Genomic DNA, 57,671 nt, shown 5'->3' on the forward strand with positions numbered 1-57,671 from the left:
CGTTCGTAAGCGCGCGGGTAGTCGCGCAGCTTGCGGTTGTGCAGGTACAGCTTGCCGGCTTCGTAGCAGCCTTGCGGGCCCAGGTCGGCGTCGCAGGATTTGTCGAAGTAACCCAGCGCCAGCGCCGGATCGCCGCCGCGCGCAGCGGAGACGCCCTGGCTCCAGCAACTGTCCACGTTCGAGTCGCGTTCGCAGGCCGGCGACTGCGCGACCGGGCCGGGATACTCGATGTCGTAATTGGGAAACTCGACCGCGTCGCTGGCGTGGGTGCGCCCGAGCTTGCGCATCCGGTCGAGCAGCAGCTCGGGAACCCGCTCGATGCTGTCCGCGGCGCAGGTCAGGGCGGCGACCGTGTCGCCCTTGCGCTGGACCTGCAGCTCGCCGATCTTGCGCAGCTCGGTCGGATCCGGCGCCTGGCCGTCGCGAAAGCCGAAGCGGGCCCGATAGGCATGGTCGCCGTTGGCGAACACCACCGTCTCGTCGATCGTGCCCTGGGCGCCGTCCGCACGGTAATAGCCAAGCTGCGCGAGCGGCGCGCGCAACACCAGTTCGTCCGGTCCCTGCTCCAGGCCGTAGCGGTAGACCGCTTCGTCGCCGGCCAGGCAAATCGCCAGGCTTTTGTCCTGCCCGGCGATCCGGCAGGCGGCGACCCGGCTCTCGACGTCCATGCAACGCGCCGACGCCTCGGCGCCGGACAGCCAGCCGCCCAGCAACACCAAGCCGGCCGATAAATACCGTTTCAAAGCCTTCCCCTCCTTGCGACAGGCCATACCGCCCGCGAGGCGGTCCGCAACCGCCCGCCCCGCGCCTGGTTCGAGCGGCGGCGCGTCCGTCCGCCGCCTCAATCGAGCAGGGGCTAAGATGGACGCGATCGATCATGCAAAGGCCCCATGCCCAAGGTCAAGACAAGCGCGATCTGGCTCGCGGCTGCGATGTGTATCGCGACGGCGGCGGGGACCGGATGCAGGCGCGAGTTGCGCCTGCGGCCCGAGACCCTGCCGGCCGCAGCGGCGCAGGCCGCCTACGCCGCATCCATCTGCGTTGCCAATCCCGGCAATCCGATCGCCGCGTTCGAGATCGAGTCCGGCGAACTGCCCGAGGGGCTGCGGCTGGAGCATGCCCGCGGCGAGGACTGCGCGCGGATCGAAGGCAAGCCGGCGCGGCCGGGACGCTACCGTTTCGCCATCGCTGCGACGGAGTTCGGCACCATGAGGTCCGGTCGCAGCGGCCGCGTCGCCTATGTCCTGGATGTCGCCCCGGTGCCGGGCCGCCCCCAGTCCGAGGCCGCCCGCGCGCCTTGACCCGCGCCGCGGATGCCCGCGCGTCGCCGCCGCTTACCGCTCCGGCAGCGGCGGTCGCGACCCGGGAGTAGGCCGGGTGCCGGTGCGTCGGCCTGGACCTCGCCCGTGCAGTCCTGCTCGCGCTCGAACTCGGCCTCGCGCTTGCGAAGCCGGCGTGCGTGTTCGCCGCGCAGATCGAGACGGCGCACACGCGGACACGATCCGATGCGGACCGGGCAGGCGCCGCAACGAAAAGGCCAGCTTGCGCTGGCCTTTCGCTTGAGCTTTCGGTCGAGGCCATCCCTGGCCCGCGCCCGGGTCAGTTCTTCTTCGCCGCCGGCAGGTTGACCTTGTCGATGCCATGCACGACCCCGTTGCTCGAGGTCAGGTCGGCCACGGTGATGCGCGCGCCGTCGATGCTGACGGTCTCGCCGTCGCGCTTGATCGGCGCCGGCTGTCCGTTGACGGTCCTGGCCGCATCCCACTTGCCGACGTCCGCCGCGCTGCGGCGGCCGTTGACGACGTGGTAGTTGATGATGGCGCTCAGCTGTTCCTTGTTTTCCGGCTTGAACAGCTCGTCCAGTTTGCCGGCCGGCAGACTGTCGAAGGCCGCGTCGGTCGGGGCGAAGACGGTGAACGGGCCTGGGCCGGCCAGGGTTTCCTTGAGCCCGGCTTTTTCCACCGCGCGACCGAAAATGCCGAACGAGCCGTTGGCGGCGGCGGTATCGAGCACGCTGAGGGTCGAGGCAGCGGTTTGATTGGCGCTCGGGGTGGAGTTCTGATTGGTATTCATGGAGGTCACCTGCTGGTGGATCCGCTTTCGGCGAATCGAGGATGGCCGAAGCCGATGCCCCTGAAAGATCAGGAGCGATAACTCAATGCGGAGAGTGAGTGGACGTGCGGCGCGGCTTGAGCAGCCGTTGCGGCATTGCACCGCAACCCGCCCAACATGCGCTTGGCCTCGTTACTTTGCTGTGACGAGGCGGCGCTCTCGTCACGCCGGGCAATGCGCGGTCTGATATGGTGGCTACCTGCAAGCACCGAAGCGTCTTCCCAGCCGCTCCTCAGCCCGCAGGCCGGAGGACGGCATGTACGCCCACGCGCACCTCGAACTGCTTCGCTCCAACGCGGCTCGCGATCTCGACCGACAGGACGCGCGCGCGATCCAGGACGCGGAGAGCGAAGGCTGGCCGGTTCCCTGCCGCTATCCGGCCGCGTTGAGGCCGGCCACGCCGTGGCGGCACTATTTTTTCGATCGCGCCTCGCCCCGCCCCTTTCCTGGCCAGGATCCGAGCGGACGGCGGCGCTGCCCGCGCATCGCCGTGCGAGATCGGCAATGAACGCGATCACTCTGTCCGCGTTGATCCTGTTCGTTGCGGCCATCGCGATCGAATCCCTGCTCCAGGCCAGATTCTGGAAACTGCTCGGCCACCTGCACCCCGAGCAGCACGACCACGCCCACCGCGGCCGCGAATCCGAGCGGGAAGCGCCGCCGACCCAGCGAGGCGGTGCGCGAAAGCTGATGATCTATCTCAGAGACAGGAACTTCCGCCTGAGCCTGGATCGCGGCGGCGCCCTGTATTGCAAGGACAATCGCGGCCCGATGATCTACTCGTACTGGGCGACCGCGATATCGGGTTGCCTTCTGCTGCTGGCCATCGGCATCTGGGGCTGGTGACTCGCCCCACCCATCGCAGCGCGCGCAGTCGCGCTGCCACACAAGGCCGACCCCATGAATTCCCACGCTCCGTCCGCCGGCACGATGCCGCGGATCACCGCCATTGCACGCCCCGAACCGGCCGCGAAGAAACTGCTCGACGTCGCGGCCGAACAGGGATCCTTCGCGATCTTCTGCGACGCGGCCGAGCGCGCCGGATTGCGCGATCTGCTCGATGGGCCGGGCCCGTTCACGGCTTTCCTGCCCACCGACGCCGCATTCGCCGAGCTTCCGCCGGGCTATCTCGAATCGCTGTTCCTGGCCGAGAACAAGCAGCGCCTGGTCGACCTGCTGTGCCACCACATCATCCCGAAACGCAAGACCGTCGCCGAGTTCGAGCGTTGGGATTCGCTCAAGACCCTGCATGGGAACAGCCTGGCGATCCAGGCGATCGACAAGCAAGTGATGGTCGGCGCCGCCAAGGTCACCCTGCCCAACCTGTATGCGAGCAACGCCGCGATCCACGGCATCGATCGCGTCAACCTTTTCCCCGCCCCTGGCCGATAGTCGGCTAGGGCGCGGAAGGATCTTGCGACCAATAGACTCTGTTCACCCCATCGTCGACGTAGATGCCTTCGCTACGCCGCCTCAGCGCCCTGCCTTCGCGATTGCGGATCGAGATCGACAACTGCTCGGTTTTCTCGGCCCCATCGCCAAGCGAGGTTACGTCGCTGGAACGGATGCACAGCAGATCGCCGCATTGGCCACGGTCGTCGCAGGCGGTAATGAACCAGGCCATGTTTTGGGTCGCCACGGCGCGCCTCCATCGGCCGGACGCGCGTCCGGCCCTGCGACCATCATCCTCCTAATCGGCCTCGGCTCCCCGCCTTCCGTCGGCCGGCCGACCCGGCCCCCGAATCCTCCATTCAGCCCTGCGCTCCAATCATGTCCGGCAACCGTCGGCATCGCCTTGGCATCGCGCGCGCTCGACCTGCGCCGACTCCCCCTCCCAGGCCGCCCCGGCGCATCGGCGCGGTGCCGCGCTCGATTCGGAGCGCCGCCGGTTGCTGCTGGATCACGCGATGCGCCATGCCGCCGTTGCGGTACAGGGGGCGGTCTGCATCGGGTCGCCGGTTACCGAAGCGCGGGCGCCGCGCGACGGCGCGCAGCCGGCGGTCACGGAGCCTGGGGGCCATCGCCGCCCTCAAGCGGGCCGTCTTCGAGCGCATAGCCGGCGCCGCGCACCATGCGCAGCGGCGAGGGATCGCCGAGCTTGCGCCGCAACGCGGCCATCACCGATTCTTCGGCGTTCGAAGCCGGCTCGCGGTCCTCGCCCCAGCAGCCGGCGATCAGCTCGCTGCGCGACACCACCCGCCCGACGCGTTCGGCCAGCAGTTGCAACACCGCGAACTCCTTCGGCCGCAGCGGCAACAGCACCCCGCGCCGGTGCACTTCGCGCCGGCCCAGGTCGATCTCCAGATCGCCGACGCGCAGCTTCGTAGGCCGGATCGAGCCGCCGCGGCGGGCGATCGCGGCCATCCGCGCCATCAGCTCGTCCAGCGAGAACGGCTTGACCAGATAGTCGTCGGCGCCGCTGGCCAGACCTTCGATGCGGCCATCGATCTGGTCGCAGGCAGTGAGGAACAGCGCCGGCGCGGCCAGGCCCTCCTCGCGCCAGCGCCGCAGCAGGACGATGGCGTCGCCGTCGGGCAGCAGGCGGTCCAGGACCAATGCGTCGTAGACATAGCTGCGGACGAAGGCCTCGGCGCTGGCGCCGTCCTGGGCCTCGTCGGCGGCATGGCCGAGCGCGCGGATCCGCTTGGCCACCGCCCGCCGCAGGTCCGGCTGGTCTTCGACGACGAGGATGCGCATGCGGCGAAGGCTACCGCATCCCCGCGCCGGGCAAAGGCCGGATCGCCGGCTCTCCCGGTGCGGGCCGCGGCCGGTGGCGCCGGCCGCGGCGCAGGGTGCCGGCCCGGCCGGCCGCGCATCGGTACCGGCTCGTCGATGCAGGCAGCGGATGCGCGCCGGCCTCGGGCATCATCGCCCGACCCTTCACCACGACCACGCGCAGCATGGACCGATTCGCCCGTCGCAACGCCCGCGCCGTCGCGCCACGCGCTTGCACGCCCACCGTGTCGCACACCGGGCCGGCGCGCCGTCCGGCCCCGGCGCTGGGCGCGCTCCTGCTCGCCGTCGCGCTCGTTACAGCGGCCATGGCCGGTTGCCGCGACGCCGGCCAGGACCGGCATCGGGCCGCGATCGAACTGAACGAACGCGTGCGTCGGGCGCTCGCGACCGGCGGTATCCAGGTCGACGGCGCCGTCGCCTGCACTGCGCCGCTGCCGCCGCGGATCGGCGCCGCGACCCAATGCGTCACCGGCCTGCCGGGCGAGCATGCCCGCCTTTACGACGTCCGCGTGCGGTCGATCGGCGCCGATGGCCCGGCGCTGCAAGTCCAGCCGGCCCGACTGACGGTCAGGCGCGATCGGGTGGAAGCGCGCGCGATCGAGCTATTGGCCGAACACCCCGACGGCTACCCGATCCGTTCGGCGCACTGTCCCGCGGACCTGTCCGGCGTGCCGGGCCAGATCCTGCGTTGCCAGGTCGTATTGCCCGACGGCCGGCGCAATGGCTTCACCGCCACCCTGGAAGGCGTGTCCGGCGGCTTCGCGACCGCACTGTTCACCCGCTACACCATCGCCCAGGACGTGCTGCCGGAACAGCTCGCCGACAAACTGGAACAACTGTTGCGAGCGCAAAAGGCCTTGTCTGCGCAACAACAGCAAGGCGCTCGAATCGCCTGCCGGTCCGGATTGAAGGCCGTCGCCGAAGCGACCGCGCGTTGCATCCTGAGCGGCCCGCGCCTGATCCCGACCGAGATCGCGGTGGGCTACCGGGGCATCGACCCGGCGAGCCGGCAAATCCTGATGGAATACGAAACCGTGGATCCGGACCGCCCCGCGCAGGGATCGACCGCCGCACGCCGAGACCGCGCCCCGCCCTAGCCCTGCGGCACCCGGTCATGTCCGGCAAGCGGTGGGCGATGCCCTTGTGGCAGTCGATGCAGGTCTTCTCGCACGTGCCCACAGCTCGTGGATCTGCGCCGCGCGCGAGCCCTGCCGGGTCAGGTCCATCGAGTCGCAGTCGTGGCAGCTGCGGGATTCCAGCGAGTCGTTGGTCTTGAGCCGGGTCCAGGCGTGGCTTGCCCCAGATCAAGCCGGCGGCGGCCGCACCGGGGCGCCGGCCGGCCCGCGCGGACGCCCGAGGCAATCCGGCCGTGCCGCGTCGCCACACCCCGCCTCGTCGCCGTCTCGTTGCGCCGCGCCCCTGGCTGCGTTATCTAAGCCGCTGCCGCCTCGCGTCCGAGGCACCGGGGAATCGTCGTCATGCCAAGGATTGCCGTCGTCTTGTCGCTGTGGCTCGCTTGCTGGGCCGGTTCATCGGCCGCCGCGCCGCCTCCGGCCCAGGCCCAGGCCCAACGCGCGGCGGACGCGGCCGCCGAACGCCGCCCCGGCGACGACATCCAAAGCGATTTCCGCGCCCGCCGGGTCCAGGTCGCCGATCTCGACGGCGACGGCCGGTCCGAAATCCTGTTCCTGCTGACGGCCACTTGCAGCCAGGCCAATTTCGATTGCGAGAACTCGCTGACGGTGCTGGACGCGCTGCGCCCGAACGACGGGCGCGCGCAACCCTCGCGCCTGAGCGACGCGGCGGAGAAAGCCCACCTGGCCCGGGTCCGCGCGCTCGGCTACGTCGAGAACGCCAGCGCGCAGATTCCCGGCGAGGTCGAGTCGATCCGGGTCGAGGGTCAGCGCATTTCGGTCGCTTTCGTCGCCCGCAAGGATGCCCCGCAGTGCGCGGACAAGTGTCCGCCGCCCGGCCGGCATACCTGGCACTATGCCTGGAAGCCGGGGGCCCTGACCCGACTGGCCCCAGCGCCCGGCCGGCGCTGAGTCGCGACCTGTGTTTTTGCCTACGCGGCGCGCCGCCGTTACCTGACGCAACGCCGCGGCCTAACGATCCCCAGCCGAAGGACCCGCAACGCATGGGACGCTATCTGATCTTGTGGAACTGGATCGCCATCGCAGCGGTCATTCTCACCGCCTTCGGCGGCCGTCCCTCGCCGATCGGCACCCTGTTCGGACTGGCGCCGTTCGCGGTCGCGCTGGCCTCGGCGGCATGGATCGAATCCTCGCTGTTCGCCCTGATCGTGCGCCTGGGCTCGGGCCTGTTCGCCCTGTTGATGGGCGCAATGCTGCTCAGCTTCGGCTTCTTCACTGCATCGATGCTGTGGCTCGGAGCGCTGTTCGTCGTCCTGCCCCTGCTCAATGCGGTCTACCTCGAACCGCACCGCGAAGCGCCGCCACCGCGCCGCGCACCGCGGCCGGTACCGCCGCCGCAGCAACCGCCGCCGCCCGAGGGCTGAAGCGACAGAGGCCGACAGACTCGCGAAGCATCGAAGCGTCAGCTTATCGCCGTCGTCCGGCCCGCGCCCGTCGCCGCCATCAGTTCGCCGGCCCTTACCAAGCCATAGCCCTGGTTCCGCAGCGCCGGCACCAGCCGGCGCACGATCTCGACGATGCCGTGGCGCGCGCGGCCGCTTTCGTCGTCGCCGTCGTGCAGCAGCACGATCGCGCCGGGGTGGATACGCGCCAATACGGACTCGACCACGCAAGAGACATAGCCCGGCGCGTCCGGTTCCAACCAGTCGCGCGGGTCGACCGACCAGCCGACCACGACGTAGCCGGCTGCGGCCAGCGCGTCGAATTGCGCGGCATCGAGTTCGCCGTAGGCCGGGCGGAACAACGGCGCCGCCGCGACCGGCCGGTCGCGCGCGGCCGCCGCCAGCGCCTCGGCCGTCGGCGCCACTTCCTCGCGCATCCACCGCCCGGCCTCGATCCCGCGCGCATCGGCATGGCGCTCGGAGTGGTTGCCCAGTTCGTGCCCTTCATCGAGCAATCGCTGTACCAACGCTGGCTGCGCGCGCATCGCCGCGCCGACGCAGAAGAAGCTGGCGCGCACGTCCAGTTCGGCCAATGCGTCCAGCAAGTCCGGAGTCGCCGCGCCGGGGCCGTCGTCGAACGTCAGCGCCAGCACGCGCCGGTCCGGCGCGCCGCGGCCGAGATAGGCTTGCGGGCGGTGCTGCAGGAATCCGTGCCAGTCCATGCGCGGCTCAGCGGGTCAGCCAGGTCTTGCGACCGCCGCGCAGTTCGTCGAGCAGGCCGATCAGGTTGGCCGGCAGCAACAGCACGTCGATGACCGTGTTGCACACCGACACCAGGGCCAGATCCAGCGGACGCAAGCCGAGCCGGGTGCGGGCCTGGATCATCGAAACGAAGTTCAGCGCCGCCATCAGCAACCAGTTCAGGCCGGCCACCGCGAGCAGGCTGGGACTGCGGTAGACCAACGCGCCGGCGACCAGCAACAGCAAGGTCGGCACCAGCGCCGACTGCGCCCAGAGCAGCCACCACGGCAGCATGGTCATGGTCCGCGCCCAGGAAATCCGCCAGGCGACCCGGAACGACTCCAGCCGCCCGCGCGCCCAGCGCCGGCGTTGGCGGAACAGGCCCTGCAGCGTGGTCGGGCAGATCGTATAGGCGATCGCGTCCGGCGCGTAGGCGATCGAATAGCCGTGGGCGAAGGCGCGCCAGGTCCAAGAAATGTCCTCGACCAGCCAGTCGCCCCAGCCGCCGAGTTCGCGGATCACCGCGGTGCGGTGCAACGAGAACGCGCCGGCGACCACGTTGACCACGCCGATCTTGCTCTGCACGTAGCGGATCGCCGCGAGCGCGCCGACGTGTTCGTAGAACTGCAGCCGGTGCAGCCAGGAACGATGGCGCTCGTCGGGCACGATCAGGCCGCAGGCGGCGGCGTGGCGCGGCGAGGCGTACAGGGCCTCGACCGCGCGCCGCAAAGAGCACGGCAGGATCACCGTGTCGCTGTCGATCACCGTCACCACGTCCGACTCCGGCGCCAGTTGCGGCAGCGCCGCGTCCAGGGCCAGGCCCTTGGCGCCGCCGTTGCGCGCCAGCGGCACCAGGCGGTAATGCTTCTCGCGCGGTTGCCGCAGCCACTGCGCCAGCGCCTGCGGAGTGGCGTTGGTCGAACCGTCGTCGACCAGCAACACTTCGATCCGGCCCGGGTACTCGGCGTTCTCGATCGCCTCCAGCGTGCGCAGGAACGAGGCCGGCGGCTCGTTGTAGAACGGCACCAGGATCGAGACGAAGGGATAGTCGGCCAGGGTCGGCGACGGCGGCCGGCGCAAGGCGCGCCACACCGCCCAGCCGGCGAGGAAGATCAGGCAGCACAACAGGATCAGGGTCGAGAAACCGACCAGACCGGTCAGAACGAACTGGCTCAGCATGGGAAGAACGCATCCGGCAACGCGGCCCGCGCACGCTTCGCGTACGGCGGATCGCAGGGTCTGTTGGGCAGACCGGACGCGTCGATACGGCGCCTGCTGGGCAGGGCCGCACGTTCGGTGCTTGCGTTGGCTACAGCATGGGGGAGGCACGGCAAAACGCGGAACGCTTGCAAGCGAAACTTTTTACTCGGTTCGCTTTCGAAAACGCGATGCATGACCGCGTTTTTCGCAAGCAAGAATGAAAGCAGGCGCACTGCGTTTTCTGTGACGACCTTTAGCAGTTCCGGCAACGGCACGCGCATTCGCTCGACACCGCGCCGGCGCGCGTTGAAGAATCGGTCCGCACCGCTCGCACCGACCGACGCCATGACCTCATCCACGACCTCCTCCGCGGCCGCGTTCCGGCCGCGCTTCGACATCGGCGCGCAGCGCCTGGACTGCGGGCGCGAACCGCAGGTCGACACCCACCAGGCCGCCGAGCAGCGCGCCACCTGGCCCCTGCTCGACTACTCGCAGTGCGAACCGACCGAGGACCAGCAGGCGATCAACCGATGGCTGCAACAGGCCGAGCTGGACGGATGCGAGGTGCTGCACATCGGCACCGGCAACTCCTCGGTCGCGCGCCTGCTGGCCGGCCGCGCGCGGGTGACGTCGGTGACCGTGGCGGCGGGCGAATGGGAACACGGCCGCAGCCTCGGCATCGCCGACTATCAGGTGCATCTGCTCAACAAGCACGGCCTGGAGTTCGCCGAACGGTTCCGCGCACGCCGCTACGACTGCGTGCTCGACAACAACCTGGCCAGCTTCGCCTGTTGCCAGCGCCATCTGGAACGCTATTTCGAAACCCTGGCCGGGCTGCTGAGCGAGCGCGGCTTCGTCCTCACCCATTGGCTGGGCATGCAATGGACCCTGGACCTGGGCGTCGACGACGTCGAGCCGGTCTGGCGCCTGGACGCCGGCAAGCTGCGCGCGATCGCCAGCGCCTACGGCCTGGCGGTGGAACGCGACGGCGAGCTGTTCTTCCTGCGCCGCGCCGGCGCGGCCGCGTCCTGAGCCGGCGCGCGCGGGCGCCTTGGCGATGCTGCCGCGGCCCTGGCCTGCGCTGCGCCGCCAGGCGGCCGACGGCGCGCGCCTGTGGCGGCTGAGCCGGCGCGATCCGCGCCTGGGCTGGCTGTTGCTCGACAATCTGATCACCACCTTCGGCGCCAGCTTCACCCTGATCGCCCTGCCGTTCCTGGTCATGCGCCTGACCGGCCGCGCCTTCGACCTGGGCCTGACCGCGGCGATCGAAGCCTTGCCCAGCGCGCTGCTGCTCGGGTTCGGCCGCGGCCTGCTCGACCGGTTCGATCCGCTGCGCGTGCTGTGGTGGTGCCGCGCCTGTTACGTGGCGCTCAATGCCGCCTTGGCGATCCTGGCCGGCAGCGGCCGGATCGCGATCGAAAGCGTGTACGCGATCGCTCTGCTCGGCGGCCTGGTCTGGGCGCTGGCCTACCCGGCCGGCCGCGCCAGCTTCGGCCTGTACATCCGCAAGCCGCTGCTCAGCGCCGGCAACGCGGTGTTCGCAGTCGCCTCCAGCCTGGCGATGACCTTGCTGCCGATGCTCGCCGGCAGCCTGATCCTGAGCAGCGACGACGCCCGCGGGCTGGCCTGGGCGTTCTGGATCGACGCCGCCTGCGTGGCGGCCTCGTTGTGGCTGTTGGCGGCGGTGCGCCGGCGCGGGCCGGTGCGTCGTAGCGGCAACGTCGACGCAAACGCAGCCGTCGAAGCCTGCGCCCAGGCGAGCGCGACGACCGCGGTGCCGCGCAGCTACTACGCCTACCTGCTGGCCAGCACCGTGCTCGCCTTCGGCCCGGTGCAGGTGCTGCTGCCGCTGCTATTGGTCGAACGCGGCGACGCGCGCTACTTCCTGGTCTATCTGGCCCAGTTCGCCGGCATCGCCGTCGCCGCGCCGTTGGCGGCGCGCGCCAGCGAGCGCCTGCCGACGGTGCTGGGCAAGATCCTGCTGTGCTGGGCGGTGGCCGCCCTCGCCTACGCCCTGCTCGCCGCCAGCGCCGCGCTGGCGCCGACCCTGGCCGCGTTCTGCCTGCTCGCCGCGGCGTCGAACTACTACGGCATCCAGTCGCTGTCGTGGCTGCAAAGCAACGCCGACGCGCGCCGGATGGGCCGCGAGATGACCTGGTTCTCGGCCGCGACCATGGGCGCGATGCCGCTGGCGACCCTGCTCGCCGGCCTGCTCGCCGACCGCCTGCGCCTGGCGCCGGCGGCCGCGGCCCTGGCCGCGGCGATCGCGCTGTGCCTGCTGCTTGGGGTCTGGCACCTGCAGCGCAGCCTGCGCCGGGGCGGATACGACCCTAGAACCTTCTGACGTCATGGAAAAGGTACCGAATACTCAATAAATTATGGTCGAATACCTTCGCCGCGCCCGTGTGCGAAGGGCCCAGCGGTTCAGCTCTTCACCTTCGATATTTCGAGGTCCAGCTGCAGATTTCGGGGCATATTGGCAACGCAGTTTGTCGAAGGACGCCCCGCATCTCACCCCGTGAATTGCAGGTGGCCGCCAACCCTCAAAATCACTCGAGGCTCGGCGAACAGTACCGGCTTTCTCAGGAGACTCCAATGCACATCAGCAACCACACTCCATCCACGATCATGATCGCCAGGCTTTGGAGGACTCGTATCGATCCGGTGCGCAGCGAAGACTACGACGCATACGTCGTTCGGTACTCGCGCCCGATGTTTTCCTCGCTTCCAGGATGCATGGGAGCCTTCTTTCTCGGCGACGGTGAAGACCGCGCGGCACTGACCTTGTGGGCCGATGAGGCATCGATCAAGGCGGCCGAAAAATCGGCCATTTACGCCGAAACCGTGGCGCGCTACGAGTCGATCTTTCGCCCGCCGCAGACGATTGAGCTTTTCGCCGTCACGGGAGCAACGATAGACACGCTCGCATTAAGCGCCACAGTATCGCCTCGCCTCAATCCCCACGACGACGCCTGACCGAAATCGCAGAGTTTCATTTCTGCAGATGCATGGTGGCGATGGGTCACTTGCGACCCCACACGACCCGATAGGTATTCGGCGCATCGCTGGATGCGCCTGAACTGAAGTTTTAGTGCAAGGCGGCGCGTCGGGTTTATATCAAGCAATGTGCGCGTATGGCCGATGCCTTCGCCTCCAAGTCGATTGCGCTATTAGCCGTCCCTCTCGGCACGCACTTCGGCGGCGTCCGACGTACGAAAACGCCCCGGGGGCACAGGCCCCCGGGGCTCGCGTGCGATGACGGCCGTAGCGCCGGCCGCCGCCGCGGCGATCACTGCGTCTTGAAGCCGTACATGAAGGTCGCCGGCGCGCCGGTGGTGGCGCCGAAGGTGCCGGGGTTGGGATTGGTGTTGCCGGCGCCGCCGACGCCGTCCCAGTTGGTCTGGCCGAACGAGTACAGCCCCGCGCCGACGATCGACAGCGCGTTCAAGGCCGCGGTCTGGGTCGGCGCGGCACCGTAGAAGGTGACGAAGCTGCGCGAAGCGCCGACCGGCAAGGCGCCGAAGCGGAAGTCCATGTGCGAGCCGAGGTCGCCGGGGCCGAAATCGGTCATCGGCCCCGAGGTGCCGCTATTGGCCGCCAGCGGATCCAGCGAATTGAAGCCGTTGTTGTTCCAGGCCAACAGGAACGGCGAAGCGCCGGCCATGGTGATGTATTCGGAGAAGGTGTTCGGCGGGACGTCGTAGTCGATGCCGCGGGTGTAGCGCAGGTCGTTGACCTGGGTGCGGCCGATGTTCTCGATCCTGACGTCGACCCGGTACAGATAGCTGGTCGCGGCGATCGGCGTGTACTGGTGGGTGACGCGGAAGGTGTTGCCGACGTTGACCACCGAGGTCGCCGTGCTCGGGGTGGAGGTGAAGCTCACCACCGACATGTTGCTGGTGCCGGCGCAACGCGAGGTGCGGCCGGTGACCGGCGCCGAGGGATCGGCATTGGCCACGCCCCAGCCTTCGCACGGCGCGCCCGGCGCCGAGGCTTCGCCGTTGGTCGGCATGTAGCGCAAGCCGACCAGGCGGGTGCCGTAGCGGCCGCTGGACAGGTCGATGTTCGGACACTCGATGTTGAGGTAACCGGTGTTGGACACGCCGAGTTGGACGATGCCGTTGTTGATCAGGCCCGGGCAGCCCTCGGGCGGATCCAGCGCGCAGGCATAGCCCCAATCGCTGGCCTGCAGCAGCGGGGTGTCGGCGCGACGGAATTCGGGGATCCGGATCGGATGCGGCAAGGGCTGTTTGTACGGCAGCTCGACCGGCACCGCAGCCGGCTCCCAGGGATCGGCGCAGCCGGTGTTCAGGCCCGGATCGACCTGGACGAAGTACACGTCCTGCGCGTCGCCGACGCCCTGCCAGTCGCCGTAGGTGTCGCCGGCGAGGATGAAGCGGTCGCGCTTGCTGTCGATCGCGTACAGGCTTTCGCGGAACTTGTCGCCGAAGCGGCGCGGGCCCAGGCCGCCGTAACGCAGCAGGTCGCGATGATTGGCCGCGAGCAGGAAGCCCTGGGTGCCGGCGATGGTGCCGACCACCGCCAGCGCGCCGTCGCGTCCGTCGAGGCTGCGCGCCTCGACTACGTCGAAGGCGGTGAAGCTGGCCTGGGCGCGGTCCTGCCACACCGACTGCACTTTCGGCGCGCAGCTCAGGCGCGAGTAGCGCGCCATGTAGACCTGGGCGTTGCCGCCGCTGAGCGTGCTGGCGGCGCCGACCAGCACCGTCTCGCCCTGGTAGTTCGGGCTCAGCAGCGCGGCCAGGCCGTGGAAGTCGCGGTGGTCCTGTCCGGTGGCGAGCACGCTGCTGCACACCGGCGCGCCGCCGCCGTCGGTACGGAACATCAGCCCGCCGCGCGCCGCGCTCGACCAGGCCGAACCGGCCACCACCAGGTCGGTGTAGCCGCCGGTGCCGGCCAGGTTTTCGGTCACCGCGCGGAAGCGCAGGTTCGGCCAATCGCTGCCGCCGTCGTAGTCCTGGTCCCAGATCACGTTGCCGGCCGGGTCCAGGCGCGCGATGCGGCCGAAGCTGCGGCCGTTGCGGTCGATCTCTTCGCCGACCACCACGATCTGGCCGTTGCCGGCGGTGCTCGATACCGTGGTGCCGCCTTCGATCAGGTCGTAGCCGGTGGCGCGATGCGAGGGGTCGAGGTTGTCGAGCAAGGTGGTCCAGCGCGGATAGCCCTTGCAATCGATCTGCAGCACGTAAACGAAGCTGCCGTCGCCGACGGTCACCGCGCCGGTCACGGCGAAACCGCGGCCGCCGGTCAGCTCGATCACGCCGAACGCGTTCGACAGTTTGCTGCCGGCGATCGGATAGGCCTGCTGCCAGGTGTTCAGGCCCGGGTTGTCGGTGACGCCGCTGTCGTTGGCGCGGGTCACCAGGACTTGTTCCTGTCCGTCGCTGGAGCGGCGCGTGCCGACGGTGACCGAACCGCCGCCGGGACAGAAGTTGACCGTCTTGACGTCCTCGCCGCGGTCGCGCCAAGGTTGGTTGCCGTAATAGGTTTCGAAGTTCTGCGCCTGCGCCCAGGGCGCGGCCAGCATCAGGCCCGCCGCCAGCACGGCGGCCAGCCGTCCTGCGCTGCGGTTACGTCGCATGCGTTCCATATGCGCCTCGCTGCGGATCGTCCAGGTGGATGGGGACAGCACCTGCGACCCTAGCCCCGCACGCGACGCCTGCCGAGGAACAATCCGGGGCGATATCGGGACAAGCCGGGAACGATTCGCAGCCGCGGACGACGCCGCGCTGCGGCGCACATGAGCGCAGCGTTAAAGCCTGGAAGACGTCACGATCGCGACGAGAACGCCGGCCGAATGCGGGAACGAGCGCGCAGCGAGCGCCGGCTTGCGAAAGCGGAGGCTCGCCGCTTTGCGCTGGCCGCAACGCGCGATGTTAAAGCCCGCATTGCGTCACAACCGCGTTCAACGGCGGCTGAGCCGGAACCGGAAGCGAGGATTCGACCAGGCGCCGCATCGGCAGGCTCGCTCTTGATTCCGCTGCGCCGGTCACTCCCTCGGCGCTTCGCCGATCAACTCCACCTCGGCCAGTCCGATCCCAGCGCTTTCGCCGGCCAGGCGCAAGCGGTAACGGCTGTAGGTCGCCGGCTGCGCCAGCGCGAAGGCCCGGGTCTGCCGGCGCCAGGCGAAGCTTTGGCCGCTGCGCTCGTCGAGCGTGGTCCACCGCTCGCCGTCGTTGGAGCCCTGCAGGGCCCAGGCCTGGGCGTCGCCGCGCTTGGCCGACGAAGTCAGCGTGTACAGGTGCACGGTCGCCGGGCGCTTGAAGCTCCAGGCGATCGACGGCATCGGCAGGCTCAGGCGCAGGCCGGTGCCGGAGTCGTCGTCGAACAAGACCGCCGCCTGCTTGGCGGCGATGCCGGTCACCGTCGCGTTGTCGCGCCGGCCCAGGTCGCGCCACGGCATCGGCATGTCGCCATCGGCGCTCAGCGATTCGGGCAGCGCCTGCGGCGCGCTGGCCCAGTTCGACGGCGACGGCCCCATGCGGAAATCCAGCACCGCGCCCTGCGCCAGCAGTTCGTGCGGCAGGGTCAGCCGGTCCCAGGGCTCGCCGTTGACCTTCAGCGATTGCACGTAGCGGTTGCGCGCGCCGACCTTGGGCGCGTTGATGCGCAGCTCGCGGCCGTTCTCCAGGCGGATGCTCATGCGTTCGAAGCGCGGCGCGCCGATCACATACTCCGGCGAGCCCATCCGCAAAGGGTAGAAGCCGGCCGCGCTGAACAGCCACCACGCCGACATCTCGCCGTTGTCCTCGTCGCCCGGATAGCCCTGGCCGATCTCGCCGCCGACGTAGAGCCGGTCGAGGATGTCGCGCACTTTCTCCTGGATCCGCCACGGCTGGCCGGCGGCGGCGTACATGTAGGGGATGTGATGCGAGGGCTGGTTGCTGTGGCCGTACTGGCCCATGCGCACGTCGCGCGCTTCGAGCATTTCGTGGATCACCTGGCCGTAGCCGCCGACCTCGAACAGGCCGGGCGTGGCGAAGAACAGGTCGAGCTTGTTGCCCAGCGCGACCCGGCCGCCGTACAGGGCGGCCAGGCCGGCGCCGTCCTGCGGCGCGTGGAAGGCCATGTTCCAGGCGTTGGTCTCGGTGTAGTCGCCGCCCCAGCGCAACGGGTCGAACTCGCTGGCCGCGTAGCGCCAGCGGCCGTCGCGGTGGCGGCCGACGAAGAAGCCCAATTGCGGATGGAACAGGTTGACGTAGCCCAGCGCGCGGTTGCGGTAGTAGGCCGCATCGTCCGCGTAGTGGGCGCGGTACGGATCGTCGGCCGGCGCCTGCTGCGCCAGCGCCGCGGCCAGGCGGCCGATCGCGTAGTCGTTGATGTAGCCGTCCATCGACCAGGACAGGCCTTCGCCGACGGTGGTGTCGGTATAGCCGGTGAAGATCGCCCGCTCGATGCCCTTGCGCCCCGCGCCCGGAATCGGACTGACGCTGGAAGCGTTGCGGATCGCCGACTGGTAGAACGAGCGCACGTCGAAATTGCGCACGCCCTTGAGCCAGGCGTCGGCGAAGGCGACGTCGGAGCTGGTGCCGACCATCAGGTCGGCGTAGCCCGGCGAAGACCAGCGCGCGATCCAGCCGCCGTCGCGGTACTGCTGGACGAAGCCGTCGATCATCTCGCCGGCCTGGGTCGGCGCCAGCAGCACGTAGGCCGGCCAACTGGTGCGGTAGGTGTCCCAGAAGCCGTTGTTGACGAACACCTTGCCGTCGACCACGGCCGCACCGGTGACGGTGTCGCCGTCGGCGCCGGCGGGCGGCGCGAACGGGCTGGCGTAGCGGTACAGCGGCCGCTCGGCGGTGCCGGTGTTCTCGTAGCCGCTGTTCGGGTACAGGAACAGGCGGTACAGGTTGGAATACAAGGTGGCGCGTTCGTGCTCGGGCGCGCCTTCGATGCGCACCGCGCCGAGCTTGGCGTCCCAGGCCGCGCGGGCGCGCTCGCGCACCGCGTCGAAGCCTTCGTCGGCGCCGATTTCCAGTTCCAGGTTGCGCTTGGCCTGCTCCACGCCAAGCAGCGAGGTGGCGATGCGCATCGTCAGCTGGCGCGACGGATCCGCGCCGAGGTCGAAGCCGTACCAGGCCGAGACCCGGTCGCGGCCCTTTTCGCGCGGCAGGCGCTCGCCGCCGCGCAGCGGCCGGTCGAAGCGGGCGTAGAAGTACAGCCGGGTGGCGCCGGTCGACAGCGAACTGCGGCTGTCGCTCCAGCCGCTCAGGCTGCCGTCGCCGGGGTCAAGGCGGATATCGCCGTGTTCGTCGCGGTGATCGAACAGCAACTGCGCGTTCGGATCCGGGAAGGTGAAGCGCAGCATCGCCGCGTGGTCGGTCGGGGTCAGCTCGGCGACCAGGCCGTTGTCGAAGCGCACCCGGTAGTAATCGGCGCGCGCGGTCTCCTGGTCGTGGCCGAAGCTCAGCGCGCGCTTGCCGCGGTCGAACTCGGGCCGGGCGCTGCCGATCGCCGGCAGGATGTGCAAGGTCTGGCGGTCGCCCATCCACGGGCTGGGCTCGTGCGACAGCGCCAAGGCCTCCAGGCGCGGCCGGTTGTCGTCGCCGTTGCGCTCCTGGTACTGGTAGATCCAGTGCGAACCGGCGTTGGTGGTCGGGGTCCAGAAATTGAAGCCGTGCGGCAGCGCGACCGCGGGGAAGGTGTTGCCGCGCGAGAAGCGCGCGTTGGAATTGCTGCCGCGGCGGGTATCGACGTAGTCGCTGGGCCGCGGCGCCGGCCCCTTGGCCTGCGGCATGCGTTCGATGCGCAGATCGTCCAGCCAGCCGCGGAACGGCGCGGCGTGGTCGGCGTCGTGCACGACCAGGATGCGGCGCACGCGGCGCCCGGCCGCGACTTCGCCGATCCGGCTGGACACCGCATTCCACTGGTCGGGATACAGCAGCCGCGCCAAACCCTGCCCGCGCGCGGTCAATGGCTGGCCGTACGCGTCGGTCGGCGCGTGTTGCGACAGCCGGCTGCCGTCGTCGAATTCCAGGTCGATCGCGACATAGGTCGAGGTGTTGCGCAGGTCGTCGGCCGGCACCGCGGCCTTGCGCCCCGTCACCCGCGCGTCCGACAGCGGGAACAGGCGATACGACAGCACGCTGTCCTTGCTCAGCGCCAGGTCGACCTCGAACGCCTGCAGGCGCTGCTCGCGCCCGCCTTCGCCCTGGTAGCGCAGCGAGCGCAGGCCGGTGAAGCCGACCCCGGGCTTGGCGGTCAGCGCGGCGGCCGCATCCGGGCCGCCGTCGACGTGCAGCGAACCCGGCAGGTCCGGCGCGTCGGCCGGCACAGGTTCGCCGGCTTCGAACGAGGTGGCGAAGCTGCGCGGCGCGGCGGCGAAGGCCGACGACGCCCAGCACGCCGACGCGATCGCGACGGCGATCAGGCCATGGCATGCGAATCGATCGGCTGCGACACCCTGCGGCCGGCCGCGACCGCGGCGGCCGTTATGGCCCAATGACATGTCCCGCTCCCATGCTTGCGCGGCGTCACGCTTCGCCCGCTGGCGAATCTGCGACATGGCGTTTCGCTCGATTTGAATCGATCTAAAACGAACCTGTCAAACCGCGCCGCAGCATCGGCAAGCGCTGCACACGATACGCAAAAACCAATCCGGACAAGCACTTCGCAGCAAAAATCAAGCCTGCGATTCACGATGCTTTGGCACAGCTTTTGCGTCAATGAAGGCACCTGCAAATGTGATGCATCTCACATTTTTATTCGCGTCTCGGACCCGGTCGCGTCTTCCCCCACGGATCTTGGTGGTTCATGCCGATTACGCATCGCCTCGCTTACGCCCTTGCCTTCGCCCTGGTTTCTGCGGCCTCAATCTGCCCCATTTCGTCAGTTTCTGCCGCCGAGAGTCAATCCAAGTCCTCCGACCCGATGCCCGAGATCGAGCGCCTGCGCGCCGATCGGCAGTGGCTGGCGGCGCTGGCGCGCATCCAAGCCGCCCTCGCCGCCCGCCCCGGCGACGAGGCTCTGTATCGGCTGCAGGTGTTGACCCTGGCCGACCTCGGCAATGCCTACCGCGCCTGGAGCCTGTACCGCGAACGCCCCGGCTTGTTCAGCGCCGACGAGCGCCAGCGCCTGGAATCCAATCGCCTGGCGCGGATGGTGGTGTGGGGCGGGCTGTACCCGGAGAACGAGGAACAGCGGCTGGAGGAAATCCGCGCCGCACGCACGGCGATGGCCGAGTACCGCCAAAGCCAGAGCGATAGCCAGCGCCAGGCCGACCTGCGCACGCGATTCGACGAACTGGTGATGCTGAACATCCTCGAACACCATCCCGAAGCGGTGCGCAACTACCGCCAGTTGCAGGCCGAAGGCGTCGAGGTGCCGCTGTACGCGCTGGCCCGGGTCGGCGCCTCGCTGCTGGCCGCGCGCCACCCCGAGGAAGCGGCGACGGTGCTGGAACGGGTCGTGCGCGAGATGCCGGAAGACCACGACTCGCAGTTGCAACTGGCCTATGCCTATTCCGAAGCCGAGCGCTTCGACGACGCGAAAGAACAACTGCAGAAGATCAAGGCCGCCGAACCGGCCTTCGTGCGCGTGCCCGGGGCCAAGGTCAGCCACGCCAACTGGCGCCATTACGACGCCGACACCAACGCGATCATGGTCGGCCTGTACGGCGAGGACACCGTCGGCGCACAGCGCGATCTGGAAGCGCTGGCGGCGATCGGCCCGAACAACGCCGGCCTGCAGACCAACCTCGGCGTCGCCTACCAGCGCCGCGGCTGGACCGAGCGCGCGCTGGAACGCTTCCGCATGGCCAGCACCCTGGAACCGACCAGCGTCGGCGCGCGGATCGGCCAGGTCGGCGCCTACCTCGAACACGACCGGGTCGACCTGGCGCGGCCGATCCACGACGAGCTGCTGGCCCGCCGCGAACGCGACGTGCAGGTGCGGCAGATGCGCGAGTCCTGGGACAGCCGGCTGGGCTGGCAGTGGCAGGTGTCGACCTCGAGCCATCGCAGCCGCGCCGACGGCGGCGGCGACAGCGCCTCGCCGCTGGGCAGCCGCGACGGCGCCCACCGGGTCGAGATCAGCAGCCCGCTGATCCACGACCGCTGGCGCCTGACCGCGCACGCCCAGGACGCCTGGGCCGACTACCCCGGCGAACGCGTGCACGACCGCCGCCAGGGCGTCGGCGCGAGCTACGCCTACGACCGGCTGAGCCTCGGCTTCGGCGTCGACCGCGCCAGCGACCGCTGGCTCGACCGCGACGACCGCAGCGGCTACTACTTCGACGCCGGCTGGCGTTTCGACGACGCCTGGCGCGGCAGCGCGTCCTGGTACCGGCAATCGCCGGACGCTTCGCTGCAGGCGCGCCGCGCCGGCATCGACGCCGACGCGCTGAGCCTGGGCCTGCGCTGGACCCCGAGCGAGCGCACCGCGCTCGACGCCCGCGTGCAGCAGCTGCGCTACAGCGACGACAACCGGCGCAGCGCGCTCGCGTTGTCGCTCGAGCAGCGCGCCTACACCCGTCCGCACCTGCAGCTCGACGGCCTGGCCGAACTGTCGGCCAGCCGCGCCAGCCGCCGCGACGCCGACGTGCCCTACTTCAACCCCAGCCGCGACGCCTCGCTCAATCTCGGCCTGCGCGTCAACCACGTCGCCTGGCGCCGCTACAGCCATCACCTGCTGCAGCGCTTCACCGCCTACGCCGGCCCGTACTGGCAACAAGGCTACGGCAGCGCCTGGGTGCCGCAGCTGCGCTACGAACACGAATGGGGCCTGGGCACCGGCCGCAAGCTGACTTACGGCCTGAGCTGGTCGCGCCCGGTCTACGACGGCCGCCGCGAGGACCGGCTCGGCTTCGATCTGAACTTCCGTTGGGGAGAGCAATGAACATGGATGGGATCCTCTCCGCCGCAACCCTGCCCCGCGCGCTGCGCGCGTTGCGCGGCCTGCTCGCCGCCGCCGCGCTGGCCCTGGCCGCGCTGGCGCCGGCCCAGGCCGACGAACTGCTGGTGCTGAGCTACCACGACGTGCGCGACGACGTCGCCCGCAAGGGCGATCCCGACGCCTACGCGGTCAGCACCCAGAACTTCGCCGCCCACCTGGACTGGCTGTCCGGCCACGGTTACCGCCCGGTGTCGCTGAGCCAGGTGATCGCCGCCTCGCGCGGCGAGCAGCCGCTGCCGCCCAAGGCGGTGCTGCTGACCTTCGACGACGGCCTGCGCAGCATCTACACCCACGCCTTCCCGCTGCTGCGCGCCTACGGCTACCCGGCGCTGATGGCGGTGGTGACCTCCTGGGTCGATCTGCCGCGCGACCAGCAGGTCGACTACGGCCCGCGCATGTTCGGCCACGACGACTTCGTCACCTGGGACCAGCTGCGCGAGATGCAGGCCTCGGGCCTGATCGAGATCGCCTCGCACAGCCACGCCCTGCACCGCGGCGTGACCTCCAACCCGCAGGGCAACAGCATGCCGGCGGCGATCACCCGGGTGTGGGATCCCAAGGCCGAGCGCTACGAAACCGAAGCCGAGTACCTGGCGCGGATCCGCAAGGACCTGGGCGACAGCGTCGCCGCGATCAAGCGCGAACTCGGCGTCGCCCCGCAGTCGGTGGTGTGGCCGTACGCGGCCTACAACAGCCAGACCAACGCCATCGCCGACCAGCTCGGCATGCAGGTCACCTTCGACCTGGAAGGCCGCCACCAGACCCTGCGCCGCGACCTGCACGGCCTGGCCCGGCTGCTGGTGTTCGACAACCCCACCGTCAACGACCTGGCCTACGAACTGCGCCACGACGAAGCGCTGGACGGCCTGCGCGCGCTGCAGGTCGACCTGGACTACGTCTACGACGCCGACCCGGCGCAGCAGGCGCGCAACCTGGACAAGCTGATCGAGCGGGTCAAGCAGGTCGGCCCCAGCCACGTGTTCCTGCAGGCCTTCGCCGACCCCGACGGCAACGGCTCGGCCGACGCGCTGTACTTCCCCAACCGGCACCTGCCGATGCGCGCCGACCTGTACAACCGGGTCGCCTGGCAGCTCAAGACCCGCGCCGGGGTCAAGGTGTTCGCCTGGTTGCCGGTGCTGGGCTACGAGCTGCCCGACGCCGCGCTGCGCCAGCGTCTGGCGATCGCCGCCAGCAACCCCAAGGAAACCTTCCGCCTCAATCCGTTCCAGCCGCAGGCGCGCCAGATCGTCGCCGACATCTACGAAGACCTGGCGGTCAGCGGCTACACCGAAGGCCTGCTGTTCCACGACGACGCCCTGCTGCGCGACGACGAACTGCGCGGCCAGGCGCCGGAGCAGGCCGCGCAGCGCACCCGGGCGCTGATCGAGTTCACCCAGGAGCTGACCCGCGCCGCCGGCAAATGGCGGCCCAAGCTGATCACCGTGCGCAACCTGTTCGCCGAGCCGGTGCTGCGCCCCGACAGCGAGCGCTGGTTCGCCCAGAACCTGGCCGCGTTCAACCAGGCCTACGACTACACCGCGGTGATGGCGATGCCGTGGATGGAGAACAGCCGCGAGCCGCAGGCCTGGATGGACCGGCTGGTGGCGCAGGTGGCGCGCTCGCCCAGCGGCCTGGCGCGGACCATTTTCGAGCTGCAGACCGTGGACTGGCGCGACAACAAACCGATCCCGGCGCAGCGGCTGAAGACCATGGCGCGGCGCCTGCAGGCCGCCGGCGTGCGCCACCTGGCCTGGTACCCGGACAACTTCATCGACGATGTGCCCTCGACCGCCGACGCGCGCGAAATCATGTCCGCGCGCGGCTTCCCCTACATCGAACGCTGAGTCCGCCCCGGCGCTGGAGCGCCGGGCCCTTCCACCGCGCACGCGCCCCTTACCGGAGACTGCCATGTACGACGTTCTCAGCGCCTTGCTCGCGGTGTCGTTCAAGTTCGCCTTCTATTACCCGATCGTGATGTCCTTTTTCTGGATCGCGGGCGGGCTGTACTACTACCTGCGCCGCGAGCGCCACGCCCGCGGCCGCACCGACCCGCCGGCACTGGAGGCGGCGCCGTTCGTGTCGATCCTGATCCCCTGCCACAACGAGGGCGACAACGTGCGCGAAACCATCGCCTCGGCGATGGCCCAGCGCTATCCCTCGTTCGAGGTGATCGCGATCAACGACGGCAGCCGCGACGACACCGGCGAGAAGCTCAACCTGCTCGCCGCGCAGTACCCGCTGCTGCGCGTGGTCCACCTCGACCGCAACCTGGGCAAGGCCAACGCCATGCGCATGGGCGCGCTGGCGGCGCGCTCGGAGTACCTGGTCTGCATCGACGGCGACGCCTTGCTGGACGAATACGCCACCCACTGGATGGTCTGGCACCTGTGCTCGGGCGCGCGGGTCGGCGCGGTCACCGGCAACCCGCGCATCCGCAACCGCTCGACCCTGCTCGGCCGCCTGCAGGTCGGCGAGTTCGCCTCGATCATCGGCATGATCAAGCGCGCCCAGCGCGTCTACGGCCGCATCTTCACCGTCTCCGGGGTGATCTGCGCCTTCCGCCGCACCGCCCTGCACCAGATCGGCTACTGGTCCGACAGCATGGTGACCGAGGACATCGACATCAGCTGGCGCCTGCAGATGAACCACTGGGACATCCGCTACGAGCCCAATGCGATGTGCTTCATCCTGATGCCGGAAACCGTGCGCGGGCTGTGGAAGCAGCGCCTGCGCTGGGCCCAGGGCGGCGTCGAGGTGCTGCTGCGCCATACCCGCGACCTGTTCTCGTGGCGGCGCCGACGGATGTGGCCGGTGCTGGGCGAATACCTGCTCAGCCTGGCCTGGGCCTACATGATGGCCTTCATCATCCTGCTGTGGGCGCTGGGCAAAGCGTTCGAACTGCCCGAGCAACTGCGCGTGCCGACCCTGCTGCCGTCCTGGCACGGGGTGATCCTGGCGATGATCTGCCTGCTGCAGTTCGCCGCCAGCATCGTCATCGACCGCCGCTACGAAACCGGCGTCGGCCGCAACTACTACTGGATGATCTGGTACCCGATGGTGTTCTGGCTGCTGAGCTTCACCACCACCGTCGCCGCGGTGCCCAAGGCCCTGGCCAAGCGCCGCGGCACCCGCGCAGTGTGGGTCAGCCCGGATCGGGGGCTGCGATGAACACGCCCAAGCCACAGGCACCGCAGCCGCCGCAGCCGCGCCACCCGCGGCGGCACAAGCACGACTCGCGCCTGATCCAGCGGCCGTACTCGCAACCGCTGCTGCCGCGCACCTTCTGGGGCCTGACCACCGGTGCGTTCTGGGCGGTCTACATCTACCTGTGGATGCCGCTGGTCACCTTGTTCATGTGGCTGTTCGGCATCCAGCGCGCCGAAGCCGAACTGTATCTGCGCCAGCACGAAATCGACCCCTTCCTGCTGCTGGTGCTGCCGGCCACCGCGGTCGGCGCCGCGGCGCTGCTGATCCTGTGGGCCGAATACAACCGCCGCCGCTTCACCGGCGTGGAGCGGCGCAGCGCGCCGCCGCCGGTCGCGCTGGAACAGGTCGCCGCCGCGCTCGGCGCCAGCACCGAGGTCGCGCAGGCGCTGAATGAGGGCCGGATCAGCACCCTGCACATGGACCCCCACCAGGCCGTGCCGCTGGGCGTCAACGCAGTCAAACCGCCGGCGTCGAAACCGCTGGCGCTGGCCGCGCCGATGCCGGCCTTCACCCGCCACACCCTGCCGGAAACCGCCTGGATCCCGATGCTGGGCCTGGCGGTGGTGTTCGTCATCTGCGTGCTGCTGGTGGTCTCGCACGGCTACCGGCAGATCGAAAGCGAAACCTCGTCGCTGCAGATCGAAGGCGAACCCGGCCTGGACCGCCCACCGTTGGCGCCGCCAGCGCCGGGCCCGGCCAGCGGCAACGACGACGACACCACGCCAGCGCCCGCTCCGGACGCGAACGCCGCCGACGCCGCAGCGGCCGACCCCGCACCGCGCGCACGCAACCCCGAGCCGCGCGGCGCCAGCGCCAAACCGCGCCCGCTGCCCGGCTACAGCCCCAAACCGCCCTACCCCCTCGACGCCCTGCGCCGCGGCGAAGGCGGCCTGGTCACCCTGCGCGTGCAAGTCGGCGCCGACGGCCGACCGCAACGCGTCGAGATCGCCAAGCGCAGCGGCAGCCGCCCCCTGGACCGCGCCGCCGTCGCCGCGGTGCGCAACTGGCGCTTCGCCCCCGCCAAACGCAACGGCCGCCCCATCGCCGCCGTCGTCATCGTCCCGGTCGAATTCAAGCCGCAGCGCTGAGCCCCGCTCCCGGCGCAGCCCCACGCCGGGACGCCCTTCCCCTGTAGGAGCGGCGTAAGCCGCGACCAAGCCCCCGCAGAACCCAACCACGCGCTTCCCCCCTTTGAAAAAGGGGGGCCAGGGGGGGATTTGCTGTTGCCTTTGCTATCGCCGCGCCCCCCTTCGCCACAACCCAGCCTCCCCCCATCGCACACCAACTCGACAACGCTCACCCCACCACCAAGACCACGCCCCTAAACCAACCTCCCGACACAGCTCAGCCCCCCGCTGGATGCAAAACCCAATCCCGCAGCCCCATCCCCCACAGCCATGACCTGCAGCTCATGCACGCATCCGCCCTCAGCCGCAGCATGGCCCCATGCAGCAGGCGCGCGACCCATGCAAGCGCGCCCCGCCGCGGTCCGGCAACGACGCAACGGGGTGCGTCGTTACTCATCGAAAAGCCGCACACCAGGGGATCCACTTGAAACATCCAGCGCGTCGAAGCTTCCTTCAGCTCGTTCTTGCCTCCATGCTCCTCCTGCAAGCGCCGATCGCGGTGCAGGCCCAACCTAACGATGCGCCACCGCCGAACGCCGTCGATCTCGACGCCCTGCTGAAAGACGCGATGGAGGGCACCAAGACGCCCGCACTCGGCGCACTGGTCATGCGCGACGGCGCGATCGCCCAACAAGCCGTGCGCGGCCTGCGCCGCAGCGATGGAACCGACGCGGTCGGCGCCGACGATGCCTGGCTGATCGGCTCCACCGGTAAACCGATGACGGTCGCGCTGATCGCCAAACTCGTCGATCGCGGCGTGCTGTCCTGGGACGCGCCCCTGGCGACGCTGCTGCCCGACCTGGCCGATACGATGCGCCCGGAATACCGGTCGGTCACCCTGGTCCAACTGCTCTCGCACCGATCGGGCCTGCCGGAAAACATCCGCGACCTGAAGTTCCTCGACACCTTCTTCGCCGACACCCGGCCCTTGCCGCAACAACGCCTGGCCTTCATCGCCCAGGCGCTGAAGGACGCGCCGGCGGCCGCACCCGGCACGGAATTCAACTACTGCAACACCGGCTTCCTCATCGCGGCCGTCATCGCCGAGCGCGCCACCGGGCAGGACTTCGAAGCGCTGATGCGCCGCGAAGTCTTCCAGCCATTGGCCATGACGAGCGCCGGCTTCGGCCCCACCCAGGCCGGCCAGCCGCTCGGCCACCGCGGCGGCAAGCCGGTGACGACGGCACCGAAAGTGTCCGACGACGGCGTGCCGATGATGTACACCGCGGCCGGAAACATGCACATGAGCCTGGCCGACTGGGCGCGCTTCTGCCTCGACCAACTGGCCGGCAGCCAAGGCCGCGGCAAGTTGCTGACCCCCGCCTCGTACCGGTTGATGCAAACGGCGCAACCCGGCAGCGGCTCGGGCCTGGACTGGGGCGTCCAGGATTCGATCGCAGGGCGCCAGGGCCCCGTGCTGGTGCACGGCGGTTCCGACGGCAACTGGCTCGCCTGGGCTGTGCTGTTCCCGAACACGAACACCGGCGCCCTGGTGGTGGCCAACGCCACCGAGGACATGGGCGGCGACAAGGCAACCAAGACCGTGCTGGGCGCGTTGTTCCCGAGCTTGAGCCCGGCGAAGTAGGCGATGGCGGGATGAAGCTCTAGGTTCGCCGCCCGCGAGCTAGCCGCCCGGGGATACGGTGCCGGAGACAACTCAAAATTGTCTCCGACACCATTCTTACCTTGTAGGAGCGGCGCAGGCCGCGACCGGCTACGGCGAGCCCGACCCGGCCGCGCGCGCCATCATCCCTAGCGGTGATCAAGGCCGATCCAGACACCAAGCCGCCCACAATCAACAGAAGCAAGTGTCAAAACGCCGAATCCAGACTCGGCCCCAGCCGTTCAGCACCGGGCTATCGCGGCCCCCTTGCCTTAGCTGTCCAGGCCCCATCGCCCGGCGACGCAGACAAGTCCGAATTCATCGCCCAATCGCGTAGACCATAAAAAACGATTCCGGCCCGGGTGATCCGCGTCGGCTCCAAAAAATTCCGTTGGCAGTGACCTATCACGGCACCATGAGACAGCGGTCTTCGGAGGGGGAGATGAATCACCGAATAGCTTCGACTCATATAGCGTGTTCGCTGCTTGCGCTGATGACTGCATCTGGATCGGCTGCTGGACAGGCAGTTTCCCAAATTACCTGGAAGGTAGCGGCAACGTTCCCGCAGCGTGTCGAGTTCGTCAACGGCGAACGCCATTGGCGAACTCCGAATGACGCATTGCCGAAGCCGGGGGAGTCCTTCGATCAATGGTACGTGCGACTCGCCGCAGCCAATCGATCGCCCTATTCCGCTTTCGCGGGAAACCAATTTGACATCTGGAGCGAAACCGATCAGCAGTACCGACCGGATTTTCTCAACTACGTCCGCGGGGATCGCGTCGCGACAGTGATCGAGGTACAGGGGCCGCTCGCATCAGCCGATTCCTGTACATGGACCGTAGACTCAGTTGTCATCTCGACTCAGGAACGTTGCGGCTATCTGGAAACGCTTGTGCCAACCCGGAAGGTTCTCGTGCATGTGCAAGCCAATGCTGACCCGGGTTCGTCCGATATGGGTGATGCCCAGCTTTTTGCCTCTGGTTACGTTCATCCCAAACGCGTTTTGATCCTCGGCCTTGGAGATTCGTATGCGTCGGGTGAGGGAAACCCCGATGTGCCTACACTGTGGAAAAATGTCGACATTCCAGCGGACTATCGTCTGGATTGGCTCGAGTCGTCTTGGAAGAACCAGGGCAAATATGTTCAAGAAGGAGCACGATGGCGCGATACAGCATGCCATCGCTCGTACTGGAATCAGCAGAACGTCGCCGCCGCACGCCTGGCAGCGACAAATTCGCAACAGGAAGTCATATTCCTTCAGTATGCCTGCTCTGGAGCCGAAATTTTCGATGGTTTACTGGTGCGCCAAGTCAACCCGCCAGGCATTGGGCTGGAAAAGAAGTCCGGATGCTCGAAGGCGACTGATCCAAAGTGTCGGCTCAAGATGTCACAACTGCGGGCAGCGGTGAGCTCACTTTGCCGCGTCGCGCCCCAACGCGCAAAGGCCCTAACCGACGCAATGGCCCTATCCATCGCACAAGCTGAGAGAGCAGGCAAGTTGGCGAAGATGAATGCCTACCACTCAATTCCCAAGGACATGCGTATCGTCGGGGAACGTCTGCCGCCCACGGCGCTCGACTTGGTGAGTTGCACCGACTTGGTCCAGCCGGACGCCATCCTAATGTCGATTGGCGGGAACGATGCTGGTTTCGCACAACTTGTTGCGTGGGCGTTGATGCCGAGGCGAGGTGCGAACGCTGGACTAGATGTCCCGTACAGACTTATGCGCCGACAGATGGTCGTTTGCCCACCGGCGCAGAAGGAATGGTGCCGCGGCGCCACATCAGACACCTTGGCAATTCAACTTCCGTTTCGATATCGGTGGTTGGCTGCCGCGATGCAAGGAGTCGGCATGGAATCACCACCCAGCGCAACACTGGTGACGTCATATCCAGATGTATTGAGAAATAACAAGGCAGTCATCGCCGCCAGTTCGGAGTTATGCGGCGACCACACGGATAGGAGAAAGACTCCTGGAGTCAAGGATAGGAACAACCAATGGACAGCATTCAATGTTTCGATACCAAACTGGCTGCGGTACATTCGTCCGTGGCATTTTGCGCTCGATGCCACCCCTGCATCGTCGAACTCGTGGCGACTCAGCCCAGGGCATGAACTGATCATGCGCGTGCTACCCGATTTGCGGCGCAGCTTGCAGGCATCTGTCGCTGAAGCGCAATTCACCTATGTAGACACTTCCGATGCGTTTGTCGGCCGAGGGTGGTGCACAAATATTCACAATGACTACAAGGCGATGCAGCTCCCTGGCCTTGATAACCCGCTATACAACAGCACACCACATCAGTGGAAACCATTCCAACCACGCAACCGGCTAGTTCGCACGGCGAATGACAGCTACTTCACCCAGTTGTCCACACGCTCTGGAGACGTGAACGGAACGATGCATCCGACAGCTGAAGGTCACTTCAAGCTGGCGGAACAACTCCACGGCGAGCTCGCAGCTATTCTGCAGTCTAGACTCGAGAACAGGGAAGCCACGGCGAGCGCGGTCGACTCGTCTCGGCATCCTTGATTGTTAGGTAGCGGCACGTTCAATGAGCATCTTTCGATACCGCACATAACTACGTCATGGCGGCCATGACCCGATTTCCGATTATTGTGCGGCGCTCGCTCACCGTCTTAAATCGACTTCGAACTAACTGCATTCGTTGATCCGACCCAACCTCTTACCAGAGCGAGCCAGCCCACCTCAGTACATCCGCCCCGCCCCGACGCCACCGTCCCCGACCAGCGTCCAAACACAAGCCGCCAACACCGGATCCAACCGCCGCGCCAAGGCCTGAAACACCTCCCGCAACACCCGATGATCCTGTCCAGCGGGAAACCCGATCTCGATCAACACCTCCGGCTGCAGAGTCCGCACGATCCCGTGCAACTCCCGCTGGAAAGCGGACAGCGCTTCGAACGCATCGACAGACATGACCACCCCTCCTGCGGGGGCGCAAACTCGGGCTTGCGGGGCATACGCGGCACTCCTGCCCTTAGGCGGAAGGCCCGCGCGGCACCTTGCGCGACCGGCGGGATGTCGGGAGGTTCGAAACCGCACATATCCAAGCCATGAGAAGTGTTCATTTTGAAGCGAAGGGCGTTCAGTGCGGAGCTCAAGCGTGGAGCGGTTGAGCAGGCCAGCCGGCCGGGCGTCAGTTGCGCCTAGGTGGCGCGGGAGCTTCGCCTTAGCCGCAGCTTTCCCGCGCCCCCGTGAATAGCCGTTACTCAATATAACTCGCGAGCCGATGCTGGACGAGCGGCACTACGTCGGTTCGAACTAAGCAGATGGATTGCAGGATAAAATACGCATGGCGCGCTGCCGGCGATCCCGCGTCCCGACTCAGTTCAAAGACGAGCTGGTCGAGAGCCTTGGCCCAAGCGGCACGATCCGCGTTCGCCGCGCAGCAGAGGAATCTGAGATAGATTCTCAAGCCTGTCGACAATGTGACCTCGTCATTCACTGCGCGGTTCAAAAGCCTGGCCAACTCTGTGTCTCGCAGCGACGCCGCCAGGTGACAGAGCATCACATATGCTTGCCCACCGTCTTCGGTCCCGAGGAGCGTTGCATCGGAATCGATCAGTGTGGTCAACCCGTCGCACACGCGACGCGTGATGTCGGAATCGATTCGTCCAAGCAGTCCGGCGTGTCCCACTAACCGAATCCCTTCGACCAAATTTGCGCCGGGTGCGTCGAGAGACTCTCGCAACTGATCCTGGAATTGCTCGGGCAAAGCTTGCTCCAGGTCACTCGCACCCTCTAAGGGGCCTGGCAGACTGCCATACACCATGTTGTGGCGGCTCACGACTCCGTCGGGATCGTGCAACAGCCCCCGAAGCTCTTCAACCTCGGCAATCTCAGGGCGCAATTTGACCGCGGCCGCCACGCGCCCGGTCAACTCGAAACCCAGCTGCGCGGGGGATAGAAGCACAGCGCTCCATCTCGGTTCCCAATGAACGTCGGCAAGACTTACGGCGTGAAAAGGCATCTTGAACTGCTCAAGCCAGTCGGCGAACGGAGCGATATCGATCTGCGCATCCAGCACCTCAGCCTCGACCATCGCCGCGTGCGAAAACGAGGCGAGACGTCTGACGCTCGGTGAAACCCCGCCTAGCAGCCCTGACAGTGCCACCCGCTGATCGACAAATGCTGCTAATGCGGCCGAAAGGACCATTCGAGTGCTACTGGGCGCGAGCACCTCCTTAGCCAGGACTAGCAAGGGTCGCAAGACCTCGGTGATCTCCCGCACGGGTCGGGAGCTATGGCAAAGCGCTTCGATCAGCCCGACGATCGACCACGCGTCCAGCGTTGGCGTCCATGCTTGGACCCACTGCTCAAGCTCACCCATAGCTGCCCTCTCGAGAAGCGCCGTTGGCGCAAACCGCGAATGGATGCATCGGAAAAGCGAAAGCCTGAGCTGATCTTCTAAAGTGACGCTGGATCCCCAGGCTGCAAGCCCCTCCCCGGCCACGGGCAGACTGCCGTGTTCGGGGCTTAGGCCGGCCAAGGTGAGGAAGTAGCTCTCGACCTCCGGGACGAGCTCCTGCGGAAGGACCGGGTTAACCCGCAGGGCATCGTTGATCGACGATCGGACAACGAGGGGGGAGCTGCGTAGCTCAAGACGCAGCGTCCCAATCTCACTAACTTCAAGCGGGCGGGCGGCAAGTCGGCTGAGCCAACGATGTTCAAGGCGTTCGCTACCTCCCACGTCTGATACGAGCTGCAACAAGTGTCGCTCACGTTCCTCCACTCGATCGCTAAGCAGGGGCGCAAAGGCGATTTCGAACTGCTCCGACAGCTCCTGCTGCCGTGCGACGACGCTCTCGTCCCGGCGGCCAAGCGTCCAAAGTCGCTGCTTATCGTCGGTTACTTCCGCGACAGGCGGACCGCCGCGCCATGCGACGCGAGCAGCTTCGTAGAGCTTTTCGGTGTCAAACGTAGGGCGGCTCGATGTATGGGCGGTCGTCTGGCGGGTGACCGAGATGCCCAGTTCGCGGCAGAAGGCCTCGTCTTCCAGCAAGGGCGCCTTGACTGTTCCGGGCATAGACGAAAGAGAAGCCGCAGCATACGCCGCCAAATACTCGTTCTTGATTCGTAACAGTTGAGCCTTTAGCACCTCAAGAAGGAGGTTAAACGCCGCGGGCCGATCATCCTTCAGCGGCTTGCACAGATGTTCATCAACCCACGTCCAGTAGGCTTGGCTCCGGGTCTGTGAAGGATCAACAAGGTAACGTGCTACTTCGAGCGCTTCCTGCATCAAGCCGCGCCGAGCATCAAAATCCCCCAGGAACGAAGCACTGAAGTCCGAAAATCGACCCAAGCGGAAAAGCCAATCCGCACGCTCGTCATCACCCACCCGATTATCCTTGTCCCAGAGCGAGGTAATCGTTTCACGGAATGTCGAAGCGGTGCTTGTCAGCCAGAACTCTTCCAGTGGGAGCGCGACGTAACGTGAGATTTTCAGCAGTTGAATGCTCTCGCGCAGGGTGCGTGCAAAGTACCCCTCTCGGAGCTCGCCATCGACGATGGAAAGGTCTTCGGCCGCATGGCGTGCTTCGTCCAGTCGAACCGGAACAAGGGCGCAACCGGAGTTGCGCAGAAGCGCTCGTTTTGCCCACACGTCTCGCTCCGACAGAATCCCGACTTCACGCATGCGGTCGATAACGTCGAGAGTGTCGGCGACAGGATGATCGATTCCTGAATCGTCGGTCATCGACGAATAGCGATTGCCCGCGCGATCGTCAATGATCAACATCGCATCCTTCGGGATGTCGACGAAGAGCTGTTTAAGCAGGCGTGTCGAAAACCGATCTTCCTTGTCACCGGGTTCGAGGCGAGATTTGGGCAAGCTCCTGATAAACCCGCTTTTAAGTCCATTGAGCCCGAACGTCTGTAGCCGGGTCAACAGTTCCCGCGGGTAGGAGCTGTCGTCCTGATACGAAGCGAGAGCGACCGCTTCACGAGACGTTTCGCCATGGATTTTCAGCTTGAATCGCGCCGCGATACAGCGCTCGATCAGGCCGATCGATCGCAGGTAGGAGAGCGTGAGACCATCAAGGTAGAGAGTCGCTCCGGACGTGATCGACGGTTCATTGGACCATCCATTATCGTTACCAGCCAGAAAGGCCTGCGCCCTGGACATCTCTTCGGCGCTGAGCATGCCCATTGCGTCCAGTGCATTTACCAACCCGCGAACACTCACGAGACGAGTCGTCGCCTCCAAGGGCAAGTCGGCAAGGCGAGTCATGGAAGAACTGGCGCGATAGATGGGATAGGGGTGTACGACGAAGCTCGTCCCATCGGAGCCGTCGACTGCGCATGCGTCGAAAAGGTCGGCCAACTCCCGTCCGACTTCCTTGTATAGCCGACCGCGTTGCTCTTTCGCGGGGACAACGTCGATTTCCCGCTTCATAACCCAACGAATGAGATCGTTAGCTTGCGTAACGCGGGAGGGTTGGTGATAGCCGCTCTGATCGCGCTCGTTAAGCAACCAAAGGCCAAAGTCGTGCGGCAGGTAGAGCTCTTCGAAAATGCGCGGAAGAGAATCGAGGAGGTCCAAATAGGCGAGCACAATCAATGACGTGCAATCGATCGCCGCCTTTGCCCCTTCAGGAATCTGTTTGGCCCGGTCATTGCCTGCGAATAGCGGCACCACATTCCGGGCTGACGGGTCTGAAGCCGCCGCGTTTCGCCGCATCGCCTGGAAGATGACCGACGTCAGCGATTCATTGCTCGCATCTGCCGCCATCGCCAGAAATAGCTCAGCAGACTTCACCATCTCGTTGACCGAGCGAATGCGGTCGTTCCACTGGGGCGCCATATCTACGAGTTCTTGCAGCGACTTGCGCTGAAGGACCTGTTCGCCCTCGGGTTTCGCGTCGTCCGTCGCGATCGCCTTCAGAAGCCATTCGTCAGCGCTTTGTTTTTCGGCCCAGTTGCCTTTTACCGCCAGCATATAAACGGCCATAAAAATGGACGCATCTTTGTCGGCGAGCGCTGCAGCCATCGCAGCTGCGGTTTGAGCGATCGACGTAAGCCCGAAGGCGTTGGCGGCAGTTGCGACTCGCAGCAGACCGCGCGGATCGTCCGTTGCGATGTCCAAGGCACTTTGCAGCAGGCCTGGGATCCGATCCCAATCCAGTGATTGGATTGCGATCTCAATGCGCCGATTCACGCAATCGCTTTCATCGAGTTCGGAAGCATCAAGGTGATCGAGCGCTTCCTGCCAATTGCCCAGTTGTAGCGCAAGGCGCAGCTTGAGGAGCGCAACTTGAGGCTCAGCATCGAAAGTTGAGTCCAACCCCTGCAGGATCTCGCTCGCATGGGACAGCGCCCCCTCATTGAGATACAGACCTGCCAAGTTGCACGCGTCTATGAGCGAGTACGTTTCCCGATACACTTCTTCGAGAGTCGCGATCGCACGTGACGAGTCACCTGACGCCTTCTGCCGACGGGCAATCTCGCGTCGGACTGATGGCGATGTTGCTTCGATCTGATCTTTGGAAAGTTCTTCAGAGAGATAGAGCGTTTCGAGCTGTTTAGCAACTTCCGTCGGCAATCCGCCCTTTGCAAGAACCTCCGCCGCTGCAGTTCGGTCCCCCGTCCTCGCCAGGATTTGAACCTTGATCGAAGACAGCTGAATGGGGTTGACGCGGTCGCAGAGCGATTCGTAGAAGAACTCCCAGTCTTCCAAAACCATTTCTGGCGGAAGATGCTGCATCAAGGCAAATAGAGCCCACGCCGCGTCGTCGTTCAATTCGCCGTAACGCTTAGCGTACGATTTGATGCGATTAAGTAGGCTATGCGTGTCGACTTCCTGCTCAGCGGCAAGTGCTAACGGGAGCCACCGGAATGCGTGCTCGCCTGAAGACTTCGAAAGAAGGTTTCCTTCAAAAAGTTCTGCTGCACGCTGCCGCGCAAAAAACCGGGTGTCAGGGTGCTGCAGCTTCAGCCAAAGCGCGTGTTCCAGCGCGAGGTCCGCTCGGGCAGTCCAGCCACGCGCGCGGCAATGAGCTTCTAGAGAATCGAACAGGTCAATGGCTCGAAGCTTTGCAGTGACAGCCTCGGAGGTCGAGCTTAGATCGGCGTCGATGACCGGGGGGCGCAAATTGAACGCCCATTCACGCAGGTAATCGGGCTGTGCTCGACAGTAATTTGCCACTCCGGCAGCCCAAAGTAGGCCCGGGTGTTTGGATTCGGCGGGCCGATCAAGACTCTCGAGCCAGTTCCAGGCGAGTTCCCAATCGAAACGATTCAGGGCGTCGTGGAGAACCATGAACTGGCCATCCTCGTCGAAGTCCGATGGCGTCAACGTTTCTTCGGTCAGCCAGGCTACGGCGTCCTGGTTTTCCCTCCGGCGCAGGACGAGGTATCGAGCCGTCCGGCCTTCGCTAGTATCGACCCCATGAAGCGTGTGGAGTGCAGCGAAGACGTCGGACTCGGCTTCGATCAGTGCCGTTACAAGCCGCTGTTGAGGGACAGGAGTAACCGCAAGGGAATCATTCAATAGCGCGCGCGCAGCTTCGATATCCTTGTGGACCAAGAGGCGTGCGCACCAAGCAAGGACCTCACTACGCACCGCAGGCGCTGCCAGGGCATAGGCCCCGTCCTCCGCGGCATCAGCTGCGAGTGCCCGAGCGGCGCCGTCTGAATCAAGCTCAGAAAAAAATCGACCAGCCTTGAGATCATCGAGGCGACTGACGAGTTGTTGCGTCAAAAGCTCCACCGGCACTTGCTTGGCCAGTCGGGCGGCCTGCGCCATGTCTGCGTACTCACGCGGCTCAAGCGAGACCTTCGCATGCGGAAGCAGCAGATCTCGCAGGTCCTGACGACGTAGCGTACGACGGTTGGAGTCACGAGCGGCGGATAGCTCCTTGATGCGCCCGGCAACGATTCGCCCAAGCTGCCTACCTTTGAACTGTTCAAGGCCAAACTCATACGAGCAGAACGAAGCAACTTGCTGCGCAAGTTGCTGCTCTTGAGCGGCGAGGCTCGGCGCCTTGGCAACCCAATGGACCAGCGGAAAAAGAAGGTCTGCGACCTCATCATTCGCTCGTTTCTGAAGCCAGTTACTCAGCAACGAGGAGGAGCGTGCCGCATTGCGCAGATAGCCCACCAACTCGTCGCGAAATTCCGCCGCTTCTCCATAGCGGTTCCAAGCGTCAAGAAACGATTGAGTGCCGGCCCCCTGCCAATCAGGATCGCTACCAAACGCTGCCGTCGTCAGATAATGAAAATGAACCTGGGTTCCCGCGCCATCTACGCGCTCCACGACACGATCAAGAAAGTCGTGCGCTGAACGAAGGGTAAGGCGGCGCGCAACGTCTTTGACCTGAATCACGCGCGCACCCGCGGGACTGGTAATCGCTACATCCTCGGCAATTTCCAGATGCAGCTCTTCATCTTCGCCCAGTGAGCACCACTCGAGGGCTGCGACGTAGGCCTGATAGTTATAGCCGCGAATGGAGGCATCGGCCTCATGACCCGGCGTCGCCAGTGTCGCTACCGTCGGAATGCTCATTAGGCAGTGGCAGCCGTGTCTGTTTGCTCGACCAGGTTGGGCCGGCGGCGATTAGGCTCCGGCACCGTTCGATTTGCGTTGCGTCCGAACTCAGCCAGGCTCCCGAAAGCTTGCGGCCGTGGCTGAGTGGGAGACGCACCAAAAGGCTGACTCAACTGTAGTTTGGGGCGGTCAGCTTCTTCGACAGGTGCGGCCGCGCGCCAACCGGCGTGCATCTCGTCCAATGCGGCTTCGCCGATTGCGGTGGGACGCAGGTACGAGAAAGCGCCTTCGCGATGAACCTCAAGCGCACCAATTTGCACCAGACGCTTCGCAAGCCGGCTGAAGTTTCCCTCATTCATTCCGATCTGATTCGCTAGCGCCTTCTGTGACTGCCTCTGTCCGAGCCCGACTGCACGGCCCGCGGCACGCAGGACATCCAAGCCGCGTTGGGCCGACCGCACGCCGTCGACCACCGAATTCAGGGCGGCCCGATGAAGCGACGTGTTCACCACCTCACGAAGTGACGCGAAGGCACCTGCAGCGTAAGAGGGGTAGTCAAACCTCTCGATTGAGGGGGCGAGCGTGCGCCTAGCGGCATCCAGCTCGCTGAGTACCACCTTTACTTCAATAGGCGTTCCTTGCCGAACCGCATAGATGACCGGTTCAAGAAGGGCAGTGAGGGTTTCGGGGAGGGGTTTCATGGGGACAATTGTATACAATTGTTCTGAACCTCGAGTCAACTCAAGTCGAGGATCCATCCGATTGGGGGAGCTGTTGCCACGTCCGCGAGAACGGCTCTCCAGTCGCTCGTGCTGCGGGGGACTGTGAATGCGTGGGCGTAAGACCAGTGGTGGTTGTGGTTTTGCACAACCAAAGTCCCGGAGTTCGCGATGAATGTGCTAGCACCCGGATGCCGGATATAGGCGAGCGCGCCGTGCTCGAGCCAGCCCAGGTCAGGTAGCTCGGTGTTGGGACGCAGGTTCGGCGCCTTATCCATGATGGGAGCGAGAACCGTCGTCACGCCCATTTGCTGGATGGCGACCGCGTGGGGCTGCGCCTGGATCAGGTCTTCACAAATGAGCACGACCACGCGCAGGTTCGCGCTCAGGTCCACGACGACCAGCGCACCTGGCGCGATATCGATCGCTTCCTGACGGTCGACAGTGGCAGGGCCGAGAGGAAACCCAACCGCGCGCTGCTCCTCAGCAGAAAATCGGTAGGCGTGAAGCTTGTTCTGTGTCCAGACGACATCGCCCTCACCATCGAGGACCGCAGCCTGATTTCGTGTCTTACCCCCAACATCCTCGAGGCTCGTTCCACAAAGAGTGATGAGGGGCGTCGCCTCGCCGCGCGAGGATCGTTCCCCTAGACGCGCTGCGACTGCAGAGCGAAGCCTTGGGCCGGAAACGAGCTCGGGCATCAATACCACCTGCGCGTCCTGCGACGCGATCTCATCTAGCGCCCGGTCAACACGGTTCTTGATCGCATCCGAGGTGGAAGGATCCTCGTCAACACGGTATCGGCTTGCGCCAATGGATTGCCACGCGAGTTCCCTGTGGTGATGAACCACCGGTACAACTCCGACACGTTTGAACTGTGTCTGGTCCGCGAGTGCATCTTGCAGGTGCACGGCCAAGCGAACGTCGAAGTCCGCGACGCGCCGGATGACCGCGACATGTTGCAACAACATCCCAGGGTCACCTTGGCCGCGCTCCGGAATTTTGGCGCGAGCCGGGCGGGGATATAGAGCGAATTGATCAATGACTGCAAGTGGTTTTCCCGTTCGGAGCTGTCCCCGGAGAAGAGCAGCTTTCATTGAGTCTGAGACTCCCACCACCCGGGCCGAGTGAAAGCCCCTGAGTGCGTCATCAATGGCACGAAGCCCGCGCACGACTTCTGCGGAGTTTTCTGCGGTTATTTGGCCCGAACCCCCGATCGCGCGCAGCGATGATTGGACACCTACTAGTGCGGCGACCCCTTCAACTGTACGCCCCTCTAGAAACGCATCGCGGAGGGCTTGGCGTGCGCGGCTTATGACCTTGTCGAGCGGGTAGCCCTCGATTTGTTCGTCACCCAACGGGATCCAACCCCAGCAAGCCTCGCGGTGCTCCGCGCAAAACTCGAAAAGTTCAAGCAGCGCAACGCCCACCTCGATTGGCGCTGTCAAGCGTTCAAGCAGCCGTTGTGCATCCTGCGAAACGGTCATCTTCTGACATCAAAACCGGGCGTGAGTGATGATAAAACTGCTCGCGACACGTTGACGAACGACGTCTTCATCAAGCCGAGATGGCTCATGGCATTCGGTCGACGCAGCCTAAAGCCACTGCGCTCAACATATGCGACTGGCGCCGAGCGGAATCTTATTACATCTCGTTGGGCGTTATGGCGATGCCCCCTATGCGTTTGTGCGGCTTCAGGGTGCTCACAGGAGGGGGGGGGGGCGGTCTCAGGACATAGCATGGAAGCGCGAGGTCGGCGGCTCCGGGGGCAAGCCACTCGTCGACGTATTCCGGACTTGGGGCTCACGATCGCTCGGTCGTGTCTGGCTGCAGCAACCCCGGGCTCGGCATTGCGTCCCTGCCGGGTCGTATCCGCTATTGGCCGAAAGCAGTCACACGCCGTCGGATGTCGCATGACCACCTTTCCGACTAACAAAGCATGGCTGCGAAGTCCTTTCTTCCCCACATTGACGGCGAACACAAAAAAGCTCGCCTCCACGAAAACCGATACCGCCAGCGACCTTGCATCTTTGCTCCGCTAACTTCATCACAGATAACCCCCAACGCACGTCAACCACCCATGTCCTACCCCATCCCCAAACCGCGTATTCCTGCTGCAGAACGCCCCGTTCACACGCTGCGGGCGACTAGGACGCGATAGCCTCGGTGCTACGTTCGTCAGAAATCAAAGGAGTGATTTATGTCTGAAAAACCGGATGTCTATGAGACGCTCGTTGCAGTTTTCCGGGACGAGTTGGCGATCGAGCCGGGGCGGGTGCACCCGAACGCTTTGTTGATCAGCGAGTTGGGGTTCGACTCCATCGCGTTCGCGATCGGACTGGTGTCGATCGAGGAGCGGTTGGGGGTGACGCTGCAGCAGGAGGAACTGATCCGCTGCAAGACCGTCGGCGATGTGACCCGGCTGATCGAACAGACGCGCCATCGCACTGTCGCTTGCGACGCCGGGATTCCCGACGAATCCGCAATCCCCGCCTAAAGCCCCCGGTCGCCGCGACGGTACGCTCCGTCGCCGGCGCGCGATACCGGAAGATCAAGGATCGATCGCATCATGAGCAGGTTTACCCAGCAGGTATTCGTCTCTGCGCCCGCGTCCGGCCAAGGCCTGGTGACGGGCGAACCGCAGCAACCGGTGCGGCGCAGCTGGCAGCAGATTCATGAGATCGCCCGCCGAATGGCCGGCTCGCTGGCGTCGGCCGGGGTGAAGCCCGGCGACACGGTCGGCGTACTGGTCGGCGAGCCGGCCAGCATCGCCCCGGTGATCCAGGCCATCTGGATGCGCGGCGCGTCGGTGACGATGCTGCATCAGCCCGGCCCGCGCTCGGACCTCGCGGCCTGGGCGGAAGACAGCTTCGCGGTGCTCGAAATGATCGGCGCCCGGGTGGTGGTGGTCGGCGACGCGTTCGCGCGCACCACGCCGCTGTTCGGCGCGCAGGGCACCACGGTGCTGGCCGCGGAGACGCTGGCCGAAGGCGCGGCGCTGGCGCCGGTCGATTGCGGCGAGGACGATATCGCCTTCCTGCAGCTCACCTCGGGCTCGACCGGGCTGCCGAAGGCGGTGGCGATCTCGCACCGCAACCTGTACGAGAACGCGGCGGCGATGGTGAGCGCGTCGCGGCTCGACCCGCGCAGCGACGTGCTGGTGAGCTGGCTGCCGCTGTACCACGACATGGGCATGATCGGCTTCATGGTGCTGCCGATGCAGGTCGGCGCGGAAGCGGTTTGCGCGGCGCCCGCGGATTTCCTGCGCTCGCCGCGGCTGTGGCCGGCGCTGATCTCCAAGTACCGCGGCACCATGACCGCGGGGCCGAACTTCGCCTATGCCCTGCTCGCCCGCTACCTGCGCGCGGCGCCCGACGGCGCGTTCGACCTGTCTTCGCTGCGCTTCGTGCTCAGCGGCGCCGAACCCATCGACCACGCCACCGTCGCCGCGGTGATCGAAGCCGGCGCCCGCTTCGGGCTGGACGGCAAGGCCTTCGTCGCCGCGTACGGGATGGCCGAGGCCACCCTGGCGATCTCGTTCTCCGAGACCGGCGCCGGCATGCAGTTCGATGCGGTCGATCAGGCGGCGATCGAACTCAAGTCGTATGCGGCGCCGCGCAGCGATGCCGGCGCGCGCCATCTGGCCCGGCTGGGCAAGCCCCTGCCCGGGATCGAGATCATGGTCGGCGAGATCATGGTCGGCGACGGGGCGGACGCCGGCACTCAGGCGCGGGTGGTCGGCGAGCTCAAGATCCGCGGCGATGCCGTCTCGCGCTACTACCTCACCCAGAACGGCAAGCAGTCGCTGCTCGGCGACGGCGGCTGGTTCAGCACCGGCGACATGGGTTACGTCACCGAAACCGGCGAGGTGGTCGTCTGCGGCCGCCTGAAGGACATGATCATCGTCGCCGGGCGCAACATCTTCCCCACCGATATCGAGCGCGCGGCCTGCCGCGTCGACGGCGTGCGTCCGGGCAACGCCATCGCCGTGGCCCTGGCCGCGGCGGGCATACGCGAGGAATTCGCGGTGGTGGTCGAAGCGGCGGACAGCGCCGACCTGGAATCCAGCGCCCGGATCAAGAACGAAGTGTCGGACGCGGTCTATGCGGCGTTCGGGGTCAGCCCGCGGCTGGTCTCGGTGGTCCCGCCGCGCACGCTGCCGAAGACGCCGTCGGGCAAGCCGCGGCGCTCCGCCACCATCAGCATCGTCGAGACCGAGCTGGCCATGTCGCATGGCATGAGCCGTCAACGACAACAGGAACAGGTCGGCCAATGAGTCTGCAGATCGAAACCGCGATGTCCGATACCGCCTCGTTCAAGCAGCATCTGGACCAGATCCTGGCGCTGGAGTCGACCCGCCGGATCGTCGACGAGGCCGAAGCCGCCGGGTTGTTCCCACGCAGCATCGTCGAATTGCTGGGCCGCGAAGGCATCTTCGCCGCCAAGTGGCAGGACCGCCCGGTGCCGGCGCTGGAGCACACCCTGGCCCTGTCCGAGCGCTTCGGCCGGCTCGGCGCCGGCGGCATCGCCTCCGGCGTGACCCTGCACGACTCGGCGATCGCGATGCTGCGCCGCTTCGGCCGTTCCGAACGCCTGCGCGAGGTCGCCGACCAGGCGATCGCCGGCCGGGCCGTGCTGTGCATTTCCGCGACCGAAGCCGGCGCGGGCTCGGACATGCTCGGGCTGGCCTCGACCGCGGTGCGCGAGAACGGCGGCTACCGCCTGCGCGGGCACAAGAAGATGGCCTCGCCTTCGCCGGTGGCCGACTACATCGTGCTGGCGCTGCGCGGCACCGACGAAAGCCATGCCGGCCGCGACGACTTGGCGCTGTTCCTGGTGCCGACCTCGCAGTTGCGGGTCGGCAAGCAGTTCGAGACGGTCGGCGCGCGCAGCATCAGCACCGCGCCGGTGTTTTTCGACACCTGGGTGCCGGCGGAGATGATGATCGCCCGCCCCGGCACCGGCCTGGCCGTGCTCAGCATGGCCCTGGCCCAGGAACGCTTCGCCATGGCGGCGCAGATCGTCGGCGCCTGCCAGCTGGCGCTGGGCGTCACCGTGGCGCGGATGAAGCGGCGCAAGTCCTTCGGCGCCACCCTGTTCGACCATCAGGCGCTGCGGCTGCGGGTCGCCGACCTGCAGGCGCGGGTCGACATGATGCGGCTGGCCTTGAACGGGCTGATCGCGGAGGGCGCCGGGTTCAACGTGCGCTCGGCTTCGGCGGCCAAGGTCAGCGTGGTGCGCCTCGGCGGCGAGGTGATGTCCGAGTGCATGCACATCTTCGGCAGCGCCGGCGTGCTGGAGTCGGAGTCGCCGCTGGGCCGCTGGTGGCGCGACGTGAAGATGGCGCGCATCGGCGGCGGCACCGACGAGATGCTGTGGGAGATCGTCGCCGCCGGGCTGGAACCGGACTACGCCAACTACGACCGGCTGGTCGACGAGTGGCAGCCGGAGCAGGCCTTCGAGCCGCAGACCGTCGAAGCGCAGGCGGCCGAACCGCAGGCCGCTGAACTAAAGGCTAGCTGAGCGGCGCCTCAGCGCCGGGCGCGGCGCGCGACGGCCGCGCCGACGCGTTGCGCGTCGCGGCCGACGAAACCGAGCAGCGCCGAACCGCGGTTGCGCATCCGGTACAGGCCGACGAAGTGCAGGCCGGACGCGCCGATGCCGGCGTCGTGCTGGGGCTGCCCGTCCGTGCCGCGCAGTTCCGGGCTCAGCCAGGACCAGTCGTTGCGGTAGCCGGTCGCCCACAGCACGGTCGACGCTTCGATCCGCTTGCCGTCGGCGGTGACCAGCTGCGCGCCGTCGGCGTCGACCGCGCGTTCGACGAAGCTCATGCTGCGAGCCAGTTCGCCGATCTTGGCGCCGACCACCGGATCGGGCATGGCCAGTCGGCGCGCCAGCGGCGTGTTGGTCGGCAGGCGCAGGATGCCGCACTTGGACAGCCACCAGAACGCATCGCGGCCCAATATCCGCTGCGGCAACCGGGGTTGCTTGCGGCCTTTGCAGACCACCACCTCACGGCTGTGCGACAGCTCGGTCGCGATCTGCAGGCCCGAGTTCGCCGAGCCGACCACCGCGACCTTGCCGGCGGGGATCTGCTCGGGATTGCGGTAAGCATGCGAATGCAGCTGGACGACCGACGGCGCCAGCCGCTTGGAAAACTCGGGAACGACCGGGGTCTGGAATGCCCCGACCGCGGCGACGACCTGGCGCGCGGCGATGCGTGCGGTCGGCGTGGTCACCATGAAACCGCCATCGGACCGGCCGACCGAAGTCACCCGCTGGCCCAGATGCACCGGCAGCTCGAACTTCGCCGCGTAGCTGCGGAAGTAATGCGGCACTTCGTCCTTGGCCGGGTATCGGTCCGGGTCGCCGGGGAACGGCAGGCCGGGCAGACCGCAGTACCGCGCGGAGGTGAACAGCCGCAGCGAATCCCAGCGATGGGTCCAGGAAACGCCGAGTTCGTTCGCGGCGTCGAGGATGACGAAGTTCACGCCCGCTTGCTTCAGCGTCTGGCCGACGGCGAGGCCGGCCTGGCCCGCGCCGATCACCACGACGTCGACGTCGCTGGGCAGGCCGCCGTTGCCGGCCGATGCGCCGGTGCCGGACATGCTCACTCCACCGCCCCGGCGCGGACCGGCGCCGGCGCGAGCGGTACATAAGCGGATGCGCCAAGGCGCGGGGGCGAGCCGCAAGGGCGTGCGTGGGTCATCGGCTGAGCTCCTGGACTGCGGACACGACGTCGGCGAGGTGCTGCGAACTGAACAGACTGTGGTGCGTGCCGGCGACCACGCGGGTGGCCACCGTGCCGCGGGTGCGCGGAGACCAGCCCCAATCGCCCATGGCCTGGTGCGGATGTTCCGCGTATTCGCTGACCCGCCCGTCGCGGGCCCGGATCAGGGCGACGTCCGCGGCCACGACCGGCGGCTGGTAGCTGCGGCAGGCGTTCACGATCTGGGCGAACACCGGATAGACATGATGCAGTTCCGTGTCGAGCAGGTCGGCGCCGGCGGTGTCCTCGCGGAACCAGTCCTGCAGGGTGCCGTCGTCGACCGGGCCGGGCGGCGGGTCGGTCGGCGCCGGAGCGTCGAGCACGATCAACTGCGCGACCTTTTCCCCGGCCGCTTCGAGTTGCGCGGTCATCTCCAGCGCGATCACTGCGCCGGACGACCAGCCCAGGATCGTGTACGGGCCGGGCGCTGCGTCGCGCACCGCGGCCACATAGCCCTGCGCCAACGCTTCCACGGTGCCGGGCAGCGGCTCGCTGGCCGCGAGCCCGAAACTGGCGCGATCGAGGTCGCGCGCCAGGTCGCGATAGGCCGCGACCGATCCGCCGGCCGGGTGGACCATGAACATCGCCGGCCCGGTGCCGGGGTGCAGCGGCACCAGGGCGTTGGAACGCCGCTGCCCGGTCATCAGGCTGGCCAGGCGCGCGACGGTGCGCGACTCGATCAGCCCGCCGAGGGACAGCGTGAGCTTGGTCCGCGAACGCAGCGCGGCGACCGCGCGCAGCGCGGCGAACGATTGCCCGCCGAGGTTGAAGAAGTCGTCGTCGACGCCGATGGTTTCGACGCCCAGCACGTCCTTCCACACGGCGACGATGGTCTGCTCCAGCTCGGTGCGCGGCGCGACGTAGGCGGCGCCGGCGACGACGACCGGCTCGGCGAGCGCAAGCAGCGCGCCGCGGTCGAGCTTGCCGTTGGCGGTGACCGGCAGGCTCGCGAGCACCGTGACCTGCGCCGGGACCAGGTAACTCGGCAGCCGGTCGACCAGGCTGGCGCGGATCGACTCGCCGTCGCCGGGGCCCGCCCCCTCGTGGAGCACGACGAACGCGCGCAGTTGCTTCTGCTTGGCCTCGCCGGCGACCAGGACGACGGCGTCCTTGACCCGCGGATCGGCGGCCAGCACGTGTTCGACTTCGCCGGGCTCGACCCGATGCCCCTGGATCTTGCATTGCGCGTCGATGCGCCCGATCAGCTCGATAGTGCCGTCGGGCAGCAGGCGGCCGAGATCGCCGGTGCGATAGATGCGCTCGCCGGTGGCGGGGTGCGTCGTGAACGCCCTCGCGGTCTTGTCGGGGTCGCCCCAATAGCCTTGGGCCAGGCCGACGCCGCCGATGTGCAGCTGTCCCGTCGTCCAGGTCGGCGTCTCGTTGCCCTGCTCGTCGAGGACGTACCAGGGCTGGTTCGCCATCGGCCGCCCGTAGGGAATGCTGCGCCACTTCGGATCGACCGCATCGATGGGGTGCCAGATCGACCAGATCGACGCTTCGGTCGCGCCGCCCAGGCTGACCACCTTCGCGTTCGGCGCGATCGCCTTGATGTCGTCGGGCAGGGACAGCGCGATCCAGTCGCCGGACAGCATCACCAGGCGCAGCTCGGGCAGTTGCACGCCCTCGGCGCGGGCGACGTCGACCAGCAACTGCATCAACGGCGGCGCCGAGTTCCACACCGTGACCCCGCGTTCGAGCATCGCCGCCAGCCAGGCGTGCGGGCTGTGGTCGGCCGGATCGGGCAGCACCAGCGTCGCGCCGGCCATCGCCGCACCGAAGATGTCGTAGACCGACAGGTCGAACGACAGCGACGACACTCCGAACAGCACGTCCTCGGCGACGATGCCGAACTCGGCGTTGACGTCGAGAATGGTGTTGATCGGCCCGCGATGGTCGAGCGCGACGCCCTTGGGCTGGCCGGTCGAGCCCGAGGTGTAGATGACGTAGGCCAGGCCGGACGGATCGAGCTCGGTGGGCAGCACCGTGCCGGCGCAGGCGGCGCCGGCCGCCGCATCGCCGCGGACCGCGACGACGGGCACGCCCTCGCGCTCGCCGCCGTCGCTGCCGTCGACGCAGACGATCGCCGCCGCGCCGATGTCGGTCACCAGTTGCTCGATCCGCTTCTGCGGCCAGGCCGGATCGATCGGCACGTACGCGGCGCCGGCGAGCAGCGCCGCATACACCGCGATCATCTGCGGGACGCCCTTGGCCAGCACGATGGCGACGCGGTCGCCGGGGCGAACGCCCCGAGCGCACAGAACCTTCGCCAAGGATTCGGCGGCCGCGGCCAGTTCGCCGTAGCTCAGCGCGTCGTCGCCGCAGACCACCGCCGGACGCTCGGGCGCCAGGCAGGCGCTTACCTTCAGCCCGTCCGACAGGCGGCCCGCGTGCTGCGGCCGGGTGGGACAGGCTTGCGCCGGCGGCGCCGGACGGTCGGCCGCCACCAAGCTGGTGGTCGAGGTCCAGGCCTGCGGGTCGTCGGCCAGGCGGCGTATCAGCGCTTCGTGCGCGCTGCAGAACGCATCGATGAACCCGGCGGGGAACGCCGCTTCCACGACGTCCCAGACGATTTCGATGCGGCCGCCGCGCAGCGCGAAGAACTGGTGATCCAGCAACACCTGCGGCGTGGCCAGCTTGCTGTAGACGAACGCCTCCTGCTCGCCGCCGGCCAAGCCGGACGACACCACGAACGGACACGCGGCCCGGCCTTGTGAATGGTGGCGGGAATTCAAGGCGCCGAGCACATCGACGCCCGACCAATCGGTGCGCCCGAGATCGCCGATGATCGTCGCCTGCAGACGGCCGGCCCGTTCCTGCAGGGAGGCGGTGCCGCGCCAATCGAATTCGAGCGGATAGATCGCGCCGAGATTGCCCAGCACCGACTCGGCGCCCGGAATCCGCCTGAGCAGGCGGCGCGTGATCATCTGGTTGAGAATGAAATGGCGCGAGCCGCTGAAACGGGCGACGACTTCGCCGTACACCGCCAGCAAGGCCGTCACCGGGCTCATGCCGTGCGCGGCGACGCCGGCGGTGAAGGCGCTCCACGTCGCCGCGTCGACCACCAGGCGGCGCCGGTTCAAGCCGGGGTTTCCGTGCAGGCGCAGCAGCGGCAGGTCGGGCGGAGCGGGCAGCGCGGCGATGCGCTCGTCCCAGTAGGCGCGCGCCCGGTCGGCGGCGTCGTGGCGCTGCGCCAACGCCAGCGAAACCTCCGCGATGCCGACCGGGTCGGCGGGCAATTCGGTATCCGGATTCGCGTAGTACCGCTCGATCTCGGACAGCAGGCGCAAGCCCGAGGACTGATCGAGAAACAGGTTGCTGAAGTTGACGTGCAGCCGCACGTCGCCGTCGCCGTAGCGGGTCAGCTGGAAATCGAGCCAGGGCCAACGGTCCATCGGCAATGGCTGATTCGCCATCCGGTGTCGGATCTGGGCCAGTCCCAGCGTCGTCGCCAGTTCGGACGATCCGCGCAGGTCCCAGACGGATACGCGAGGCGGCGCCACCTCGTCGACCTGGCGCAGCCGCAGATCCGCGGTCACGGCGACGATGTTGCGCCGGTGGCGTTCGATCACGCGGCCGATCGCGGCAACGAAGCGGTCGATGTCCAGGCCGGGACGCTCCACCTCGAAATAGAGGTGCGGATGCAGCGCATATTCCATGCCGTCGGCGGCGCTGACGACCAGCAGGCGTTGCATGTCGGTCAGCGGGAAGTCGGCGCGGCCGGGACTGGCGTCCGGTACGGCCATGGTCCCGTCGTTCGAGGGCGCGCTCACGAGCATTTCTCCTTTGCTCTACACCGGTTCGTCCTGCGGCCGGACACTACATCCCACCCCTGAAGAGCGTCAACGGCCGTCTGCGGATTTCGGAAACCCTTTCACTGTTCCCGACAAAAATATGGGTTAGTCGTGTTGTCTCGCCTTGCGCGTTCGGCGATGCGCACCGACCGCCCTGGAGCAGACGGGCAAACCGTCCGCGACCGGCCAGCGATGCATCGAATGCGGCAGGCCGGCGACGACGATCCGCGTTCATCTATGGCGCTCGATGCGGCGTCGATCCGGCAGCCTGCATACCGAAAAAAGCAGGGGCGTATGTCGTCCGAACGGCGCGATCCGGCGCGCGCGATCGCCGGCTTTAGCCTGTCGCGCTTTCGATCGGTTCGGATCGATCGAACTGGCGGGTCGGCGTCGCCTTGCCGCACAATTCCAAACCGTTTCACCCGCTCGACTGCGCGTCGTCGCCGAGGAAAAATTCGGCGGCGGCGGCGAACACGCGCTGCGGATCTTCCAACTGCGGAAAATGGCCGACATCGTCCAGCACGACGATATCCGCGCGCGGAACGAGTTGCCGATAGCGTTCGGCCATATGCAGTCCGCTGACCGGATCCAGCGCGCCGCAGATCAAGCGCACAGGCACCTCGGCCGTTTGCAGCGCACCGACCCAGCGCGCGCGTTCGCGCCGGCGCTCGGCCATGTAGCCGAGCAGCGAAGGCACCGCCCGCAGGCCTCGTTCGTGCTGCAGCAAGGCCCAGTACTCGTCGATCTGCGCCTCGCCCAGCGGCCGCGCCGGCGAAAACAAGGCATTGAGACTGCGCCCGAAGCCGCGCCGGCTCATCAGCCCGACCAAGCCAGGGCCGAGCGGCGAAGCGAGCAGGCGCTGGATGAGCCGTGCGCGATGGGTTTCCGGGAACAAGCCGCCGTTGAGCAGGCACAGGCGAAGCAAGCGCAGCGCGGCGCGCTCGGGATGCGGGTTGTTTCGCGCGAGCAGTTCCTGCGCGACGGTATCGCCATAATCGTGGGCGAGTACGCAAGCGGCATTCCAGCCGTAATGCCGCGCGACCGCTTCGGCCAGATCCGCCTGCTCATGCACGCGGTAGCGGTGGCCGCGGGGTTTGTCGGACAAGCCCAGGCCCAGCAGATCGAAGGCCAGCACCTCGAAACGCGCGGTCAGCATCGGCCAGATCGGCGCCCAATCCAGGCTGCTGGTCGGGAAACCGTGGATCAGCAGCAGCCGCGGCCCCGCGCCGCCGCGACGGCAGTAGATGCGCCGGCCGCCGACGGCGATGAACTCGCCGGCCTCCCGCCAGGCCCGCAACGCGGCAAAACGATCGATCGCGCTCATGGCTGGCGGCCAGTGGAAAAGCGACATTCCGCCGATGCCGTTTTCCGGCCCGGGCCGCCGTGCGGCCGACCGCGGCGCATCGGATCGCTCCGCCCTACTCTTCGCTCTGCAGGCCGTCCGCTTCGAAACCAAGCCGATGCCGAAGCTGTTCGCATAGCCGATGCCCCGATTCCTTGTGATGACGCGATCTTGCGCCGCGCTCGCCGGCGCAAGGGTTCAAAGGCTCAACGGAATCTCCAGATAGCTTTCCCCGTACCAGCGCACCCGCATCGGCTCGCCGGCATCGGCCATGCTCTCCCCCGCCACCGCCTTGCCGCTGCCATAGTTGATCTGCTGCTGCGGATTGCGCAGCAGGCTCACCACCGCCACCAGCCGGCTGCCGGGTTGCAGGCGCTTGCTGATCGCGCGGCCGGCTTCGAATTCCAGCACGGTGCGCTGGCCGGGTTGCAGCAGTCGCCGGCGGCTGAGGTCGCCGACGTAGCTGGCGCGGGACTGATAGTGCGAGAGTTCGAAATAGCGCTGATCGGGCAGTTGCTCGTAGAGGGAGATGTTGAAGTCGAAGTCGCGCTTGTTGGTTTCGACTTCCAGTCGGCCGGAGAACAGGCCGCTGAATTCGGCGATGCTGACGGGGTCGCTGACGAAGACCAGGCTGTCGGCGGTGTCGAGTTCGCGGTCGAGGATCGCACCGCCGGGAACGATGCGGTCGACGTCGCTGCGATCGCGCAGGTCGATGGTCTGTTCGGCGAAGCTCTCGGCCGCGGCCGGCTCGGCGGCGAAGGCGTGGCGGCCGTCGCCGGCGGCGGCGCCGAAATAGAAACGCTGGCGCCGTTGCGCCATCGCCGCCAGCGAAGGAGCGTGCTTCCACCGGTCGGCGCCCATCACCTGGTAGTTGATGCGGTCGGCCAGCAAGGCCGGTTTGGGCGCGTCCTTGAACACGTAGTCGAACCATTGGTAGCGCAGTTCGCCCAGGTCGATCTGCGCTTGCGCATCCAGGGTGTAGCCGCGCAGTTCGGCGCCGGTGGCGACGGTGCCGCGCTGGCCGCTGACGTGGTTGTAGGGGCCGATCACCAGGTAGTGCTCGGCCTGCGGGCGGTAGCGGTAGTGCTGGCGCAGGTAGTACAGGGCGCCGATCTGGGCGCCGTCGTAGTAGCCGGTGGTGGTCAGCACCTTCAGGTCCAGCGCGGCGAATTCGTCGCGATACGGGATCATCGATTGCCAGTAGGCGTCGTAGTCCGGGTGCGACAGCCAGCGCAGGTAGATCGGATTGGGAGTACGGTCGATCTGCGGCAGTTCGCGGTAGGGGCGGCCGCTGAGGTACCACTGGCGGTGCATGCGGTTCCAGCGCGGATAGTCCTGCAGCGGGGCGTTGTCCACCTGGCGGTTGTTGGTGACGTAGAACGGCCAGTAGTACTGGAAGCCGTAGAAGATGCCGCCTTCCATCGGCACGTCGATGCCGGGCGCGCCGGTCACCGAAGGCATCAGCGCCTTCAGCGCCTTGGGCCGGCGCTTGGCCGCGGCCCATTGGGTGAAGCCCTCGTAGCTGCCGCCGTACATGCCGACCCGGCCGTCGCTCCAGGGCTGCGCGGCGATCCAGTCGATCAGCGCCGCGGCGTCGTCGCCGTCGTGTTCGTAGGGCACCGGGCGGTCGCGGCTGCAGCCTTTGCCGCGGCTGGTGCCGACCACGCCGGCGTAGCCGTGCGAGGCGGTGCGCCGCGCTTCGCTGAAGGTGGCGACCGGGTCGGCGTAGATGGTGAAGTTGAGCAGGGTCGGCTGGCGCGCGGGCGCGTTGCGCTGGCGCAGGATCAGCGCGCAGACGGTGGCGCCGTCGGGCGTGGCCACCGCGACGTCGCGTTGGATCGCGTAACGGCGCGCGTCGTCCTTCGCGATCAGCTCGGGCAGGCGCGGCGCCAGGGCGGCGTAGCTGCGTTCGATCTGGTAGCTGCGGACCAGCGCCAGCGCGGCGTTGCGGTCCAGCCGGGGCCGCTTGCGCAGCGGCGCCAGCGCCTCGGCCAGCGCACGCCGCTGCCGCGGCAGCTCGGTGCCCTCGAAGTTGAGCACGCGCATGGCCAAAGCGGCGCTGCGGTCGTCCATGTTCGCGACGGTTTCGGCGAACGCGCGCCGCAGGGCCTGGTCGAAGCGCAGCCCCTGCCCCGCCTGCAGCGCCTTGGCGCGGGCGTACAGCCGGTACTGGGCGAAGTTGGGCCGCACCGGCACCGGGCCCTGGCTGGCGGTGGCGGCGAGCGCGTCCAGGCTGCGCTCGGCGGCGGCGTAGTCGCCGGCTACCAGTTGCAGGCGGAAGCGCTGGTTGAGGTCGCGACTGCGGTCCGGGTCGCGGTAATGGGCGAGCAGCCGCCGGGCCAGGGCCGGCATGGCGGCGTCCAGGCGCTGCGCGTCGTCGGCGACGGCAGCGGGCATGGCATAGGACGGAACGGATGCGGCCGCGCGGGCGCCGCACAGGCCGACGGCGATCAGGGCCGACATCAGAATCGGTCGCAACATTCGCCCTCCAAGGCGTGCGTGGTGTTCCTGGCTGGATGCGGACAGCGCAGGGATGGTCGCATAAATGACCGGCGCGGCGGTGGACGCTTACTACCGGTCGTGGCCTCCCGTGGGAACGGCGCTCCTACAAGGGCGGCGGACTGCGGCCGGAGGTCGCGCGGCGGGAATATGGCCAATGCCGCGCCCGACGACCGACAATGGCGGTTTCCGACAACGGATGCTGCGCATGCGTGCTGCCGCCCTACTGCTCCTGCTGGCCTCGTTCGGTGTCGATGCCATCGTCATTCGCGACGACGTTCCCGATTCGCGCTATCGGCTGGCGGCCGCCGAGTTCCCGGCGCTGGCGGACATGCCGGGCGAGGGCCATGGGGTGCTGATCGCGCCGCGCTGGGTAGTCACCGCCGCCCATGCCGTGGGTTGGCAGCACGCCGTGGATTCGGTGGTCGTCGGCGGCACGCCCCGTGCGGTGCGCCGCATCGTGGTTCATCCGGGCTACAAGCAACCGCCGCAGGCGATGATCGACGCGGCGCTGAAATCGGGCGATTGGGAGGCCTTCTTCGCCTTCGCCGCCGCGTCCGACGATATCGCCTTGATCGAACTGGCCGAGCCGGTCGCCGATGTCGCGCCGGCGCGCATCTACGCCGGCCCTGCCTTGGGCAAGCTAGTCCGGATCATCGGACGCGGCGCCACAGGGACGGGCACGAAGGGGCATTCCCTGCGTGGGCCGAACCGGACCGAGCTGCGCCAGGGCCACAACCGGATCGACAGCGAGGACGCCCGCTGGATCGGCTATCGCTTCGACGCTCCGCCGAAGGCGCTGCCGCTGGAGGCGTCGATCGGTAGCGGGGACAGCGGCGGACCGATCCTGGTCGCCGTCGGCAAACAGTGGCGGGTCGCCGGCCTGACGGCGTGGAAGCGCGGCCAGGTCGAGGGCACCGAACTGCGCCCGGGCCGGTACGGCGAGACCTGTTACGGCGTGCGGCTGGGGAACTACGCAGGTTGGATCGAAGAGACCATGGCCGCTGGCGGGGATTCCGGGAAAACCGCTGGGCGTTGAAGCGGCCGCACGAACTGGAGTTCAGGCCGATCGCTCCGTGGTAGGAGCGGCGCGAGCCGCGACTGCGAAATCTGGCGTGCGACGCAAGCTGGATGCCCCGCGGTCGCGGCTTACGCCGCTCCTACAGGGGGGGCCAGGTGGCTGCGCGTTTTTGCACCGCTGCCTGTAGGAGCGGCGCGAGCCGCGACCGCGAAATCTGGCGTGCGACGCAAGCTGGGTACCCCGCGGTCGCGGCTTATGACCGAAGGAAATCCCCGTGGGACGCCGCTCCTACAGGGGGGCCAGGTAGTCGCGCGTTATGGATCGCTGCGTGTAGGAGCGGCGTGAGCCGCGACCGCGAAACCTGGCGTACGGCGCAAGCTGGGTACCCCGCGGTCGCGGCTTGTGACCGAAGGAAATCCCCGTGGGACGCCGCTCCTACAGGAGCCCCGGTCAACGGGTCTGCGACTCGGGGTGGCGGACCTGCCCTGCCCCGCGCACGACGAAGCGTTCGATGGTCAGCGATTCGACGCCCATCGGGCCGTAGGCGTGCAGGCGGGTGGTCGAGATGCCGATCTCGGCGCCGAGGCCGAGTTGGCCGCCGTCGTTGAAGCGCGAGGAGGCGTTGACCATCACCGCGGAGCTGCGGGTGCGGCGGACGAAGGCGTCGGCGGCGGCAGGGTCGGCGGTGGCGATCACCTCGGTGTGGTCGGAACCGTACCGGGCGATGTGCGCCAGGGCCTGGTCGAGGTCGTCGACGACGCGGGCGGCGATGATCAGGTCCAGGTACTCGGCGGCGTAATCGGCTTCGTCCGCGGCGGCCAGCTCCGGCGCATAGGCGCGCACGCGCTCGCAGCCGCGCACCTGCACGCCGCGCGCGGCCAGCGCGGCCAGCGCCGGCGGCAGGAAGGCGTCGGCGATGTCGCGGTGCACCAGCAAGGTCTCCAGGGCGTTGCACACGCCCGGGCGCGAGGCCTTGCCGTCGACCAGCAGGTCCAGCGCCAGTGCGGGATCGGCGGCGCGGTCGACATAGAGGTGGCAGACGCCCTTGTAGTGCTTGATCACCGGCACCCGCGCGTGTTCGGCGACGAAACGGATCAGGCTTTCGCCGCCGCGCGGGATCGCCAGGTCGACCAGGTCGGACAGTTGCAGCAGTTCCAGCACATGCTCGCGCGCGGTGTCCTCGATCAAGGACACCGCCGCCTCGGGCAGGCCGCGTTCGCGCAGCGCCGCGTGCAAGGCGGCGGCTATGGCGGCGTTGCTGGCGCGCGCTTCCGAGCCGCCGCGCAGCAGCACCGCGTTGCCGGCCTTCAGACACAGCGCCGCGGCGTCGGCGGTTACGTTGGGTCGGGATTCGTAGATCATCGCGATCAGGCCCAGCGGCACGCGCTTGCGCTCGATCACCAGCCCGTTCGGACGGGTTTCGCTGCGGGTGACGCCGTCGAGCGGATCGGCTTGCGCGGCCACTTCGCGCAGCGCGTCGGCGATGGCGCCCAGGCGCTGCGGGTCCAGGCGCAGGCGGTCGAGCATCGCCGCGCTGAGGCCCGCGGCTTCGCCGCGGCCGACGTCCTCGGCGTTGGCGGCCAGGATGGCGGCGCTCTGCGTGTCCAATCGCCCCGCCATCGCCGCGATCAGCGCCGCGCGTTCGGCGCCGTCGAGCGCGGCCAGGGTCAGCGAGGCCGCGCGGGCGCGCTCGGCCAGGGTGCGTACGTAACCGCTCATGCCTTGCTCCCCTCGTTCGCGGCGGCCGCATCGTTGGGGTCGGCCGCGATCGCGGCGACCTCCGCCGGCGTGCGTCCGCCCAGCATCACCAGATCGTCGCGGTGCACCACCGACTCGCCGTAGCGGAAGCCGAGCACCGCCTCGATGTCGCGGCTGTGGCGGCCCTTGATCCGCTCCAGCTCGACCGAGTTGTACTGCACCAGCCCGCGCCCGACCGCCTCGCCGTCCGCGGCCACGCGCAGCTCGACCACGTCGCCGCGGCGGAACTCGCCTTCGACCGCGACCACCCCGCCCGGCAGCAGCGAGGCGCCGCGCACGCGCAAGGCATTCGCCGCGCCGGCGTCGATGTGCAGGCGGCCGCTGGCCGGGGCGTGGCGCAGCCATTGCTTGCGCGCGCGCAGGCGGTCGCTGTGCGCGGCGACCAGGGTGCCGTGCAGGCGGTCCTGGGCCAGCGCCTGCACCACCTCGGCGTCGCGGCCGCAGAACAGCGCGGTGGCGATGCCGGCGGTGGCGGCCTTGGCCGCGGCTTCGAGCTTGGTGCGCATGCCGCCGGTGCCGAGCGCGCCGGCGCCGCCGCTGGCGGCGACCAGCAGTTCCGGGGTTACCGCCGCCACGTGGCCGATCGGCCGCGCGCTCGGATCGCGCTGCGGGTGGCCGCTGTACAGGCCGCCGATGTCGGTGGCGATCAGCAGCAGGTCGGCGTCGACCAGCGAGGCCACCGCCGCGGCCAGGTTGTCGTTGTCGCCGAGCTTGAGCTCGTCGACCGCGACCGTGTCGTTCTCGTTGATCACCGGCAACGCGCCCAAGCGCAGCAGCTCGCGCAGAGAAGCGCGCGCGTTGAGATAGCGGCGCCGGTTGCGCAGGTCGTCGTGGGTCAGCAGCACCTGCGCCACCGGCACGCTCGACAGCTGCTGCCAGAACGCGATCAGCGAGGCCTGGCCCAACGAGGCCAGCGCCTGGCGCAGCACCAGTCCGTCGCCGCCGGTGTGGATCCGGCTGCGCCCGGCCGCGACCGCGCCGGACGACACCAGCACCACTTCGCGCTGCTGCTCGCGCGCGCTTTCGATAAAGCGCGCCAGGCCGGCGGCGTAGCGCGGGTCGAGCCCGCCGCCCTCGAAGCCGGCGAGCAGGCTGCTGCCGACCTTGAGCACGGCGCGGCGCCAGGGCGGCAAAGGCTGCGCAGCGAAATCCTTTGCCGCGGCGCTCATGCCAGTACCTTCAGGCGCGCGCGCAAGGCGTCCAGGCGCAGGTCGCCCGCCGCGCCCGGCGAGACCCGCGCGGCCAGGCTGGCCTCCGGGTCGCCTTCGGCCCAGCGCGCCGGGTCGGCGGCCTGCTTGTAGGCGTCGCGGAACGGCAGGCCCTGGCGGGCCAGGTCGACCGCGAGGTCGGTGGCGTACATCGACGGCTCCAGCGCCGCGCGCAGGCGCTCGGGCTTCCATTCCAGGTTGCGCAGCAGGTCGGGCAGCAGTTCCAGCGCGCCCAGGCCACGGCCGAAGGCGTGGAAGATCGCGCCCTTGGAGAATTGCAGGTCGCGGTGGTAGCCCGAAGGCAGCGACAGCAGATGCTCGATCTCGGCGCGCGCGGCGGCGGCCGCGGAATAGCTGGCGCGCATCAGCTCGATCACGTCGGGGTTGCGCTTGTTCGGCATGATCGAACTGCCGGTGGTGTACTCGGCCGGCAGGGCGACGAAGCCGAACTCGGCGCTGGTGAACAGGCTCAGGTCCCAGGCCAGGCGGCGCAGGTCGAGCAGCGCGGTCGACAGCGCGTCGATCGCGCCGAGTTCGAACTTGCCGCGCGAGAGCTGGGCGTAGGTGGCGATCAGCTGCAGGCGGCCGAAACCCAGCGCCTGGGTGGTGTGTTCGCGCGCCAGCGGCAGGTTGATGCCGTAGCCGGCGGCGCTGCCGAGCGGATTGGCGTCGACCCAGTCCAGGGTCTGGCGCGCGCGCACGGCGTTGTCGATGAAGCCTTCGGCCCAGGCGCCCCACCACATGCCGGCGCTGGACACCATCGCCCGCTGCAGGTGGGTGTAACCCGGCAGCGGCAAGCCGGCTTCGGCTCCGGCGCGCGCCAGGGCGACTTCGGCGGTTTCGCGGCACAGCGCGTAGACGCGGCTCAGCCGGTCCTTCAGCCACAGCCGGGTCGCGACCAGGATCTGGTCGTTGCGGCTGCGGCCGGTGTGGATCTTGCGGCCGGCGTCGCCGAGGCGCTCGATCAGCCGGCCTTCGATCGCCGAGTGGCCGTCTTCGTAGCGCTGGTCGAGGACGAAGCGGCCGGCGCGGAAGTCCTCGGCCAGCGCCTCCAGCTCGCGCGACAGGCCGTCGAGTTCCTCGGCGCTGAGGATGCCGATCTGCTGCAGGCCCTGCGCGTGCGCGCGGCTGGCCTGGATGTCGAACAGGAAGAATTCGCGGTCGAGGATCACGTCTTCGCCGGCGAGAAAGTTCTGGATCCGCGCGTCGACCTTGACGCCGGGTTTTTGCCAAAGCAGATCGGACATGGGGAGGGGCTCGCTGAAATCTGGAAATTCGGGAGGAACCGGTGACGAGGAACGAGCAGAAGCGACGCACGACTCGTTCCTGTTTCCTCTTCACTCGTTGCTTCGCTCGGACAAGCGCGCCACCGCATCGGCCGGCGCCAGTTCGATCCGCTCGCCGGTCGCGCGGCGTTTGAGTTCGACGATGCCGCGCTCCAGTCCGCGCCGGCCGACCACAATCTGCCAGGGCAGGCCGAGCAGGTCCATGTGTGCGAACTTCACGCCGGCGCGTTCTGGCGTGTCGTCGTGCAGCACGTCCAGGCCGCGCGCCTGCAGTTGCGCGTACAGGTCGTCGCAGGTCGCCGACACCGCCGCATCGGCCGGGTCGAGATCGATCAGGCCGACCCGGAACGGCGCCACCGGCTCGGGCCAGACGATGCCGGCTTCGTCATGGCCGGCCTCGACGATCGCGCCGACCAGGCGCGATACGCCGATGCCGTAGGAGCCGCCGTGGATGGCGCGCTCGGCGCCGTCGGTGCCGGTCACCGCGGCCTTCATCGGTTGCGAGTACTTGGTGCCGAAGTAGAACACCTGGCCGACTTCGATCCCGCGCGCGTGTACCCTCCGCTCCGCCGGCACTTCGCGCTCGAAGCGCTCGATGTC

42 protein-coding genes (2 of these 42 running past the window's edge) are annotated in these 57,671 nt (G+C 67.7%); 21 read left to right on the forward strand and 21 right to left on the reverse strand.

What is annotated here, in order from left to right; all coding sequences use genetic code 11:
* Nucleotides 1–743: the 5' portion of an SEL1-like repeat protein gene (locus AC3A57_RS07210; RefSeq protein ID WP_487578267.1), read on the reverse strand. 514 nt of this gene lie to the left of the window's left edge; the window shows 743 of its 1,257 coding nt (coding positions 1–743); its start codon is at nt 741–743; the stop codon falls past the left edge of the window.
* A gap of 147 nt (nt 744–890) precedes the next feature.
* Here AC3A57_RS07210 and AC3A57_RS07215 point away from each other — a divergent pair, with 147 nt between their 5' ends.
* The gene (locus tag AC3A57_RS07215) at nt 891–1,301 is read left to right on the forward strand and encodes a hypothetical protein (RefSeq protein ID WP_141233590.1); all 411 of its coding nucleotides are present in this window, start codon (nt 891–893) and stop codon (nt 1,299–1,301) included.
* A gap of 298 nt (nt 1,302–1,599) precedes the next feature.
* On the opposite strand, the gene AC3A57_RS07220 is transcribed toward AC3A57_RS07215, so the two are convergent.
* Nucleotides 1,600–2,073 (reverse strand): fasciclin domain-containing protein, encoded by a 474-nt coding sequence (locus AC3A57_RS07220; RefSeq protein ID WP_487578268.1) that lies wholly within the window; start codon nt 2,071–2,073, stop codon nt 1,600–1,602.
* 295 nt (nt 2,074–2,368) lie between these two features.
* Between AC3A57_RS07220 and AC3A57_RS07225 the strand changes: the two genes are divergently transcribed.
* The 3 genes from AC3A57_RS07225 to AC3A57_RS07235 are packed head-to-tail and all read left to right on the forward strand — an operon-like array spanning nt 2,369 to nt 3,504.
* Nucleotides 2,369–2,620, forward strand: a complete 252-nt coding sequence (locus tag AC3A57_RS07225; RefSeq protein WP_064749658.1) for a hypothetical protein — start codon at nt 2,369–2,371, stop codon at nt 2,618–2,620.
* Nucleotides 2,617–2,958: a hypothetical protein gene (locus AC3A57_RS07230; RefSeq protein ID WP_064749657.1), complete on the forward strand. Its 342-nt coding sequence runs from the start codon at nt 2,617–2,619 to the stop codon at nt 2,956–2,958. The genes AC3A57_RS07225 and AC3A57_RS07230 overlap by 4 nt, the downstream gene beginning before the upstream one ends.
* Nucleotides 2,959–3,012: 54 nt before the next feature.
* Entirely contained in the window at nt 3,013–3,504 is a 492-nt protein-coding gene (locus AC3A57_RS07235) for a fasciclin domain-containing protein (protein ID WP_487578269.1), read from the forward strand.
* Nucleotides 3,505–3,508: 4 nt separating this feature from the next.
* Here the strand turns inward: AC3A57_RS07235 and AC3A57_RS07240 are convergent, their stop codons facing one another.
* Both AC3A57_RS07240 and AC3A57_RS07245 read right to left on the reverse strand, forming a co-directional pair.
* Complete coding sequence (locus tag AC3A57_RS07240) at nt 3,509–3,736, reverse strand: hypothetical protein (RefSeq protein WP_487578270.1); 228 nt, start codon at nt 3,734–3,736, stop codon at nt 3,509–3,511.
* A 377-nt stretch (nt 3,737–4,113) separates the two neighbouring features.
* Nucleotides 4,114–4,809 carry a response regulator transcription factor gene (locus AC3A57_RS07245; protein ID WP_487578271.1) on the reverse strand — a complete coding sequence of 232 codons (696 nt, stop codon included), beginning with the start codon at nt 4,807–4,809 and terminating at the stop codon, nt 4,114–4,116.
* Between the two features lie 95 nt (nt 4,810–4,904).
* Between AC3A57_RS07245 and AC3A57_RS07250 the strand changes: the two genes are divergently transcribed.
* The 3 genes from AC3A57_RS07250 to AC3A57_RS07260 all read left to right on the forward strand — a co-directional run bounded on the left by AC3A57_RS07250 (nt 4,905) and on the right by AC3A57_RS07260 (nt 7,366).
* Nucleotides 4,905–5,945, forward strand: a complete 1,041-nt coding sequence (locus AC3A57_RS07250; protein WP_487578272.1) for a hypothetical protein — start codon at nt 4,905–4,907, stop codon at nt 5,943–5,945.
* A 402-nt stretch (nt 5,946–6,347) separates the two neighbouring features.
* The gene (locus AC3A57_RS07255) at nt 6,348–6,893 is read left to right on the forward strand and encodes a hypothetical protein (protein WP_487578273.1); all 546 of its coding nucleotides are present in this window, start codon (nt 6,348–6,350) and stop codon (nt 6,891–6,893) included.
* Nucleotides 6,894–6,985: 92 nt separating this feature from the next.
* Nucleotides 6,986–7,366, forward strand: a complete 381-nt coding sequence (locus AC3A57_RS07260) for a hypothetical protein (RefSeq protein ID WP_487578274.1) — start codon at nt 6,986–6,988, stop codon at nt 7,364–7,366.
* A gap of 38 nt (nt 7,367–7,404) precedes the next feature.
* On the opposite strand, the gene AC3A57_RS07265 is transcribed toward AC3A57_RS07260, so the two are convergent.
* The 3 genes from AC3A57_RS07265 to AC3A57_RS07275 are packed head-to-tail and all read right to left on the reverse strand — an operon-like array spanning nt 7,405 to nt 9,684.
* Nucleotides 7,405–8,106: a polysaccharide deacetylase family protein gene (locus tag AC3A57_RS07265; protein ID WP_487578275.1), complete on the reverse strand. Its 702-nt coding sequence runs from the start codon at nt 8,104–8,106 to the stop codon at nt 7,405–7,407.
* A gap of 7 nt (nt 8,107–8,113) precedes the next feature.
* Nucleotides 8,114–9,304: a glycosyltransferase family 2 protein gene (locus AC3A57_RS07270; RefSeq protein WP_487578276.1), complete on the reverse strand. Its 1,191-nt coding sequence runs from the start codon at nt 9,302–9,304 to the stop codon at nt 8,114–8,116.
* A complete protein-coding gene (locus AC3A57_RS07275; RefSeq protein WP_487578277.1) occupies nt 9,298–9,684 on the reverse strand; it encodes a hypothetical protein in 387 nt (128 codons plus the stop codon). Before AC3A57_RS07275 ends, AC3A57_RS07270 begins: the two co-directional genes overlap by 7 nt.
* Between AC3A57_RS07275 and AC3A57_RS07280 the strand changes: the two genes are divergently transcribed.
* From AC3A57_RS07280 to AC3A57_RS07290, 3 genes are all read left to right on the forward strand, one after another.
* Entirely contained in the window at nt 9,671–10,357 is a 687-nt protein-coding gene (locus AC3A57_RS07280) for a hypothetical protein (protein WP_487578278.1), read from the forward strand. The genes AC3A57_RS07275 and AC3A57_RS07280 overlap by 14 nt on opposite strands.
* Before the next feature lie 25 nt (nt 10,358–10,382).
* Nucleotides 10,383–11,669 (forward strand): MFS transporter, encoded by a 1,287-nt coding sequence (locus AC3A57_RS07285; protein WP_487578279.1) that lies wholly within the window; start codon nt 10,383–10,385, stop codon nt 11,667–11,669.
* Nucleotides 11,670–11,920: 251 nt separating this feature from the next.
* Nucleotides 11,921–12,301: a hypothetical protein gene (locus AC3A57_RS07290; protein ID WP_487578280.1), complete on the forward strand. Its 381-nt coding sequence runs from the start codon at nt 11,921–11,923 to the stop codon at nt 12,299–12,301.
* A 313-nt stretch (nt 12,302–12,614) separates the two neighbouring features.
* Here AC3A57_RS07290 and AC3A57_RS07295 read toward each other — a convergent pair whose 3' ends face one another.
* Together AC3A57_RS07295 and AC3A57_RS07300 are read right to left on the reverse strand one after the other, a co-directional pair.
* Complete coding sequence (locus AC3A57_RS07295; RefSeq protein WP_487578281.1) at nt 12,615–14,924, reverse strand: hypothetical protein; 2,310 nt, start codon at nt 14,922–14,924, stop codon at nt 12,615–12,617.
* A 408-nt stretch (nt 14,925–15,332) separates the two neighbouring features.
* Complete coding sequence (locus AC3A57_RS07300; RefSeq protein ID WP_487578282.1) at nt 15,333–18,788, reverse strand: GH92 family glycosyl hydrolase; 3,456 nt, start codon at nt 18,786–18,788, stop codon at nt 15,333–15,335.
* A gap of 422 nt (nt 18,789–19,210) precedes the next feature.
* Here AC3A57_RS07300 and pgaA point away from each other — a divergent pair, with 422 nt between their 5' ends.
* From pgaA to AC3A57_RS07330, 6 genes are all read left to right on the forward strand, one after another.
* Entirely contained in the window at nt 19,211–21,175 is a 1,965-nt protein-coding gene (pgaA, locus tag AC3A57_RS07305; RefSeq protein WP_487578283.1) for a poly-beta-1,6 N-acetyl-D-glucosamine export porin PgaA, read from the forward strand.
* Between the two features lie 2 nt (nt 21,176–21,177).
* Entirely contained in the window at nt 21,178–23,076 is a 1,899-nt protein-coding gene (pgaB, locus tag AC3A57_RS07310) for a poly-beta-1,6-N-acetyl-D-glucosamine N-deacetylase PgaB (RefSeq protein WP_487578284.1), read from the forward strand.
* A gap of 64 nt (nt 23,077–23,140) precedes the next feature.
* Complete coding sequence (pgaC, locus tag AC3A57_RS07315; RefSeq protein WP_487578285.1) at nt 23,141–24,400, forward strand: poly-beta-1,6-N-acetyl-D-glucosamine synthase; 1,260 nt, start codon at nt 23,141–23,143, stop codon at nt 24,398–24,400.
* Nucleotides 24,397–25,527, forward strand: coding sequence for a poly-beta-1,6-N-acetyl-D-glucosamine biosynthesis protein PgaD (gene pgaD / locus AC3A57_RS07320; protein ID WP_487578286.1), 1,131 nt, complete (start codon nt 24,397–24,399; stop codon nt 25,525–25,527). Before pgaC ends, pgaD begins: the two co-directional genes overlap by 4 nt.
* Before the next feature lie 463 nt (nt 25,528–25,990).
* A complete protein-coding gene (locus AC3A57_RS07325) occupies nt 25,991–27,151 on the forward strand; it encodes a serine hydrolase domain-containing protein (RefSeq protein WP_487578287.1) in 1,161 nt (386 codons plus the stop codon).
* A 460-nt stretch (nt 27,152–27,611) separates the two neighbouring features.
* Nucleotides 27,612–29,702 (forward strand): hypothetical protein, encoded by a 2,091-nt coding sequence (locus AC3A57_RS07330; protein WP_487578288.1) that lies wholly within the window; start codon nt 27,612–27,614, stop codon nt 29,700–29,702.
* Between the two features lie 177 nt (nt 29,703–29,879).
* On the opposite strand, the gene AC3A57_RS07335 is transcribed toward AC3A57_RS07330, so the two are convergent.
* The 4 genes from AC3A57_RS07335 to AC3A57_RS07350 all read right to left on the reverse strand — a co-directional run bounded on the left by AC3A57_RS07335 (nt 29,880) and on the right by AC3A57_RS07350 (nt 38,884).
* Complete coding sequence (locus AC3A57_RS07335) at nt 29,880–30,110, reverse strand: hypothetical protein (RefSeq protein ID WP_487578417.1); 231 nt, start codon at nt 30,108–30,110, stop codon at nt 29,880–29,882.
* 289 nt (nt 30,111–30,399) lie between these two features.
* Entirely contained in the window at nt 30,400–36,696 is a 6,297-nt protein-coding gene (locus AC3A57_RS07340) for an HTH domain-containing protein (RefSeq protein WP_487578289.1), read from the reverse strand.
* Complete coding sequence (locus AC3A57_RS07345; protein WP_487578290.1) at nt 36,696–37,379, reverse strand: hypothetical protein; 684 nt, start codon at nt 37,377–37,379, stop codon at nt 36,696–36,698. Before AC3A57_RS07345 ends, AC3A57_RS07340 begins: the two co-directional genes overlap by 1 nt.
* A 35-nt stretch (nt 37,380–37,414) precedes the next feature.
* Nucleotides 37,415–38,884 (reverse strand): hypothetical protein, encoded by a 1,470-nt coding sequence (locus tag AC3A57_RS07350; protein WP_487578291.1) that lies wholly within the window; start codon nt 38,882–38,884, stop codon nt 37,415–37,417.
* Nucleotides 38,885–39,597: 713 nt separating this feature from the next.
* Between AC3A57_RS07350 and AC3A57_RS07355 the strand changes: the two genes are divergently transcribed.
* The 3 genes from AC3A57_RS07355 to AC3A57_RS07365 all read left to right on the forward strand — a co-directional run bounded on the left by AC3A57_RS07355 (nt 39,598) and on the right by AC3A57_RS07365 (nt 42,920).
* Nucleotides 39,598–39,894: an acyl carrier protein gene (locus AC3A57_RS07355; protein ID WP_487578292.1), complete on the forward strand. Its 297-nt coding sequence runs from the start codon at nt 39,598–39,600 to the stop codon at nt 39,892–39,894.
* Nucleotides 39,895–39,966: 72 nt separating this feature from the next.
* Nucleotides 39,967–41,673: a fatty acyl-AMP ligase gene (locus tag AC3A57_RS07360; RefSeq protein ID WP_487578293.1), complete on the forward strand. Its 1,707-nt coding sequence runs from the start codon at nt 39,967–39,969 to the stop codon at nt 41,671–41,673.
* Entirely contained in the window at nt 41,670–42,920 is a 1,251-nt protein-coding gene (locus AC3A57_RS07365; protein WP_487578294.1) for an acyl-CoA dehydrogenase family protein, read from the forward strand. Before AC3A57_RS07360 ends, AC3A57_RS07365 begins: the two co-directional genes overlap by 4 nt.
* 8 nt (nt 42,921–42,928) lie before the next feature.
* Here the strand turns inward: AC3A57_RS07365 and AC3A57_RS07370 are convergent, their stop codons facing one another.
* The 3 genes from AC3A57_RS07370 to AC3A57_RS07380 all read right to left on the reverse strand — a co-directional run bounded on the left by AC3A57_RS07370 (nt 42,929) and on the right by AC3A57_RS07380 (nt 49,281).
* Nucleotides 42,929–44,005: a flavin-containing monooxygenase gene (locus AC3A57_RS07370; RefSeq protein WP_487578295.1), complete on the reverse strand. Its 1,077-nt coding sequence runs from the start codon at nt 44,003–44,005 to the stop codon at nt 42,929–42,931.
* 97 nt (nt 44,006–44,102) lie between these two features.
* Entirely contained in the window at nt 44,103–47,936 is a 3,834-nt protein-coding gene (locus AC3A57_RS07375; protein WP_487578296.1) for an amino acid adenylation domain-containing protein, read from the reverse strand.
* A gap of 439 nt (nt 47,937–48,375) precedes the next feature.
* Entirely contained in the window at nt 48,376–49,281 is a 906-nt protein-coding gene (locus tag AC3A57_RS07380; protein ID WP_487578297.1) for an alpha/beta fold hydrolase, read from the reverse strand.
* Between AC3A57_RS07380 and AC3A57_RS07385 the strand changes: the two genes are divergently transcribed.
* Nucleotides 49,280–49,438, forward strand: coding sequence for a hypothetical protein (locus AC3A57_RS07385; protein WP_487578298.1), 159 nt, complete (start codon nt 49,280–49,282; stop codon nt 49,436–49,438). The two genes, AC3A57_RS07380 and AC3A57_RS07385, sit on opposite strands and share 2 nt — an antisense overlap.
* A 59-nt stretch (nt 49,439–49,497) precedes the next feature.
* On the opposite strand, the gene AC3A57_RS07390 is transcribed toward AC3A57_RS07385, so the two are convergent.
* Nucleotides 49,498–51,780 (reverse strand): CocE/NonD family hydrolase, encoded by a 2,283-nt coding sequence (locus AC3A57_RS07390; RefSeq protein ID WP_487578299.1) that lies wholly within the window; start codon nt 51,778–51,780, stop codon nt 49,498–49,500.
* Nucleotides 51,781–52,006: 226 nt separating this feature from the next.
* Between AC3A57_RS07390 and AC3A57_RS07395 the strand changes: the two genes are divergently transcribed.
* Complete coding sequence (locus AC3A57_RS07395; protein WP_487578300.1) at nt 52,007–52,837, forward strand: S1 family peptidase; 831 nt, start codon at nt 52,007–52,009, stop codon at nt 52,835–52,837.
* Between the two features lie 432 nt (nt 52,838–53,269).
* Here the strand turns inward: AC3A57_RS07395 and AC3A57_RS07400 are convergent, their stop codons facing one another.
* The 4 genes from AC3A57_RS07400 to proS all read right to left on the reverse strand — a co-directional run.
* On the reverse strand, nt 53,270–54,538 hold the full coding sequence (locus AC3A57_RS07400) for a glutamate-5-semialdehyde dehydrogenase (RefSeq protein WP_487578301.1): 1,269 nt from the start codon (nt 54,536–54,538) through the stop codon (nt 53,270–53,272).
* Complete coding sequence (gene proB, locus AC3A57_RS07405; protein WP_487578302.1) at nt 54,535–55,746, reverse strand: glutamate 5-kinase; 1,212 nt, start codon at nt 55,744–55,746, stop codon at nt 54,535–54,537. The genes AC3A57_RS07400 and proB overlap by 4 nt, the downstream gene beginning before the upstream one ends.
* Nucleotides 55,743–57,032 carry an argininosuccinate lyase gene (gene argH, locus AC3A57_RS07410; protein WP_487578303.1) on the reverse strand — a complete coding sequence of 430 codons (1,290 nt, stop codon included), beginning with the start codon at nt 57,030–57,032 and terminating at the stop codon, nt 55,743–55,745. Before argH ends, proB begins: the two co-directional genes overlap by 4 nt.
* Before the next feature lie 90 nt (nt 57,033–57,122).
* Nucleotides 57,123–57,671 carry the final stretch of a proline--tRNA ligase gene (gene proS / locus AC3A57_RS07415; protein ID WP_487578304.1) on the reverse strand. It continues 783 nt past the right edge of the window, so 549 of the gene's 1,332 nt are visible here — the last part of the coding sequence; its start codon lies beyond the right edge, outside the window; the stop codon is at nt 57,123–57,125.

The organism is Lysobacter sp. Soil_C_15 (assembly GCF_057657315.1).

Coding starts and splice junctions, on each gene's coding strand:
- AC3A57_RS07215 (WP_141233590.1), top strand. CDS start 891: ATGCCCAAGGTCAAGACAAGCGCGATCTGGCTCGCGGCTGCGATGTGT.
- AC3A57_RS07220 (WP_487578268.1), bottom strand. CDS start 2,073: ATGAATACCAATCAGAACTCCACCCCGAGCGCCAATCAAACCGCTGCC.
- AC3A57_RS07225 (WP_064749658.1), top strand. CDS start 2,369: ATGTACGCCCACGCGCACCTCGAACTGCTTCGCTCCAACGCGGCTCGC.
- AC3A57_RS07230 (WP_064749657.1), top strand. CDS start 2,617: ATGAACGCGATCACTCTGTCCGCGTTGATCCTGTTCGTTGCGGCCATC.
- AC3A57_RS07235 (WP_487578269.1), top strand. CDS start 3,013: ATGAATTCCCACGCTCCGTCCGCCGGCACGATGCCGCGGATCACCGCC.
- AC3A57_RS07240 (WP_487578270.1), bottom strand. CDS start 3,736: ATGGCCTGGTTCATTACCGCCTGCGACGACCGTGGCCAATGCGGCGAT.
- AC3A57_RS07245 (WP_487578271.1), bottom strand. CDS start 4,809: ATGCGCATCCTCGTCGTCGAAGACCAGCCGGACCTGCGGCGGGCGGTG.
- AC3A57_RS07260 (WP_487578274.1), top strand. CDS start 6,986: ATGGGACGCTATCTGATCTTGTGGAACTGGATCGCCATCGCAGCGGTC.
- AC3A57_RS07265 (WP_487578275.1), bottom strand. CDS start 8,106: ATGGACTGGCACGGATTCCTGCAGCACCGCCCGCAAGCCTATCTCGGC.
- AC3A57_RS07270 (WP_487578276.1), bottom strand. CDS start 9,304: ATGCTGAGCCAGTTCGTTCTGACCGGTCTGGTCGGTTTCTCGACCCTG.
- AC3A57_RS07280 (WP_487578278.1), top strand. CDS start 9,671: ATGACCTCATCCACGACCTCCTCCGCGGCCGCGTTCCGGCCGCGCTTC.
- AC3A57_RS07285 (WP_487578279.1), top strand. CDS start 10,383: ATGCTGCCGCGGCCCTGGCCTGCGCTGCGCCGCCAGGCGGCCGACGGC.
- AC3A57_RS07290 (WP_487578280.1), top strand. CDS start 11,921: ATGCACATCAGCAACCACACTCCATCCACGATCATGATCGCCAGGCTT.
- AC3A57_RS07295 (WP_487578281.1), bottom strand. CDS start 14,924: ATGCGACGTAACCGCAGCGCAGGACGGCTGGCCGCCGTGCTGGCGGCG.
- AC3A57_RS07300 (WP_487578282.1), bottom strand. CDS start 18,788: ATGTCATTGGGCCATAACGGCCGCCGCGGTCGCGGCCGGCCGCAGGGT.
- pgaA (WP_487578283.1), top strand. CDS start 19,211: ATGCCCGAGATCGAGCGCCTGCGCGCCGATCGGCAGTGGCTGGCGGCG.
- pgaB (WP_487578284.1), top strand. CDS start 21,178: ATGGATGGGATCCTCTCCGCCGCAACCCTGCCCCGCGCGCTGCGCGCG.
- pgaC (WP_487578285.1), top strand. CDS start 23,141: ATGTACGACGTTCTCAGCGCCTTGCTCGCGGTGTCGTTCAAGTTCGCC.
- pgaD (WP_487578286.1), top strand. CDS start 24,397: ATGAACACGCCCAAGCCACAGGCACCGCAGCCGCCGCAGCCGCGCCAC.
- AC3A57_RS07330 (WP_487578288.1), top strand. CDS start 27,612: ATGAATCACCGAATAGCTTCGACTCATATAGCGTGTTCGCTGCTTGCG.
- AC3A57_RS07335 (WP_487578417.1), bottom strand. CDS start 30,110: ATGTCTGTCGATGCGTTCGAAGCGCTGTCCGCTTTCCAGCGGGAGTTG.
- AC3A57_RS07340 (WP_487578289.1), bottom strand. CDS start 36,696: ATGAGCATTCCGACGGTAGCGACACTGGCGACGCCGGGTCATGAGGCC.
- AC3A57_RS07345 (WP_487578290.1), bottom strand. CDS start 37,379: ATGAAACCCCTCCCCGAAACCCTCACTGCCCTTCTTGAACCGGTCATC.
- AC3A57_RS07350 (WP_487578291.1), bottom strand. CDS start 38,884: ATGACCGTTTCGCAGGATGCACAACGGCTGCTTGAACGCTTGACAGCG.
- AC3A57_RS07355 (WP_487578292.1), top strand. CDS start 39,598: ATGTCTGAAAAACCGGATGTCTATGAGACGCTCGTTGCAGTTTTCCGG.
- AC3A57_RS07360 (WP_487578293.1), top strand. CDS start 39,967: ATGAGCAGGTTTACCCAGCAGGTATTCGTCTCTGCGCCCGCGTCCGGC.
- AC3A57_RS07365 (WP_487578294.1), top strand. CDS start 41,670: ATGAGTCTGCAGATCGAAACCGCGATGTCCGATACCGCCTCGTTCAAG.
- AC3A57_RS07370 (WP_487578295.1), bottom strand. CDS start 44,005: ATGTCCGGCACCGGCGCATCGGCCGGCAACGGCGGCCTGCCCAGCGAC.
- AC3A57_RS07385 (WP_487578298.1), top strand. CDS start 49,280: ATGGCTGGCGGCCAGTGGAAAAGCGACATTCCGCCGATGCCGTTTTCC.
- AC3A57_RS07380 (WP_487578297.1), bottom strand. CDS start 49,281: ATGAGCGCGATCGATCGTTTTGCCGCGTTGCGGGCCTGGCGGGAGGCC.
- AC3A57_RS07390 (WP_487578299.1), bottom strand. CDS start 51,780: ATGTTGCGACCGATTCTGATGTCGGCCCTGATCGCCGTCGGCCTGTGC.
- AC3A57_RS07395 (WP_487578300.1), top strand. CDS start 52,007: ATGCGTGCTGCCGCCCTACTGCTCCTGCTGGCCTCGTTCGGTGTCGAT.
- AC3A57_RS07400 (WP_487578301.1), bottom strand. CDS start 54,538: ATGAGCGGTTACGTACGCACCCTGGCCGAGCGCGCCCGCGCGGCCTCG.
- proB (WP_487578302.1), bottom strand. CDS start 55,746: ATGAGCGCCGCGGCAAAGGATTTCGCTGCGCAGCCTTTGCCGCCCTGG.
- argH (WP_487578303.1), bottom strand. CDS start 57,032: ATGTCCGATCTGCTTTGGCAAAAACCCGGCGTCAAGGTCGACGCGCGG.